The following is a 57,548-nucleotide window of genomic DNA, read 5'->3' as shown; positions in this document are numbered from 1 at the left end:
ACACCGCCGGGTACCACATGGACTTCAACGCCACGCACGCCATGCACCAGCCGGTCGCCCGCAAGGTCGCGGTCTACCGGTCCGGTGGCGCCCGCCGGTGGTGCCTCGACGAGCAGTACTGGCCGGTCCACTCCGGGCAGGACACGCCGTGAGAAGCACCCCGGCGCCGAGCGCCGCGCGAGACACCCGGCAGGAGGCCTGATGAGACACGACGACATCACCGAGGCGATCGGCAACACCCCGCTGGTCCGCATCGACCCGGCAGTGCACGGCCTGGCGAACATCGACCTGTACGCGAAGCTGGAGCTGCTCAACCCGTTCGGCTCGGTCAAGGACCGCGCCGCCTGGCACATGGCCCGCCCGCTGCTGGAACGCGCCGCTCCCGGGGACACCGTGGTCGAGCTGTCCAGTGGCAACACCGCCAAGGCCCTCGCGCTGCTCGCCGGCATGCACGGCCTGCCGTTCAAGAGCGTCACCAACCGGATGAAGGTCCCCGAGATCAAGGAGCTGCTGCTCCTGCTCGGCGCGGAGATCGACGAGCTGCCCGGCGGGTCGGAGTGCCTCGACCCGGCCGACACCGACGACCCGCTCACCCGGATGCACCGGCAGCTGGCCGCCGAGGGCGGCGGCTACCTGCACACCGACCAGTACTTCAACCAGCGCAATGTGGACGCCCACGTGCACGGCACCGGGCCGGAGATCGTCAAGGACCTGGGCGGGCGCGCGCCGGACTACTTCGTGGCCTGCGTCGGCACGGCCGGCTCGTCCACCGGCGTGGCCCGGGTGCTGCGCCAGCACAACCCGGACGTCGAGGTGATCGGGCTGGTCGCGGCGAAGAGCGACTTCATCCCGGGCATCCGGACCATCGACGAGGTGCACGAGGTGGGCCTCTTCGACCCGGGTGTCTACGACGCCCTGGAGACGGTCACCGCGGACCAGGCGATCGACGGACTCCTCACGCTGGTCCGCCGGTGCGGCATCCTGACCGGCCCGACCGGCGGCGGCGCGTTCGCGGGCGCGCTCCGCCACCTGCGTGCCGTCGACGCGTCGCTGACCGGCCGCCGCAGCGCCGTCTTCATCGTCTGCGACCGGCTGGAGAGCTACCTGTCGTACGTCCGGGACCGGCGTCCCGAGTTGTTCGGCCGGCCACCCCGGCGCAACTCCGTCCGGACGCTCACCGAGGCCGAGCTCGGCGCCGCGCCGGTGCTCGGCATCGCGGCCGCCCAGCGGCACGTCCTGGACGCCGGCGGGCTCGTCGTCGACCTGCGCAACCCGTACGCCTATCAGGCCCTGCACATCGCCGGCTCGATCAACATCGCCGACGAGGTCTTCGCCGAGCTGCTGCACGCCGGCCTCCCGGTCAGCCGCGGCCGCCCGCTGCTGCTGGTCTGCCCGGTCGGCGAGAAGTCCGCGCGCTACGCCGCTCTGCTGCGCCGGATGGGCCACCCGGACGTGCACTCGCTGGCCGGCGGGATCATCGCCTGGCGCGACGCCGGAGCCGAGCTTGTCCGCGACTGATCTCACCGCGTGGCAGCGTGACCTGCGCGCCCAGTTCCCGATCGTGGTCGGCGACCCCGGCGTCGCGTACCTGGACAGCGCCGCCACCGCCCAGAAGCCGCAACCCGTCCTGGACGCCGTCCTGGACTATCTGACCACCGAGAACGCGAACGCCGCCCGGGGCACGTACCCGTGGGCGAACCGCACCACCGCCCGGGTCGAGGGGGCCCGCGACCGCCTGCGCGCGTTCCTCGGCGACCCGGAGCCGGACCGTTCCGGCGTCCACTTCGTCAGCGGCGCCACCGAGGGCCTGCGCGCGGTAGCCCGCGACTGGCTCGCCCCGCGGCTGCGCGACGGCGACGAGATCGTCGTGCCGTACGCCGACCACAGCGCGAACATCGTCCCGTGGCAGGAGGCCGCGGCCCTGGCCCGGTCCCGCGGCGCCCGGGTCACGCTGGTCCCGATGCCCTACGACGCGGCCCACGACTACGACACGGCCCGGCTCGCCGCCCTGGTCACCCCGCGGACCCGGATGATCGCCGCCACCCACGTGCACCACGTCTACGGCAACGACATGCACGTCCCGCGCCTGCGCGTGGCCGCCGGCGCGGACGTGCCGATCTGCCTGGACGCCGCGCAGAGCATCGGCCACCTGCCGGTCTCGGTCGCCGAGCTGGACGCCGACTTCCTGGTCTTCTCCGGGCACAAGGCGATGGCGCTGCCCGGCACCGGCGCGCTCTGGTCCCGCAACCGCCGCGGCCCGGCGTACGCCCCGGCCGGCTGGCCGGGCACGCCGAACACCGCGGGCATCGTCAGCCTGACCGCCGCGCTGGACTGGCTGGACGCGGCCGGCCTGGACCGGATCGCCAGCTGGACCCGGGACCTCGGCGCGCGGCTGACCGCCGGGCTGGCCGGGCTGGCCGCCTACGAGGTGCTCGGCTGCCAGACGAGCCTGGCCGCGGACTCGGCGGTCCAGCGCCGGCAGGGGATCGTGACGTTCCGGCACCGCTCGATCGGCTCCAACGACCTCGGTTTCATCCTGGCCGCCGACGGCTTCCTGGTCCGGTCCGACGGGCACTGCCAGGGTGAGCAGGGGGAGCGGACCTCGTCGGTACGGGTCAGCCTGCACGTCCACAACACGGTCGACGAGGTGGACCGCCTGCTGGCGCGCCTCGCGGCGCTCTGCTGAAGCGGGCCGGCGGCGCGCGCCGCGGACGGGAAACGCCCGGACCGCGCCGGTGTGCGGGGTGTGCTGCCCGGTTCCTGCCGGTGTGCGGGGTGTGCGGCCCGGCCGCAACCCGACTCTGCTAGAAACGGTTGTCATTTCCGTGAAGCGAACGCAGCCGGAGCCGTCATGACGCCGATCGCCCTCGACCCCGCCCGCGTCGCCGGCTGGCGCAGCACCTGGGACGCCATGATGGCCGGCTTCGTCCCCGGCATGAGCGGGCTGGAACGCGCCCTCACCACCGCCGTCGAGGCGTCGCGCAACGGTCCGCCGGCCCGGGTGCTCGACCTCGGCGGCGGTCCCGGCCTGCTCGCCGAGCGGCTGGCCGCCCGCTGGCCGGACGCCGCGGTCACCCTCGTCGACCTCGACCCGGTGCTGCTCCAACTGGCCCGCGCCGGGCTGCCCCGCGACGTCGGGGTGGTCCGCGCCGACCTCACCTCGGCCGGCTGGCCGGCCCGTACCGGCGCCGGATACGACCTGATCACCGCGGTGATGACGGTGCACTACCTGGCCCCGCAGGCGATCCGGGCGCTGTACGCGGCGGCCCGCGACGCCCTCGCGCCCGGTGGCCTGCTGGTGGTCGCCGACCTGATGCCCGACGACGGCCTGCCCGGTCTGATGCGCGCGCTCGACCCGGCGCCCGGCGAGGCGGCCGCGGAACTGGCCTGGGCGCAGTGGTGGAGCGAGCTCGCCGCCGTACCGGAGATCGGGCTGCTGCTCGAAGCCCGCGCCGAGATCTTCCGCGAACGCCCACCGGCCGGTTTCACCGCCCGCCTGGGCTGGCACGCGGCCGCCGCGCGGACCGCCGGCTTCGCCGAGGCGGGCGCGCTGTGGCGCGAGGGCCGGCACGCCGCCCTGGCCGCCCGCCGCCCCTCTTAGCCGGGCCTTAACGCTCGGACAGCGTGCCGATAGCCGGCCTCCAGCGATCGTTCAGGAGTCCGATCGACATGGAGGTTCCGCAATGCACAAGGTTCGTACCGCCGTCGTCCTGGCCACCGGCGCGCTGACCGTTCTCGGTCTCGCCGGGACCGCGTTGGCGGCCGACGGGGGTTTCTCCGCCTCGGCTTCGCCTTCGGCGTCCGCTTCTCCGTCGTACGAGGTGAGCGCCCCGGCCGCGACCGCGTCGCCTCGGGCGTCACGCGGCGCCGACGACCACGGCCGGCACGCCGAGCCGGGCGACGACAAGGGTGGTCTGCGCACCCGGCGCGCCGAGCCGGGCGACGACAAGGGTGGTCTGCGCACCCGGCACGCCGAGGCGGGCGACGACCACGGCCGCCGCGGCCGCGACGACCAGGGCGGCGGGCACAAGGGCGGCGACGACCACGGCCGCCGGGGCGGTGGCCACGGCTCCGACGACTGATCGCCCCGCGGCGGCCACCTGGTGACGAGGTGGCCGCCGCGCACCCCGGTACGGTGATAGAAAGACGTGGTGATCGTCGATGCCCACACCCCCTTCGCCGACCTTGACGCCTACGTCGCCCTGCCCCGCGTCGCCGGCCTACGCCTCTCGCCGGACGGCCGCCGCCTCGTCGTCGGAGTGGGTACCCCGGACCGCAAGCAGAACCGCTACACCACAGCCCTCTGGGAGGTCGACCCGGACGGGTCCCGCCCAGCCCGGCGGCTGACCCGCAGCGACCAGGGCGAGACCGCGGCCGCCTTCACCCCGGACGGCGACCTGCTGTTCACCTCGGCCCGCCCGGACCCGTCCGGCGACCCGGCCGAGGAGCCCGCCACCGCGCTCTGGCTGCTCCCGGCCGGCGGCGGCGACGCCCAGGTGATCGCGTCCCCGCCCGGCGGCGTGCGCGGCGTCGTGGTCGCCGCCGACGGCACTGTCGTGCTGGGCTCCACGAGAATGCCCTCGGCCACCGGCGAGGCCGCGGACAGGGAGCTGCGCACCCGGCGCAAGGACGCCGGAGTCTCCGCGGTCCTGTACGAGGAGTATCCGATCCGCTACTGGGACCACGCGTTCGGCCCGGAGCGCACCCGCCTGCTCACCGCCGACCGGCCGGGAGCCGAGCTGAGGGACCTCACCGGCCACGTGGGCAACGCCTTCCAGGACGAGGCGAGCTGGGACCTGGCGCCGGACGGCCGTACCGTGATCGCGGTCTGGGACGTCGCCGAGGCGGCCGCCTCCCGCCGGTCCACTCTCGTCGCGATCGACGTGGCCGGCGGCGAGCGCCGCACCCTGGCCGACGACGCCGCCCACGAGTACGGGTCCCCGCGGATCTCGCCGGACGGCACCCAGGTCGCCGTGATCGTCTACCGCCGGTCCAGCGCCGAGGACCCCGGCGACCGGCGGCTGGCCGTGGTGCCGCTGGCAGGCGGCCCGGTCCGGATCCTCACCGGGCACTGGGACCGCTGGCCGAACGCCGTCCGGTGGACCCCGGACGGCGCCTCGCTGATCGTGGGCGCCGACGACCGCGGCCGCGCCCCGCTCTGGTGGGTGGACGCCGAAACCGGCCGGACCACCCGGCTGACCGGCGACGACGGCGCGTACACGGACTTCGAGGTGGCGCCGGACGGGGGCGCCGTCTACGCGCTGCGCTCGGCCGTCGGCGCCCCGCCCGCCCCGGTCCGGATCTCGCTGGACGGCTCGCCGGAGGTGAACTTCCTGCCCGGTCCCGCCGAGGCGCCGGCGGTGCCCGGACGGGTCACCGAGGTGACCACCACGGCCGGCGACGGCACCCCGTTGCGCGCTTGGCTGGCGCTGCCCGCGGGGGCCGGGCCGGACGCGCCCGCGCCGCTGCTGGTGTGGATCCACGGTGGCCCGCTGGGCTCGTGGAACGGCTGGTCCTGGCGCTGGAACCCGTGGCTCGCGGTGGCCCGCGGCTACGCCGTGCTGCTGCCCGATCCGGCGCTGTCCACCGGCTACGGGCACGAGTTCATCCGGCGTGGCTGGGGCAGGTGGGGCGAGGCGCCGTACACCGATCTGATGTCCCTGACCGACGCGGCCGAGCAGCGCGCCGACCTCGACGCGCGGCGGACCGTGGCGATGGGCGGCAGCTTCGGCGGGTACATGGCCAACTGGATCGCCGGGCACACCGACCGGTTCGCGGCGATCGTCTCGCACGCCTCGCTGTGGGCGCTCGACCAGATGTGGGCGACCACCGACGTGGCCTACTACTGGGCGCGGGAGATGACCGAGCAGGCGGCGTACGACAACTCGCCGCACCGTTTCGCCGCCCGGATCACCACCCCGATGCTGGTCATCCACGGCGACAAGGACTACCGCGTGCCGATCGGCGAGAGCCTGCGGTTGTGGTGGGACCTGCTGTCCCGGTCCACCGCGCGGGACGGGTCCACCCCGCACAAGTTCCTGTTCTTCCCGAACGAGAACCACTGGATCCTCACCCCGGGCCACGCCAAGGTCTGGTACGAGACGGTCCTGGCGTTCCTCGCCCACCACGTCCACGACGAGCCCTGGCGGCGTCCGGAACTGCTCGGCTAGCAACGCCCCGGACAGGCCGGGCGGCGGAAGGCCGTCTCCGCCGGGATCGACCGGATCCGAGCGCGGCCGGTCAGTGGGAGGGCAGGGCCGGGCGCCGGTCGCCGATCCTGGCGCCGGGCACCGGGGCCTGCGCCAGGCCCGCCTCGTAGAGCGCGGCGTGCGTCCGGGACCGTTTCGCCGAGCGCATCGCGATCCCGGCCCGCTCGAACAGCTCGGCCGGGGTCGTCGCGTGCACCGGGTAGACCGCGCCGCCGATCGCGGCGTTGACCCGGACCTGGAATCCGTCCAGGTCGGCGGGGCCTTGCACCGCGCCGAGCAGACGGCGGGCCGTCTCCAGGCAGGCCGGCGCCGAGCCGACCTGGGGGAGCAGCACCGCGAACTCGCCGTCGCCGATCCGCGCGACCAGGTCGGTGTCGCGCACCGCGGCGGAGAGCCGGGCCGCCACCGATCCCAGCAGCAGGTCGCCGATGCCCCGGCCGAGCGTGTCGGTGACGTCGGCGAGGTCGTCCAGGCCCAGGATCACCAGGCCGGCCGGCTCCTGGTCGGCGTCGGCCACCGGCAGGGTGCGTTCCACCCGGGCCAGCAGGGCCGCGCGGCTGGCCAGGCCGGTCAGCGCATCGTGCGCCGGCTCGGCCTCGCCGGGACGCTCCGGCGGCAGGAGCAGGTGGGCGCAGAGGGCCACCAGCAGCAGGTCGGCGCCGAGCACCCCGCCGATCGCCCACGGGTTGGTCACTTCGAGCACCGCGAGGCCGGCCAGCGTGCACACGCCGAGCAGGAGAGCGAGCACCACGGCCCGCGCCATCGCCTTCCCTCGTACCTCTGTGCCGGTCATGCCGCCTTGATCGGCGCGCGCCCGCCGGCGTTGAGGGAAATTACTCGCAGTGCTCGAAATCCTCGCTCTCGAACGCCAGCGTGCCGACCGAGCCGCCCCACTTCACGCAGGCGCCGGTCGCCTTGACGGGGCCGGCGTAGTACTGGACCGGGCCGCCCTGGGTCTTGCGCGCCGAGCCCTGCGCCTCCACGTACGCCGCGGCCTCGCCCTTGCCGGCCAGCCCGGCGGTGCGCAACGTCACCACGCAGCTCGACTGGTCGGACTGGCGGTAGAGCAGGTAGATCCGGCCCTTCACGACGCCCGCGTCGGACTTGAGGTTGATCTGGTCGACCACCTCGTAGTCGTTGCCGCCGCACACCTGGCGCGGGGAGTACTTGTTGGTCTCCTCGGTCTCCTCCGGGGCCGGCGCGTCCGGGTCCACCTCGTCCGGCTGGTCCGCGCCGGTCTCGTCCGGCTCCGGGTCCTTCGGCTCCGCGGGGCGGGTGGTCCTCTGGACGCCGGGCTTGGTGTTCTTGTGGGTCGGGGAGGCCTTGGCGGACGCCGACTGCTGGATGCCCTCGGCCGCCGCGGCCGGGTCTTCGGAGTGGTCCGGCTTGACGGCCTGCTGGATGCCCAGGCCGAGCAGGATCAGCCCGGCCGCGCTGGCGGCGATCGCCAGGCCGCGCTTCCTGGCCGGCTTGTCCGCGGGCTGCTCGGGCGCGGAGTCGAGGAACGAGCCGGACGCGGAGAACCGGTCGGACACGGGGTGGGCGCCGGACGCCGGGTACCCGCCGGACGCCGGGAAACGGTCGGTGGAGGGGTAGGCGCCGGAGGCCGGGTGGGAACCGGAGACCGGGTGCGGTCCGGAACCGTAGGAACCGGTCGGGGGTACGGACGCGGACGCCGGGCGGGGCGGCGGCGCCTGCCGGACCGTCTGCGGGGCGGCCCAGGTGCCGCCCGTCGCCTGCTGCGGCGGCCCGGACGGCGCTCGCAGGGCGTTGCGGGCCGCGTCGGCCAGCGCGGCCCCGCTCGGGAACCGCTGCGCCGGATCCTTGGCCAGCGCCCGCAGCACCACCGAGGCGACCGGCCGCGGCACGTCCGGCGGCAGCACCGGCGGCTGGCCGTGCACCAGCTGGGCGAGCACCGCCAGGGGGCTGTCCCCGACATACGGCGTCCGGCCGGTCAGGCAGGTGTAGGCCACCGCGCCCAGCGCGTACACGTCGGTGGCGGCGGTGACCGGCTGGCCCTCGGCCTGCTCCGGCGCCATGTAGTGTGCCGAGCCCATCACCACGTTGGTGCTGGTGATGCCGGTGACCCCGACCGACCGGGCGATCCCGAAGTCGACGAGCACCAGCGCGCCGCCCGGCCGGACCAGCAGGTTGCCCGGCTTCACGTCCCGGTGGATGATGCCGGACTGGTGCGCCGCGTGCAGCGCGTCGGCCATCCCGGCCACGATGGACATGGTCTCGGCCGGGCTGAGCCGCCCGGCCCGCTCGATCTTCTTCGACAGCGAGGCGCCCTCGATGAACTCCATCACCAGGTAGTCGAAGCGCTCGCCGTCCACGACCGCGTTCTCGCCGTAGTCGTAGACCTGGACGATGCCGGGATGCCGCAGCTGGGCCATCATCCGGGCCTCGGAGCGGAACCGGGTGATGAACTCCCGGTCGTTCATCAGGGCCGGCAGCAGCACCTTGACCGCGATCTCCCGCTGCAGGAGGAGGTCACCGCCGCGCCACACCTCGCCCATCCCGCCGGCCGCGATCCGTTGGGTGAGCTGGTAGCGGCCGTTGAGCACGATTCCGGGGACAAGCACCGGGCCATGTTAGTCGGCCCGATCAAAATCCGGTGCAGCCGTACGACCATCGGCCCCGGCCGCGGCGCGCGGGCCCGGCCCGTCCCGGCGGCGGCGTGACCGGCCCTGCCGGGGCCGGGAGTCGTCTGCGGGTCCGGCTCGTCCGGGCGCCTTGCCGGGACCGGGAGTCGTCTGCGGGTCCGGCTCGTCCGGGCGGTGGCGCGACCGGCTGATGTTGTGGGGAAAGGTCTACCATCGCAAATCCGAAATGGTACGACTAAACGTACTTGACGGACGACCTCTCGGGATAGCCATGAAACTCAGAGCATTGACAGCGATCACTCTCGCTCTTGCTGCCGCAACGGTGTGCGCAGTTCCGGCGGCCCAGGCCGAGGAGCGCGACTCCTCGGACAAGATCGCGAACTTCTGCCGGATCCGGGTGCACGGCGGGATCCTGGCGAAGTACATGATGTTCGGCTCGGACAAGGGCCGGCTCGGCTGCCCGCTGGGCATCGAGCGGGTCGCGGCCGGCGGCGGCCGGATGCAGCAGTTCGACGGCGGCACCATCTACTGGCTGCGAGCCACCGGCGCGTTCCTGGTCACCGGGGTGATCCGGGACCGCTGGCAGCAGCACGGCGGCGAGGGCGGCTGCCTCGGTTACCCGGTCGGCGAGCAGTACGCCGGCGAACACGGCCCGATCCAGCGTTTCCAGTACGGCTGGGTCGGCGCGGACAGCGCCAGCTGTCGATCCCGGCTCGGCCCGGCATGCGAGGCCGGGACGCCCGGCTGTCAGCCGCGGCTCTCGGCGACGCGGAAGGCCGGGAAGCCCGGCGCCGCGGCGTCGATGTCGGCCCGCGGCGAGTCCGCCTCCAGCCCGTCGAGGAACGCGTCGGTCGTCCAGGCCCACTTGCGCGGGTAGAGCCGGATCAGCTCGGGTTTGTCGGCGTCGGCGATCTCCACCGGCACGAAAGTCTGCCGCGGCCGGCCCAGGCGCGGTTCCCCGTCGCCGGCCGCGCGCAGCTTCCGGGCTCAGACCGCCGCGAACTGGGTGCGGTACAACTCCTCGTAGCGGCCGCCGGTGGAGAGCAGCTCGGCGTGGGTGCCACGCTCCACCACCCGGCCCTCCTCGATCACCAGGATCTGGTCGGCGGCCCGGACGGTCGACAGCCGGTGCGCGATCACCACCGCGGTCCGCCCGGCCAGCGCCTCCCCGAGCGCCGCCTGCACGGCCTGCTCCGACGTCGAGTCCAGGTGCGCGGTGGCCTCGTCCAGCACCACCACCCGCGGGCGGGCCAGCAGCAGCCGGGCGATGGTGAGCCGCTGCCGCTCCCCGCCGGACAGTCGGTAGCCGCGCTCGCCGATCACCGTGTCCAGCCCGTCCGGCAACGCCCGGACCAGGTCCGCGACGTGCGCCCGGCGCAACACCTCCCAGATCTCCTCCTCGGTCGCCTCCGGCCGGGCCAGCAGCAGGTTCGCGCGCACCGTGTCGTGGAACAGGTGCCCGTCCTGGGTGACCATGCCGAGCGTCTCGCGCAGCGAGGCGGCGGTCAGATCGCGGACGTCCACCCCGGACAGCCGGACCGCGCCCTCGCCGGCGTCGTAGAGCCGTGGCAGCAGGCCGGCCATCGTCGACTTGCCGGCGCCGGACGACCCGACCAGCGCGACCATCTGTCCGGGCTCGGCCTTGAACGACACGCCGTGCAGCACCTCCGCGCCGCCGCGGGTGTCCAGTGTCGCCACCTCCTCCAGCGAGGCCAGCGACACCTTGTCCGCGGACGGATAGGCGAAGCGCACCCCGTCGAACTCCACCGACACCGGACCGTCCGGCACCGCCCGGGCGTCCGGCTTCTCCTCGATCAGCGGCTTCAGATCGAGCACCTCGAACACCCGCTCGAAGCTGACCAGCGCGCTCATCACCTCGACCCGCGCGCTGGCCAGCGACGTCAGCGGCGCGTAGAGCCGGGTCAGCAGGATCGCCAGCGCCACCACGTTGCCGGCATCGAGGGTCCCGCGCAGCGCGTAGTACCCGCCCAGCCCGTAGACCAGCGCGATGGCCACCCCGGAGACCGACACGAGCGCGGTCAGGAACAGCCACTGCGTCATCGCGGTGCGCACCCCGATGTCACGCACCCGCCGCGCCCGCGCCGCGAACTCGGCGGACTCGGCGTCCGGCCGCCCGTACAGCTTGACCAGCGTCGCCCCGGGCGCCGAGAACCGCTCGGTCATCTGCGTGTTCATCGCGGCGTTGTGCTCCGCGGCCTCCCGCTCCAGCTTGGCCAGCCGCCCGCCCATCCGCCGCGCCGGCCACACGAAGATCGGCAGCAGCACCAGGGCCAGCAGCGTGATCTGCCAGGAGATCCCGATCATCACGATCAGGGTGAGAATCAGCGTGACCAGGTTCCCGGCCACCCCGGAGAGCGTGTCGCTGAACGCCCGCTGGGCCCCGATCACGTCGTTGTTCAGCCGGCTGACCAGCGCGCCCGTCCGGGTCCGGGTGAAGAACGCCACAGGCATCCGCTGCACGTGGTCGAAGACCGTGGTGCGCAGGTCGAGGATCAGCCCCTCGCCGATCCGGGCGGAGAACCAGCGCTGCACCAGGCCGAGTCCGGACTCGGCGAGCGCCACCACCCCGATCGCCACGGCGAGTCCGATGACCAGATCGGTGTCCGCGCCCTCGACGATCCCGTCGACCACCCGCCCGGCCAGTACCGGGCTTGCCACCGCGAGCACCGCGGTCACCACGCTGACCAGCAGGAATCCGGTCAGCGCCGGTCTGTGTGGCCGGGCGAACGCCGCGATGCGCCGCAACGTGGCCAGGGAGAAGGGACGCTTGTCGTCCTGCTGGTGCATCGCGTGGTACATCGAGTTCCAGGCCGCCATCTCCATACTCATGGCGGAACCGTGTCACTTCATCCTTGGTTCAGGTCAAGTCCCTTCCTCCGGTCAAGAAGGTCACCTTCCCGTCGCTCGCACCGCACCGGTCGTCCAGCGCCCGCGGTCCAGTGCTCCTGACCCGGCGCCCGCCGGGCGCCGGTCCGGGTCGGGGGCGCGGATCAGGGGTGGCGCAGTGCGGGTTCGTCGGGGAGCTGCGGGGTGGTGAGCATGGAACGGGTGCTCTGGGCCAGGGCGGCGGCGGAGTTCGACGGGAACAGGAAGACGTTGACCGCGGGCATCAGGGGACGGCCGCAGGTGGCCCGGCTGACCCGGGACAACCGGGCCGGCCCGGGGTGGCGGATGGCGTCGATGCCGAGCAGCCAGGCCGCGTTGTCGTAGGCCAGTCCGAAGTGCTCCACCGTCTCCAGCGGGCACAGCTCCTGCACCGCGACGTTCGTGACGTTCGGCGCGGCCGGGAGCGCGGACAGGCGGTAGGGCACGATGATCTCGTCGTAGCGGGTGTAGATCTGCGTGTAGTCGACGCCCGGCCAGGTCTGCGGGCCCTCGTTCAGCGCGGTCAGGAACGCCGACCCGGCCCGCTGCTGCCAGTATGCCGCCGAGCAGACCGTCTGCGCCGCGCACTGGACGGCGAACTCCCGCGTCCCGTGGTTCGACGCGGCCAGTGAGACGTAGTCGTCGACCATCGCGCGGGTGTCCGGGTGGTACTTCAGCGCCCAGCGGCCGATCATCCCGCCCTGGCTGTGCCCGAGCAGGTCGATCCGGGCGCCGGCGGCGCGGTGCAGGTAGCGGATTCCGCGCACCACGCGCTCCGCGGCGACCTGGATGTCACCGTTGCCGCTGTCCGGCAGGTCGACGTCGCAGTGCGCGCGGTGCTCGGCGTCGAACGCGCGGTCCCAGTTCCAGGAGAAGTTGGCCTTGGCGTTGGAGGTGGTGCCGTGGATCAGCAGGACCGGGGTGCGGCCGGCCCGGGCACTGGCCGCCGGGTCCCCGGTGCAGTGCAGGCCGGCCGGCGCGGAGGTCTTCGCGGCCGGCTTGCCGGCAGTGGCCGAGGGTCTGGTCGCGGCGGCCGGTGCGCTGCTCGCGACAGGGGCGCCCGTCCCGGCGGCCGGAGCGACGGCAGTGGCCGAGGGTCCGGTCGCGGCGGCCGGAGCGACAGCACTGGCCGAGGGTCCGGTCGCGGCGGGCGCGGGCGGGACGCCGGCTGTGGCGTCCGGGGCGGCGCCGGTGGGCGTGGCCGCCGCGGCCGGCGGCTTCTTGGTGGTGCCGGGATGCGGGGCCGGGGCCTGGACGGGCACGGCGAGCAGAGCGGCGGAAAGCAGGATCGGGAGGGTCACGTCGACCGAAACGAGCCACGCGAGCCGGGGGTTGCCGGGCCGGCGGTCCTGAGCGCGGCCCCGGTGACCACCGGTCACCGGAAAGGTGGCCGCTTCGGGTCACGCGCCGGGGAGTTGGAGGGTGACGACGGCTCCGCCGGGGGCGTCGCCGATCGTGAACGACGTCGCCACCTGACGGGCGATGTCCAGGCCCAGGCCTGTCGAACCGCCGCCGGAGCGGCCGCGCCGGACGGCCGTGGGCGGGAAGCCGGGGCCCTCGTCGGCCACCGTGAGGATCGCGCCGTCGACCGGGCGCGGGACCAGCGTGACCGCGAACGGCGTCTCGTCCGGGGTGTGCGCGAAGACGTTGCCCAGCAGCGCGTCCAGGGCCGCCGCCAGGTCGTCGGGGGCCACCGCGACCGGGAGCGGGCCGTCCGGGAGCGACTCGGTCACCGCGCGGCCGGTGTCCTCGGCCAGCACACGCCAGAAGGCCACCCGGTCGCCCACCACAGCTGTCGCGTCGCAGTGCGCCGCGGAGACCGACGAGGCCCGGCGGGTCTGCTGGATGACCGCGGTGACCGCGCGGGCGACGCCGTCGGCGGCCGCGGCGACCCGGGCCGACTCCTCCGGGTCGTGCAGCGACTCGGCCTCCAGGCGCAGCGCCGTCAGTGGCGTGCGCAGGCGGTGCGAGAGGTCGGCGACGCGTTCCCGCTCGGCGGCCAGCAGCTCCTGGATGCGGCCGGCCAGGTGGTTCAGCGCGCCGGCCACCTCGCGCAGCTCCGGCGGGCCGGCCGGGGCGGCGCGGGCCGTCAGCTCCGCGCCGGCCAGGCGGTGCGACACCTCGCTGAGCTGGGTGATCGGCGCGGTGATGGCGCGCGCCAGGCGATCGGCGACGAACAGGCCGAGCAGCAGCAGCGCGACGCCGAGGCCGGCCAGGGTGAGCCAGGACCGGGACACGCCGCGGGTCAGGTCGGCCTCGGTGACCACCGTGCGGACCACGCTGGTCCCGGCCGTGCCGACGACCGGGACCACCACTTCGCGGCCGTCGCCGGTGGCCACCGTGATGGCACGGTTGCCGGCCACGGCGAGGCGGACCGCCGGGGTCGCGGCCGCCGGTTCGCCCACTGTGGTGCCGTCCGGGAGGAAGACCGTCACCGGTACGGCGGCGGCCGGCACCGCCAGGCGCAGGGCCCGCGGGTCGCCCCCGGCCAGCGGCACGATCGCCTGCACCACCGCGTTCGCCCGGCCCAGCGCGCGGTCCTGGGCGGCCTGGCGCAGCAGCAGCGCGATCGGCACCAGGAAGGCCAGCAGCACCAGCACCGTGGTGGCCGCGACCAGCAGCGTCAGCCGTGCCCTCACGCCGGCTCGCTCAGCTTGACCCCGACCCCGCGCACGGTGTGCAGGTAGCGCGGCTCCTGCGCGGTCTCCCCGAGTTTGCGCCGCAGCCAGGACAGGTGCACGTCGACCGTCTTGTCGGCGCCGCCGTACGGCACCTGCCACACCTCGCTGAGCAGCTCCCGCTTGGTGACCACCTGCCCGGCCCGCTGCGCCAGGTGGTGCAGCAGGTCGAACTCACGGGGAGTGAGGTCGACCGGCGCGCCGTCCAGGGTCACCTCCCGCGCGCCCACGTCGATCCGCAACCCGCCGACGGCCAGCGCCGGCTCGGCCTCCCCGGTGGGGGCGCCGCGCCGCAGCACCGCCCGGATCCGGGCGTCCAGCTGCGCCGCGGTGAACGGCTTCACCACGTAGTCGTCGGCGCCCGCGTCGAGCAGCCGTACCATCTCGGTCTCCTCGTCCCGCGCGGTCGCGACGATCACCGGGATCCGGCTGACCGCGCGCAGCATCCGCAGCAGCTCCCGCCCGTCCAGGTCGGGCAGGCCCAGGTCGAGCACGATCAGATCCGGTCGTTCGGCCAGCGCGGTCTGCAGGCCGTCCATCGCGGCCGGCGACGCGGCCACCGCGTGCCCGCGTTCGCGCAGGGCACGCAGCAGGGTGTTCCGGATAGCCGGATCGTCCTCGATCAACAGGAGTCTCGCCACCGCTGCACGGTATCCGCTCGCCGGGCGCCCCCGGCCTTTCTTAACCGTCCCTTAGCCGTGTCCCGGGGGCGGCTTAGCCCGGCCCGGCGCATAGTGGCCGGGTGAGTTCGTTCGGGCAGCGCATGGTGATCGTCGCGGGGTGGGTGGTCGCGGCGATCCTCGCCGTGCTGGTCGGGGTGGTCGGGATCGGTCTGGTCGGGCTGACCGACCGGGACGACGCGATCAGTGAGGCGCAGGTGGAGCGGGAGCTGGCCGAGGTGCCCGCGACGCCGTCGCGCGGTCCCCAGGCGTCGATCGGCCCGGCGCCGGCGACCACCGGCCAGGAGAGCTCGTTCCGGACCCGCGGCGGGACGGTGGTCGCCGACTGCCGGAAGATCGTCTCGATGTCGCCGGCGCAGGGGTTCGCGGTGCACGAGCAGAGCGCCCAGGAGGGTGAGTTCCGCTCCGTCCGGGACGGCCACGACCGGGTGAGGGTGAAGCTGGCCTGCGTCGGCGGGACGCCGCGGATCGGCGAGCGGGACGACGGCTGACCGGGGGCGGGGCCGGATCGGTGATCTTTCCGGGCAGCTCACACGTTGATCTAGGGTGTGCGAGTGACCCGAACATCGTTGACCGCCGTTGCCCGCTCCGCGACCAGCGTCGATGCGACCCGGATCGCGGAAATCTGCACCACTGCGTACCGCGTCGCGTTCCGTGAGGTGCTGCCGGCCGGCTACATCGACCGGACCGTCGGCATCTACTTCGGCGCGGACCGGGTGGCCCGGCAGGTGCCGGCCGACCCGCCGAAGTGGTTCGGATACCAGGTCGCCGAGGAGGACGGCCGGGTGCTCGGCGCGGCCGGTGGCGGGCTCACCCGGCCGGGTGTCGGCGAGCTGCACCTGATCTACCTGGACCCGGCGGAGCGTGGCCGGGGCCTCGGCACCCTGCTGCTGGACCGGGTGACCGAGCAGATCCGCCGGGCCGGCGGGACCGAGGTGTGGCTGTCGGTGTTCCTCGGGGACGCGGCCGGGATCGGGTTCTACCGGTCGCGCGGCTTCCAGCCGGTGGAGACCGTGCAGGCCGATCTCTCCCGGGAGGACGACCACATCCGTAGCCTGCGGATGCGTCGGGCACTGGATTAATCGGTTCCGGGCGGCTGCCGGGAAAAGGCAGGATGTCCGTTGTGGAGCGGAGACCCGGGCAGTACCTGTGGTGGTTGGCGCGGCAACTGAAGGGCCGGGTCGCGCTCGGCGCGCTGTTCGGGTCGCTGTGGTTCGCCACCCTGGCCGCCACGCCGTACCTCATCTCCCAGGCGATCGACCGCGGCCTGAGCCCGCGCCGCCCGGGTCCGCTGATCGCCTGGTCCGCGGCTGTTCTCGCGGTGGGCGTGGCCGGCGCCGGGCTGGGCATCATGCGCCACCGCAGCATGACCAAGCTGCGGATCGCCGCCGCGCTGCGCACCGCCGACCTGGTGCTCACCCACGCCACCCGGCTCGGCGCCGCGCTGCCTCGCCGGATCACCGCCGGTGAGGTGGTCACCATCGGCATCTCCGACGTCTGGCTGATCGGCCGCGCGATGAACGTCGGCGGGGTCGGCGTCGCGGCGATCCTGGCCTGCGCGTTCGTCGCCACCCTGCTGCACCGCACGGCGCCGCTGCTCACCCTGGTCGTGCTGGTCGGCGTGCCGGTGCTCGGCGTGCTGGTCGGGCCGCTGCTCGGGCGCACCCAGCGGGCCGGCTCGCGGTACCGGGAGCGGCAGGGCGAGCTCAACGCCCGGCTGGTCGACGTGGTCGGCGGGCTGCGGGTGCTCAACGGGCTCGGCGGCGGCGACACCCACCTCGCCAGGTACGTGCGCGACTCCACCCGGCTGCGCGACCAGGGTTACCGGGTGGGCCGCCCGTCCAGTTGGGTGAACGCGCTGGGCGACGGACTGCCGATGGTGTTCCTGGCGGTGGTGGTCTGGGTGGCCGCGCGGATGGCGGCGGCCGGCGAGATCACCGCGGGCCAGCTGGTCGCGGTCTACGGGTACACCGCGATGCTGGTGATCCCGGTCAGTGTGCTGATCTTCTGCGGGTTCGACCTGACGTACGGGCTGGTCTCCGCGCGCCGGGTGACCGGCTTCCTGAATCTGCCGCTCGACGATCCGGCGGGCGGGGCGGGGCCGCCCGGGCCGGCTCGTCTGCACGACGCGGAGTCCGGAGTGGTCGCCGAGCCGGGGCGGATGACCGCCCTCGCCGGCGCCCGGCCGGCGGACGCCGCCGAGATCCTGGACCGGCTGGGCCACTACCTGCCCGCCACCGGCCGGCCGGTGGCCTGGGACGGGCGTCGGCTCGACGGGGTCGCCCGCCAGGTGGTCCGGGACCGGATCCTGGTCGCGGAGAACGGGGCCGCCCTCTTCGCCGGCCCGCTGCGCGCGGTGGTTGCCGGCCGCCACGACCCGGACGACGACCTGATCCGCGTCGCGATCGACACCGCCGTGGCCCACGACGTCGCCGGCGACCTGCACCGCGAGGTCGAGTGGGCCGGCCGCAACCTCTCCGGCGGCCAGCGGCAGCGGCTCCGGCTGGCCCGCGCGCTGTACGCCGACCCGGAGATGTTGCTGCTCGCCGAGCCGACGTCGGCCGTCGACGCGCACACCGAGGCGGCCATCGCGGAACGCCTGGCCGCCGCCCGGTCCGGCCGCGGCACCGTGGTGGCGACCACCTCGCCGGTGCTGCTGGACCGCGCCGACATCGTGCACTACCTGGTCGGCGGCCGGGTGGCGGCCACCGGCACGCACCGCGAGCTGCTCTCCGCCGAGCCGGGCTACCGTGCCTTGGTGACCCGCGTCTTCGGGGCGGAGAGGTGACCGCGCTGCCGGTCGCCGGTCAACGGCCGGTCGTGCGCGCCACGCTGCGGCTGATCGCCGCGGACAAGCGTTCAGTGGCCGCCATGACCGTGCTGAACTCGTTCGCCGCGATCGCCGGGCTGGGCGCGCCGTGGCTGCTCGGCCGGGTGATCGACACGGTGGCCGCCGGCGGTGGCGTGCCCGCCGTGGACCGGCTGGCGCTGGCCGTGCTGGCCTGCGCGATCGCCCAGACGCTGCTGTCCCGGTGGGCGCTCGCGCTGGCGTACCGCTTCGGCGAGCGCACCTCGGCCCGGATCCGCGAGACGTTCCTGCGCCGGGCGCTCGCCCTGCCCGCCTCGGTGGTGGAGCGGGTCCCGGCCGGCGACATCGCGGCGCGCGGCACCACCGACGTCGACGCGGTCGCCACCACCCTGCGCGACGTGCTGCCGCGGATCCTGATCGGCCTGGTCGAGATGGCGTTCATCGTCGTGGCGGTGATCGTGCTGAACCCGGTGCTCGGCGTCGCCGGCGTGCTGGGCCTCTCCGGCGTCTGGTTCGTCACCCGCTGGTACCTGCGCCGCGCCCGGGACGCCTACCTGCGCGAGGGTGAGGCCAACTCGCGGCTGGCCGAGGAGCTGGCCGCGACCACCTCCGGCGCGCGGACCATCGAGGCGTTCGGGCTGGCCGGCCGCCGCCTGGCCGCCGGGCACGCGGCGATCGACGAGACCCGCCGGACCAGGCTGATCACTCTCGGCCTGCGCAGCGTGTTCTTCCCTGTGGTGGAGACGTCCTACGCGATCCCGGTGGTGCTGGTGCTGCTGCTCGGTGGGCTGCTGCACTTCGACGGCCGGGTCAGCCTGGGCACGGTCGGCGCGGCCGTGCTCTACCTGCGGCAACTGGTGAACCCGCTGGACACGCTGTTGATCCGGATCGAGCAGCTGCAGGCGGCGGCCGCGTCGTTCGCCCGGGTGGAGGGCCTGTCCGAGGTGGACGCGCCGGCCACGGATCCGGTGGCCGCACCGGCGGACGACCGGATCGAGATCCGCGGGGTCCGCTTCGCCTACGAGTCCGGCCGCGACGTCCTGCACGACATCGATCTGACGGTACGACCGGGGGAACGCCTCGCCGTCGTCGGGCTGTCCGGGGCCGGCAAGTCCACGCTGGGCCGTCTGATCGCCGGCGTCGACCGCCCCACCGCCGGCAGCGTCACGGTCGGCGGCGTGCCGATCGCCGGCCTGCCGCCCGAACAGCTGCGCCGCCAGGTCGTCCTGGTCACCCAGGAGCACCACGTGTTCCGCGAGACGGTGCGCGACAACCTGATGGTGCCCGCCCCCGACGACGAGCTGCGCCGCGCCCTGGCCACGGTCGGCGCGGACTGGGCCGGCGACCTGGACCGCGATCTCGGGCTCGCGCCGCCGGACGGGGCGCAGGCGCAGCAGCTCGCGCTGGCCCGGGTGCTGCTGGCCGGGCCGCACACGGTCATCCTGGACGAGGCCACCGCGCTGCTCGACCCGACCGCGGCCCGGGACGCGGAGCGTGCGTTGGCGGCGGTGCTGCACGGGCGTACCGTGATCGCCATCGCCCACCGCCTGCAGACCGCGCACGACGCCGACCGGGTCGCCGTCATGGACGACGGCCGGATCATCGAGCTCGGCACGCACGACGAACTGCTCGCCGCCGGCGGGCCGTACGCGGCGCTGTGGCGCTCCTGGCACCGGGCCGATCAGATGCGGTAGTACGGGTAGCCGGGGTACAGGTAGCCGGCGCTCCAGAACGGCGGGTACCCGTAGTGCCGGTACAGCTGGTCGTAGTAGTCGGTGGCGTCGATCAGCGCCGGGTCGTACACCGGGGCCTCCGCGATGATCTGCTTCGGCTCGGCCACGTGCACGACCTCGTCGTCGATCGCCCGGATCGCCTCGATCGGAATGTAGGACGACTTCGCCCCGAAGCCCAGGATGCCGCCGTGCCCGACGTGCAGCATCCGGACCTTGTGTTCCTCCGGGTCGATCAGCAGGTCGTCGACCCGGCCCAGGTCGTGGCCGTCGCGGTCGTGGACCTTCCGTCCCCGGATGTCCTCGGCCGGGTCGCCGACCATCTGGTCACTGTCGCTCAGCTTGATCAGTTCGATGCTGGCGTGCGGCGTCGTCATGACTGGCCTCCTCCCGATCAGCGTTGATCTCCGATTACCCGATCCGCATGATCCGCAATCGGCGGGTGCCGCCGTGACCGCTGGTGCACGCTGCTGGAATGGAGGGGACGGTGCGCGGGCGGCTGCTCCGCCCCGTCCTGCCTCGCGCGACGCTGTCTCCCACGACCCAGGTCACGCGTGACAGGCCCGGCTCAGCGCTCACCTCCCGGCTGGTTGTGAAGGGTCTCTCGAAAGCCCGCTGGGACCCGTGTGGCCCAGCCGGGAGCGTGCGGCTGGATCTGAGAGGCGTCTCCCGGTCCGCACACGACATCCTGTGCTTGCCGGGCATCGACGGCAGGCCATGCTCCTGCGTGGAGAGCCGGTGCGGGTGAACAGCACCCTCCGTCCGATCCTCAGCCGGGCAAGCTAGCCTCCTAGGAAGCCCTAGGAGAGGTGCGGGGAGGACTGGGCTGCGGCCGCGAGGCCGCGCGGTCGACCGGTTTGGTCCGGGTGGTGCGGGCGCGAGAGGATCGCAACCGTGAGCGAGCACGGGGAACGCGCCGGGCGGTTGCGGGTCGGCCTGTTCGGCGGGTTGCGGGTCGGCCGCGGGGACGACGACCTGGCGGTTCCCGGAGCGCGGCTGCGGGGCCTGCTCGTGCGGCTGGCGCTGGCCGCCGGTCGGCCGGTTGGCGCGGCCGTGCTGGTGGACTCGCTGTGGCCGCTGGACCGGCCCGCCGATCCGGCAAACGCTTTGCAGTCGCTGGTGTCGCGGCTGCGCCGGGTGCTCGGTGACGCGGACGCCGTCACCCAGGACGAGGGTGGGTACCGGCTGGCGGTGGCCGGCGACGACGTGGACGTGATCCGGTTCGAGCGGCTGGCCGCGGGCGGGCGGCGGAAGTTGCGGGCCGGGGCCGCGCGGGCGGCCGCGGAGCTGCTGGGGGAGGCCGCCGGGCTGGTGCGGGGGCCGGTCGCCGCCGAGGCCGGCGTGGTGGCCGGCGCGGTCGGGGCGCGGCTCGGGCGGGCGGTGGGCGCGGCGCTCGCCGACCTCGCCGAGGCGGATCTGCTGCTCGGGCGGTTCGACGCGGCGGAGGGGCGGCTCACCCGGCTGCTGGCGGAGCATCCGCTGGACGAGCGGGTCGCGGGGCTGCTGATGGACACCCTGGCCGCTCAGGGGCGGCAGGCGGACGCGCTCGCGCTGTACGAGCGGGTCCGGGCGGAGATCGCCGACCGGCTGGGCGCGGATCCCGGGGCGGCGCTGCGTGAGAAGCACCTGGCCCTGCTGCGTGGCGTGGAGCGGGACGGTCCGGCGCAGGGCCGCCCGGCAACGGGCGTACCGGCGCAGGGGTCGCCGGCGGCGAGCAACCTGCCGGAGCCGCTGACGAGTTTCATCGGCCGCGAGGCCGACCTGGCCCGGGTCGACGACCTGCTCGCCGGCGGGCGGTTGATCACCGTGCTGGGGCCCGGTGGCGCCGGGAAGACGCGGCTGGCCACGCAGGCGGCGCGGCGCCGGCGCGGGGACTTCCGCGACGGTGTCTGGCTGATCGATCTCGCGTCGGTGACCGCGCCGGCCGAGCTGCCGGCGGCGGTGCTGACCGCGACCGGGTTGCGCGCCGCGGCGATCTTCGAGGGTGGATCGGGGCTGCGGCCGGAGGGGCGCACCGAGGTCGACGTGCTGGTGGACCAGTTCGCGGCGCGTGAGTGCCTGTTCCTGGTGGACAACTGCGAGCACCTGATCGACGCCGTAGCCCATCTGGCGACGGCGCTGCTGGTGCGTTGCCCCGGCTTGCGGATTCTGGCGACCAGCCGGGAGCCGCTGGCGGTGGACGGTGAGGCGCTGGTGCCGCTGGGCCCGCTCGGCGTCCCGGAGCAGGCCGGGCTGGACGAGGCGCGGGAGTCGCCGGCGGTGCGGCTGTTCGCCGAGCGGGCCGCCGCCGTGCTGCCCGGGTTCACGGTGGACGAGTCGAGTGTGGCCGACGTGGTGCAGATCGTGCGCCGGCTGGACGGTCTGCCCCTGGCGCTGGAGCTGGCCGCGGCCCGGCTGCGCACGCTCGGGCTCAAGGAGCTGGCGGCTGGCCTGGACGACCGGTTCCGGCTGCTCACCACGGGCAGCCGGACGGCGTTGCCGCGGCACCGGACGCTGCGCGCGGTGATCGCCTGGAGCTGGGAGCTGCTGGCCTCCGACGAGCGGGTGGTGGCCGACCGGGTGTCGGTGTTGCCCGGCGGAGTGACCGTGGGGACGGCGACCGCGGTGTGCGCCGGCTCCGGGGTGCCGGCCGCGGCGATCCCGGAGCTGCTGGCCGCGCTGGTGGACAAGTCGCTGTTGCAGCGCGCGCCGGACGGCCGCTACCGGATGCTGGAGACCCTGCGGGAGTACGGCATCGACCAGCTCGCCGCGCAGCGGGCGCTCACCGCGACGCGGGGCCTGGCGGCCCGGTACCTGTCCGAGCTGGTCGCCGCGTACGATCCGCTGCTGCGGACCGCCGAGCAGTTGGACGCGCTGGTGGTGCTGCGGGCGGAGTACGACAACGCCCTGGCCGCCCTGCGTCACCTGTGCGACGAGGGTGACGCGGACGGCGCGACCCGGCTGGCGCTGCGCCTGGTCTGGTATTGGCAGATGTTCGGCCGGCACGCCGACGCCGCGTTCTGGATGGACGAGGCGCTGCGGCTGCCGGGGGAGCGGGACCCGCTGGTCGCGGACTGTGCCGAGGCGGTGCTGACGCTGAACCGGGTCAGCTCCGAGGTGCTGATGGCGGCGGAGAGCGTGCGGCAGCGCCAGGATCGGCTGCGTGCGCTGGCCGACCGGCTGATGGCGCATCCGAGGCTGCCCGGGCTGGCCGGCGCTCTCTCCGCGGTGGTGCTGTTCATGGCGGAGGAGCGGGAGGCCGCCCAGGCACGGATGGACGAGCTGGTGGCCGGCCCGGATCCGTGGGTGTCGGCGCTGGCGCAGTTGTTCCGCGCCCAGGTGGCGGAGAACAACGGGGACATCGCGCAGGTCCGGGTCGACGTTTCGGACGCGCTGGCCGGGTTCCGGGTGGCCGGCGACAGGTGGGGTCAGGCGACCGTGCTGCCGTTGCGGGCGCTGCTGCGGCAGTACGAGGGTGACCTGGACGGCGCGCTTGCCGATCTGCTGACGGCGAAGGCGCTGGCCGGCGAGTTCGGCTCGCTGGACCTGGGTGACGAGATCTTCATCGATCTGCGTCGGGCCGACCTGCACCTGCGGCGAGGTGAGCCGGAGGAGGCGCTGACCGCGCTCGCCGGTGCCCGGGCCCGGGCCGGGCGGGCCGCGTCGCCGGAGATGATGCTGCTCATCGACGGCCTGGAGGCCGGGATGCGGGTCACCTTGGGTGAGCTGGACCGGGCCGAGGAGCTGGTGTCGCAGGCCGAGGCGGGTCTGCGGCGCGAGGAGTTCGCGTTGCTGAACGGCCATCACGGGATCGCGATCGTCCAGGGGGTGCGGGCGTGGGTGGCGTTGCGCCGGGGGGATGCGGCCGGGGCGGAGCGGGCGCTGGTGCTGGCGTACGCGGCGGCGCTGGAGACCCGGGACATGCCGATCCTGTCGCTGGTGGCGGTGGGCGCGGCGGGGCTGGCGGAGCTGCTGGGCCGGCATCGGGAGGCGGCGCAGCTGCTGGGCGCGGCGGCCCGGTTGCGCGGGTCGCACGATCCGACCGATCTGCAGGTGGCCGAGCTGGGCCGGCGTGGCCGGGCAGCGCTGGGGGAGGACGGGTTCGCCGAGGCGTACGCGGCGGGCTGGAGCCTGGACCCGAACACGGCACTGGCCCGGGCGGACCCGGGCCAGTTGCGCGCGATCGAGAGCTGATCAGGTGCGCTTGTTGTAGGCGCGCAGGGCGAGCGGTACGAAGACCGCCAGCAGCCCGGCCATCCAGGCCAGGGTGATCCACAGGTGGTGGGCGACCGGCCCGCTGATCAGCAGGCCGCGTTCGGCGCCGACCAGGTGGGTGATCGGGTTGACGTGGACGAAGTCCTGCAGCCAGCCGGGCAGCGTGTCGGTCCCCACGAACACGTCGCTGCCGAACGAGAGCGGGAAGACCAGCAGGAACATCACGCCCTGCACCGCGCCCGAGGTGCGCACGAGCATGCCGACCCAGACCGAGATCCAGGCGAAGCACAGTCCGAAGCCGACGGCCAGGCCGATCGCGGCGAGTGTGGCGACCGTGCCGGTCTCGATCCGGAAGCCCATGACGGCGCCGAAGCCGAGCATCACCACGCACACCGTGAGGTAGCGGACGATGTCCGCGAGCACCGCGCCGACCAGGGGCGCCGCCCGGGACACCGGCAGGGACCGGAACCGGTCGAAGACGCCTTTCTCGATGTCGGCGTTGAGGTTCTGGCCGAGGGCGATGCTGCCCATCGCCAGTGACTGGCCCAGCATGCCGGGCAGCAGGAACTGCAGGTAGCCGTGCCGGTCGCCGTCGGCGATGGCGCCGCCGAACAGGTAGGTGAACATCATCAGGAAGATCACCGGCTGGATGGTCACGTCGATCAGGGCTTCGGGCGTGCGCACGGTCTTGATCAGGCTGCGCTTGGCGAGGGCGGCGCTGTGCCTGATCAGCGCGAGGAACGACCCGCCCCGCGGCGCGTCCAGGTGGGTGGGCGCGTCGAGCACCGCTGTCGTCATGCTGTTGCCTCCATGGGTCTGCCCTTCTGGCCCTTGCCTGCGGCGTCGTTGTCCGGTGCGGGTCGCGGCCGCTCGGTGCAGGCGGTCATACCAGGGCCTCCTTCTTGGTCTCTCCGCCGGTGAGCGTGTGGAACACCTCGTCCAGGCTGGGCAGGTGCAGGCCCAGCTCGTTGACCTCGATGCCGTCCCGGCGCAGCGCCGGGACGACGTCGTCGAGCGCGGTGTCGGCGGTGACCGGCACGGAGGCGGCGCCGGGCCGGGATCCGGCCGCGCCGTCCGGCGCGGCGCTGGTGCCGGGTGAGGCGACCGCGTCGAGCAGCCGCAGCACGTCGGGCAGCCGGGCCGGGTCGGCGGGCCGGATGCGCAGGGTCTGCCCGCCGACGCGCCGCTTGAGCCCGTCCGGGGTGTCCTGGGCGATGACCCGGCCGTGGTCCACCACGACGATCTCGTCGGCCAGCGCGTCGGCCTCCTCCAGGTACTGCGTGGTGAGCAGCACGCTGGAGCCCTGCGCCACCTGGGTGCGCACGACGCCCCACATGTCCTCGCGCTTGGCCGGGTCGAGGCCGGTGGTCGGCTCGTCCAGGAAGATCACCTCGGGGTGGCCGACCAGGCTGGCGGCCAGGTCGAGGCGGCGGCGCATGCCACCGGAGTAGGTCTTGGCCGGCCGTCCCGCCGCCTCGGTCAGGTCGAACCAGGCGAGCAGCTCGGCCGCCCGCTTCCTGGCGTCCCGGCTGCGCAGGTCGAGCAGCTGGCCGATCAGCACCAGGTTCTGGGTGCCGGTCAGGTCCTCGTCGACCGACGCGTACTGGCCGGTGAGGCCGATCCGGCGGCGCACCTTCTGCGGCTCGCGCAGCACGTCGACGCCGGCTACGTGAGCGGTGCCCGCGTCCGGGCGCAGCAGGGTCGCCAGCACCCGTACCGCTGTCGTCTTGCCGGCCCCGTTGGGTCCCAGCACGCCGAGCACCGTGCCCCGGCGCATGGCCAGGTCCACCCCGTCGAGCGCCTGGGTGGTGCCGAAGCGTTTGCGCAACCCCTCGGCGCGCACTACGAGATCGTCCACGATTCCCGCTCCCCCTCATTCGTCGTCAGGGGAAGACTGCGGGGCCGTGCTGGCATGATCCGCACATGGCGCTGGCACGGCTCCCCGGGGGCCGGGGGAGCCGTGCCAGCGCTCTGTCAGGAGGCGCCGGCGGTCGCCTCCTTCTCCTGGGCAGCGCTGGTCGCGTGGTCGTCGTCGAGCATGGTGGCCTCGTCGAACGGGTCGTGGCCGCTGAGCACCCGCTGCGCCCGGTCCCGGTCGAACTCCCTGGTCCAGGCGCCGATCAGCACGGTGGCCACGGCGTTGCCGGCGAAGTTGGTGAGCGCCCGCGCCTCGGACATGAACCGGTCGATGCCGACGATCAGGCCGACGCCGTCGACCAGTTCCGGCCGGTGCGTCTGCAGGCCGCCGGCGAGCGTGGCCAGGCCGGCGCCGGTGACTCCGGCGGCGCCCTTGGACGCGATGATCATGAACAGCAGCAGGGAGATCTGTTCGCCGATGGCGAGCGGCTGGTCCATCGCCTGGGCGATGAACAGCGACGCCATGGTCAGGTAGATCGCGGTGCCGTCGAGGTTGAACGAGTACCCGGTCGGCACCGCGATGCCGACGACCGGCTTGCTGACGCCGACGTGCTCCATCTTGGCGATCAGGCGGGGCAGCGCCGACTCGGACGAGGAGGTGGACAGGATCAGCAGGAACTCGCGGCCGAGGTAGCGGAAGAACCGCCAGAGGTTGACCCGGGCGACCAGCCAGAGCAACGGGCCGAGCACCGCGAACACGAAGATCACGCAGGTCAGGTAGAAGCCGAGCATGATCTGCCCGAGGCTGATCAGCGCGTCCACGCCGGCCGAGCCGACCACCGCGGCGATCGCGCCGAACGCGCCGATCGGGGCCAGCCACATCAGCATCGCCAGGACCCGGAAGACCAACCGCTGGAAGACGCCTATCGCGGTCAGCACCGGCTGCGCCCGCTCGCCCATCGACTGCAGCGCGAAGCCGATCAGCAGCGCGACCAGCAGGGTCTGCAGCACCTCGCTGCCGACCAGCGGGGAGATCAGCGTGGTCGGGATGATGCCGAGCAGGAAGTCGGCGGTGGTCTCGCCGGCGGTCTCGCCGACCTGTTTCTGCCCGGCCTCGGCGATCGAGGCGTCCAGGTGCAGCCCGGATCCCGGGTGGACGATGTTGCCGACGATCAGGCCGATCGCGAGGGCCACGGTGGACATGGTGAGGAAGTAGCCGAGGGTGAGACCGCCGACCTTGCCGACCTTGGCGGCCTGCCGGACCGAGCCGACGCCGAGCACGAGCGTGCAGAAGATGACCGGGCTGATCATCATCTTGATGAGGTTGACGAATCCGGTGCCGATCGGCTTCAGCTCCACCGCCGTCTCCGGCGCGAGCAGGCCGACGGCTATGCCGAGGAGCACGGCCACGATCACGGCGGGGTACAGATACCGGGTGCGATCCTTCATGGGCGTCGACTGTGGTCTAGGTCTCAGCGGGGATCACGATTACGGTCATTCTGTTCATCGCCCTTGATGTCCCGGATCGGCAGAACGGCCTGGCATGACCCGTCGTTGGAGTATCGCGCGGCAGTTGTTCGCGCTGCAGGTGCTGGTGGTGACCCTGCTGGTGGCGGTCTGCACCACCGGGGCGGTGCTGCTCGCCCGGCGGGATGCCCGCAACGCGGCGATCGGCGAGGTGACAGCGGTGGCCGAGACCATCGCGCACTCGCCGGAGGTGGTCGCCGCGTTGCGCTCGGCGGACCCGACGAGCGTCCTGCAGCCGTACGCCGAGACGACGCGCCTGGCCACCGGCACCGACTTCATCGTGGTGATGGCCCCGGACCGGACCCGGTACACGCACCCGAACACCAGGCTGATCGGCCAGCCGTTCGCCGGCACGGTGGCCGGCGCGCTGGCCGGCGGCGTGGTCGTGGAGGAGTACCGGGGCAGTCTCGGCGACTCGTGGCGCACGGTGGTGCCGATCCGTGCCAGGTCCGGCGCGATCGTGGGCCTGGTGTCGGTCGGCATCCGCAGCGCCACGATCAACCGCTCGCTGCAGGCCCAGGTGCCCGCGGTGGCGTCCGGCACCGCGGCGGCGCTGCTGCTGGCCGCCACCGGCGCCTGGGTGCTCAGCCGCCGCCTGCGCCGGCAGACCCACGGCCTGGGCCCGGCCGAGATGACCCGGATGTACGAGTACTACGACGCGGTCCTGCACTCGGTCCGCGAGGGTCTGGTGGTGGCCGGCCGGGACGGGACGATCGAGCTGATCAACGACGAGGCGCGGCGGCTGCTGGATCTGGACACCGACCCGCCGCGGCTGCCCGGCGAGGTGGCCGACCTGATAGCGGCGCGGCGCACCACTGTCGACGAGCCGATCGTGGCCGGCGACCGGATCCTGGTCGCCAGCCACCTGATGACCGCCGACTCGCAGGGCAGCGTGCTGACCCTGCGCGACCACACCGAGCTGCGGCAGCTCACCGGCGAGCTGGACTCGGTGCGCGGCCTGACCGAGGCGCTGCGGGCCCAGGCGCACGAGGCCGCGAACCGCCTGCACACCGTGCTGACCCTGGTCGAACTCGGACAGCCGGAGGAGGCGATCCGGCTCGGCACCGAGGAGCTCGCGCTGGCCCAGCAGCTGACCGACGAGGTGGTCGGCGCGGTCCGGGAACCGGCCCTGGCGGCGCTGCTGCTCGGCAAGTCGGCTCAGGCGGCCGAGCGCGGCGTCGAGCTGACCGTCGATCCCGCGTCGCAGGTGAACGGTTCGCCGCTGCCGGCGCGTGACCTGCTCACCGTCGTCGGCAATCTGGTCGACAACGCGCTGGAGGCGGTGGCCGGGGTGGAGCCCGGCGCGCCGCGCCGGGTGCGGGTGCTGGTCCGGCAGGAGGAGGGCACGGTGGTGGTCGAGGTCGGCGACACCGGGCCGGGCCTGACCCCGCAACAGGCCGACGCGGCCTTCCGCCGCGGCTGGTCGACCAAGCCGGGACCCGGCCGCGGCGTCGGGTTGTCCCTGGTCCGGCAGATCACGCAGAGGCACGGCGGTGGGTACGCCATCGACTCGGCGCCGGGCCACGGCGCGGTCCTGACGGTTCGAATCCCGGTGCCGTCGTGATCCGCGTGCTGGTGGTCGACGACGAGCCGCTGATCGCCCAGGCGCACCGCGTCTACACCGAGCGCGTCGACGGGTTCACTGTGGTCGGCGTCGCGCACACCGCACGGGAGGCGCTGGCGGTCCTGCGTACCCGGGAAGTCGATCTGATCCTGCTGGATCTCCGTCTCCCGGACCGTCCCGGCCTGGACCTGGCCCGCACCCTGCGGGCCGCCGGGAGCGGCGCGGACGTGCTCGCGGTGACCTCGAACCGCGACCTGGCGATGGTGCGCCAGGCGGTCGCCCTGGGCGTCACGCACTACCTGCTGAAGCCGTTCACGTTCGCGGCGTTCCGCGACAAGCTGGACCGCTACGCCCGCTACCGCGACCAGGTCCGCCAGGCCACCGAGGTGGCCGCCCAGCACGAGATCGACCGGGTCTTCGCCACCCTGCGTGGCAGTCCCCCGGACACGCTGCCGAAGGGCCTGGACGCGGCGACGTTCGATCTGGTCCTGACCGCGCTGCGGGCGGCGCCGGGCCTGTCCGCGGCCGAGGCGGCGGCCCGGACCGGCACGTCGCGGGTCACGGCCCGCCGCTACCTGGAGCACCTGACCGAGTCCGGCCGGGCGATCCGGACACCCCGGTACGGCGGCCCGGGCCGTCCCGAGGTCGAGTACCGCCCGTCCTGAGTCAGCCGGCCCCCGGGCGGTGACCGGCAGTTTCTTGGCGCGTACCTGGCCTGGACGCGGGACGCCCACTCGATGGCCGGAATCGGCATAGGTCCGACCTTCTTCGCGTGGCGCTCAACTTCACCGGTGACGTGCCGAACAGTCCGGATGTGACGGGTCTGCGGCATCCCCCGTGGTGGCTCGCCTGGCTGCTGGGTGGCACGGTCGCCGTGGCCGGGTGGTCGCTGCTGCCGTACGGCTGGATCGCGGTCCTCCTCTCCTTCCTGCTCTCCCTCGCGGTCTGCGCGATGATGGTCGCCGGCGCACGCCGCCGCGACCGGTCCGAGCAGCCGGGTTGGTGGGTGTTCGTGGCCGGCGTGGCCACCTGGGTGGCCGGGGACCTGGTCTACGCGACGCAGGGCGCAGGCAGCTATCCCTCCTGGGCGGACGCGTTCTACCTGGGCGCCTACCCGCTGCTGACGACAGCGCTGTTCCTGCTCACCCGGCGGCGCGGGTCGTTCTGGCCGGGCAACCTGATCGACTCGGCGATCGTGGCGATCAGCGTCGGGATCGCGTACTGGACGTTCGTGATCGAACCGATCGTGGCCGACGACACCATGCCGCTGCTGGCCCGCGCGGTCACCGCCGGCTACCCGACGATGGGTGTGCTGCTCTGCGCGCTGCTGGCGCCGATGCTGCTGCGCCGCGGCCCGCACAGTGCCGGGATGTGGCTGCTCACCCTGGGCGGTGTGGTCACCCTGGTCTGCAACGCGGTTTACACGCTGCTGCCGGCGGTGATGGAGACCGCCGGGTCGTACGTCTACTCGGGTTATCTGCTGGCCTACGTCTTCTGGGCGGCCGCGGCCGCCCACCCGGCTCCCACCGCCGGCCACGCCGAGGAGAGCGACAGCCTGGGCTGGAGCCGGCTGGTCGTGCTGACCGCCTCGATGCTGCTGGTCCCGGCGATCCTGCTGGTGCAGGGCGAGCACGGCGGCGGCCGGATGAGCTGGCTCGCCGTCGGTACCGGCTCGATGGCGCTGTTCGTGCTGGTCGTGACGCGGATGTCGGGGTACATCCGGCGCGCCCACAGCCAGGCCCGCAGGCTGCGCGACCTGGCGATGCGCGACGATCTGACCGGATTGCCGAACCGGCGCGCGTTCGAGGAGGACGCGGCCCGGGGCGTGGCGGCCGGCCCGTGCCGGCTCGTCATGATCGACCTGGCCGGTTTCAAGCACGTCAACGACCGGCTCGGCCGCGCCGCCGGCGACCAGGCGCTGGCCGCGGTGGCCGGGCGGCTGCGCGCCTCGCTGCGCGAGGGGGACACGGTGGCCCGGATGGGCGCCGACGAGTTCGCCGTCCTGGCGGTGGACACCCGCGACGGCGAGGGCGACGCGGTGGTCGGCCGGCTGGTCGACCTGCTGCGCCGGCCGGTCGTCTCGGGCGAGCACGAGCTGCTGCTCAACGCGCGCTTCGGGGTGGCCGACAGCGAGGAGGGCGACGCGGTGCCGGTGCCCGAGCTGGTGCGCCGGGCGGATACCGCCCGGTACGCCGCCAAGGCGGCCGGCAGCCAGCTCATGGTCTACCACGCCGACCTGGACGAGCGCGCTGACGAGACCGCCCGGCTCGGCGCCGACCTGCGGCACAGCCTGGACGACGGCGACTTCCACGTCGTCTACCAGCCGATCGTGGAACTGCGGACCGGGCGGGTCCGGGCGTGCGAGGCGCTGGTGCGCTGGCGGCATCCGGTCCGCGGGTTCGTCAGCCCGGCCGACTTCGTCCCGGTGGCCGAGGACAACGGCCTGATCGTCGAGCTCGGCGAGTTCGTCATGCGCACGTCCTGTCACCGGTTCGCCGCCTGGCGCCGGGAGCTGGGAGCTGACGCGCCCAGTTACATCAGCGTCAACGTCTCCGCCCGGCAGCTGAGCGAGCCGGGGTTCCCCACGGTGGTGGCCGGGATCATCGCGGAGGCCGGCATGGAACCGGCGCAACTGCTGGTCGAGGTGACCGAGACCGCGCTGTTCGGCGGCGGGACCGCGGTGCAGGCGGTGGAGACGCTGCACGGCGCCGGGGTGGGCATCGCGCTCGACGACTTCGGCACCGGCCACTCGTCGCTGGGCCTGCTGCGGACCGTCCCGGTCGACGTGCTCAAGGTCGACAAGTCGTTCGTCGACGAGATCATCGAGGGCGGTGGCCGGGCGGTGATCGTGGACGCGCTGATCCACGTCAGCAAGGGGCTCGGGCTGCGCGCGGTCGCGGAGGGCGTCGAGACCGCGGAGCAGGCGGCCTACCTGCGGGATCTCGGCTACGAGTTCGCGCAGGGCTACTTCTTCGGCAGACCCGTGCCGGATCCGGATTTCACCGGGAACGGCCAGGTCCTGGCCGCCGGGCAGGCCTGAGGTCGGCCGGGCGCCGGGCATGCCCGGCGCGAGTTCGACGGCGACGGGGGTACGGCCTGGGGCCCGGTCCGGCTCAGCGCTCGGCCGGGGTCTCGCACGCGCTGCCCTGCCGCGGGGCGGCGACGGTCACCGGTTGCGGATCCCGTCCAGCGCGAAACCGAGCACCCGGTCGCGCTGTTGCTCGTCGACGAAGGTGCCGGACACCAGGCCGGAGATCATCCGCAGCAGGTCGTCGAAGCTGGCGTCCGGGCGGACCTCGCCGGCTGCCCGGGCGCGCTCCAGCAGCGGCTCGCCGGCCGCGTACATGGCGGTGCGACAGGCCTTGAACAGCTCCGACTCCCGGTTCAGCGCGTCGATCACGGCGCGCTTGGTCACCACGTACCGCACGAAGCGGTCCAGCCAGGAGCGCAGCGCCTCCCACGGCGGCAGCGCGGCGACCGCCTCGGCGGCCGCGCCGAGCTGGTTGATCTCCTCGACGTAGACGGCCTCGAAGAGGTCGCGGCGGGTCGGGAAGTTGCGGTAGAGCGTGCCGATGCCCACGCCGGCGCGCCGGGCGATCTCCTCCAGCGAGGCGTCGGTGCTGCTCTCGGCGAAGGTGTCGCGGGCGGCGGCGAGCAGCGCGTCGTAGTTGCGGCGCGCGTCGGCGCGCTGCGGGCGGCGCACCGCGACCGGCACGTCAGGCATGGAGACCCTCCTCACATCACCTCCGGCGGGAACGGGTTGCAAACCGGAGGCCTCCCTCCACTAATCTGGAGGCATGCCTCGACTTTATCAGGCGACCCCGCGTGTCACCTTCACGGTGCTGGCGGCCGCCGCCGCCGCGTTCGCCCTCATGCAGTCCCTGGTCACCCCGGTGCTGCCGACCATCCGGCAGGACCTGTCCACCACCACCGGCACGGTCACCTGGGTGCTGACCGCCTGGCTGCTCGCCGCCTCGGTGGCCACCCCGCTGATGGGCCGGATCGCCGACCTGATCGGCAAGGACCGCACCCTGCTGGTCGCGCTCGGCGCCATCGCGCTGGGCTGCCTGCTCGCCGCGATCGCCCCGAACGTGACAGTGCTCATCGTCGCCCGCGTCGTGCAGGGCCTGGGCGCCGCCGTCTTCCCGGTCTCCTTCGGCATCATCCGGGACGTGTATCCGCCGGCCCGGGTCTCCTCCGCGATCGGCGTCCTGGCCGCGGTCATCGCCAGCGGCAGCGGCGTCGGCATCGTGCTGGCCGGCCCGATCGTCGGCTGGCTCGACTGGCGCTGGCTGTTCTGGATCCCGATGGTCGCCGTCACCCTGGTCACCGTCGTCGCCTGGCGGGTGATCCCGAAGTCGCCGGCCGGTGGCGGTGGCCGGATCAACTGGGTTTCCGCGGTGCTGCTGGCCGGCTGGCTGGTCGCTCTGCTGCTGCCGCTGAGCAAGGGCGCGAGCTGGGGCTGGGCCTCCGGCCGTACTCTCGGATCGTTCGCTCTCGCCCTGGTCTTCTTCGCCGCCTGGATGGTCAGCGAGCTGCGCTCCGCCGAGCCGCTGATCGACATGCGGATGATGCGCCTGCCCGCGGTCTGGACCACGAACCTGGTCGCGCTGCTCTTCGGCGCCGCGATGTTCGGCGTCTTCGCCTTCCTGCCGCAGCTCGTGCAGGTCCCGGCCAGCACGGGTTACGGCTTCGGCGCCACCGTCACCGGCGCCGGGCTGCTGATGCTGCCGATGATGGTGACCATGGCGGTGTCCGGCTCGGTCAGTGGGCCGCTCACCCGCTGGGTCGGCAACAAGGCGCAGCTGCTGATCGGCGCCGGGCTGGGCACGCTGTCCGCGCTGAGCCTCGCGCTGGCCCACGACAGCCGGGCGATGGTCGCGCTCACCGGCGCGGTCTTCGGGATCGGCCTCGGCCTGCTCTACTCGTCGATGGTCAACCTGATCGTGCAGAGCGTGCCGAGGAGCCAGACCGGCGTGGCGAGCGGGATGAACACCAACATCCGGACCATCGGCGCCTCGATCGGCACCGCGGTGGTCAGCTCCGTGGTCACCGGGCACGCCGGAGCCGGAGGACTGCCCGCCGAGTCCGGGTACACCGAGGCGTTCCTGCTGCTCGCCGGGGCCAGTGCGCTGGCTTTCCTGGTCGCGCTGCTGGTGCCGTCGGGCCGCAAGCCGGCCGTCACCCCGGCGCCGGTGGCGCTCCCCGAGCTCTCCCCGGTCGAGGTCTGAGACGACGGCGGCACGCCGGGCCCCGGCTGAGCGGGGCCCGGCGTCGCCCTATCGGTAGGTTTCCTCGTCCGGCTCCTCCGCGGAGCGCTGGATGAGATCGTTCACCGGCTCGGGCCGCCCACGCAGCTCGGGCTCGTCGGGTTCCGGCCGGCCGGCGTCGCCGGACCCCTGCTCGCCGGCGTCCGCCGACCCGGGTCCGTCGGTGGTCACGAACTCGGCGAAGCCCTCGGGTTCAAGATCGCTCATGCCCGGCCGTATACCCGAAGCCGTGTCGTAAATGCGTTGCCGCTCCCCGCAAAGGGGACCTAACGTGATCGGCACGAGCGAGCCGGGGCCCGGAAGGCCCCGATCACGAAGGAGAAGCGATCATGCGGTGGCAGGCCTCGACCGGGACGCGGCGGCTGATGCCGCGTGGCGAGGGGCCCCTGACGCGATCCGGTCTGACCCTTCCGGAGTCGCTGACGGCTTCGAGGCGGTGGCGAGGCTAGCAGTCCGGCTAGCGTCGATCAGCCGCCCTCCCGAGCCGGGACCGGGCGGTTCTTCTTTTCCCACGGGTGTAGCTCAACCGCAGAGCGGCAGCCTCCACATCTGTCAGGTGCGGGTTCGAATCCTGCCGCCCGTGCGTCTTTCGACAAATCCACAGTGGATGGCACCTTCGTGCCGGCCGCCGGCTCCCCGTCCCGCCGCGGGGACCACGCCCGGGTAGCCCAACAGGCAGGAGGCACACCGCTCAGAACGGTGGCAGTGCGCGTTCGAATCGCGCTCCGGGTACGCACGTCTCCAGGAGAACCGGCCGATGCCGTCCACCGTGGATCACCGCGGACGGGCCGGCTGCCCGGCCGCTCCTCATCAGGGTGGTCCGCCCGATCGACACCGGGGTCTGCGACCGGGCTCCCGGCCGTCCGGCGCCATCGACCACCGGCGCCGGAACGGCCGTGGACCGACGCGATCGGCGCCGGCGTGGCGCTGGGCGCGCTGCGGGCGCTCGGCGGCGGTCTGCTCACGCCGGCCGCCGGGCACGGGGCCGTCGACGGGCTCGGTGTGCTGTTCTCGTCCCGTGTGGCCGAAACGCCCGATCAGTGGGGAGGGACACAGTCGGGAGCCGGATAAATGGGCGGTGAGCACGGAGTACGCCCGCTAGGCTCCTGCGCGAGACACGGCGGGTCAGGGGGCTGCTCCCGCCGGATGAGTCCGGACGATCCGCCGCGTGCGCCCACGCGGCGTTTGGAGTTTCTTTTGACCAGTCAAGCAGAGGCTGCGCCGGCGAAGCTGGACGCCGCCGTTCTCAAGATCGCCGGCGTCGTGGTTCTCGGCGCGATCATGTCGATCCTCGACGTCACCGTGGTCAGCGTCGCGCTGCCCACCTTCCAGTCCGAGTTCGGCGCGACCTACGCGCAGGTCGCGTGGACCATGACCGGTTACACGCTGGCCCTGGCCACGGTCATCCCGATGACCGGCTGGGCGGCCGACCGGTTCGGCACCAAGCGGCTCTACATGACCGCGCTGCTGCTGTTCACCATCGGGTCGGTGCTCTGCTCCACCGCCGACAACGTCGGCCAGCTCGTCGGCTACCGGGTGCTGCAGGGCCTGGGCGGCGGCATGCTGATGCCGCTCGGCATGACGATCATGACGCGGGCGGCCGGTCCGGAGCGCATCGGCCGGCTGATGGCCGTGCTCGGCATCCCGATGCTGCTCGGCCCGATCGGCGGCCCCATCCTCGGCGGCTGGCTGATCGACGTGGCCAGCTGGCACTGGATCTTCCTGATCAACCTGCCGATCGGCGCGATCGCGCTGGTCTACGCGTGGTGGGCGCTGGAGAGGGACAACCCCGAGCCGTCCGAGTCGTTCGACTTCCTCGGCATGCTGATGCTCTCCCCGGGTCTCGCCGCCTTCCTGTACGGAGTGTCCTCCCTGCCCGAGGAGGGCCGGTTCGGCGCCACCAAGGTGTGGCTGCCGATGCTGCTCGGCGGACTGCTGGTGATCGGGTTCGTGTTCTACTCGTTCAAGCCCGCGCACCCGCTGCTCGACCTGCGGCTGCTGCGCAACCGCAACCTGACCGTCGCGACGATCACGCTGGCGGTCTTCACCGTCGCCTTCATGGGCGCCGGACTGCTCTTCCCGAGCTACTTCCTGCAGGTGCGCGGTGAGTCGACGCTCGACGCCGGGCTGCTGATGGCCCCGCAGGGCATCGGCGCCATGGTCACCATGCCGATCGCCGGCATGCTGGCCGACAAGGTGCCGGTGGGGCGCACGGTCCCGTTCGCGCTGCTCCTGATCGCGGCCGGGTTCTTCACGTTCACCCAGGTCGGGACGGACACGTCGTACGTGCTGCTGTGCGGTTCGCTGTTCGTGATGGGTCTGGGCATGGGCGGCACCATGATGCCGATCATGACCTCGGCGCTGAAGACGCTGACGAACCACGAGGTGGCGCGGGGCTCCACGCTGCTCAACATCCTGCAGCAGATCGCCGGCTCGGTCGGCACCGCGATGATGTCGGTGATCCTGACCAACCAGCTCAACGACTCCGCGGTCATCCCCGGCGCCAAGGCCCCGGACGGCAGCGCGGTCACCGAGGCGGGCGCGGCGATCGGCGCCCAGCAGAACCCGGCCCTCGCCCAGCAGATCCCGCCGGACCTGCTGCACCGCGGCCTGCAGTTCGTCGCCGACTCGTTCGCGACGACGTTCTGGGTCGGCTTCGTTCTCACGCTGATGACGCTGATCCCGGCCTTCTTCCTGCCGCGCCGGGCCCAGCGCTCCGCCACGTCGCAGGAGGGCGCCGCGCCGGCGCCGATCGTCATGCACTGAGGTTTTTCGGTTCGCTGCAGGCGCTCCCGGTTCTGCCGGGGGCGCCTGCGCCGTTTCCGCGCGCTCTGTCCATCAGTCCCCCCACCTCACCGTCCCGGTGGAACACCGTCCCCGTAGCGTCGTGTCCCCCCTCGCCGCCTCCGCGTGCCGCCCGCGTTCCCGTCATGTGGCCCGCGCCCGTCGCGGACCGTCCCGCCGCCTGCGCTCCCGTCACGCCGCCTGCGCTCCCGTCCCGCCGCCTGCGCTCCCGTCACGGGCGGCGCGCTGTCGGGCGCCCGGCGTGCGCTGCCAGGCGCCCGCGCCCGCTGTGTGCCGTGCTGTCGCGCCGCCCGCTGTGCACCGTGCCGCGCGGCCCGGCGACATTCGCTCCCGCCACGCCACGCGCCTTGGGCGCCGCGTGCGGCCGGGTGAGGCGGCCGGTGGCAATAGGTGTGATCTCGGGGGCCTCTGGATGCCAGCCGGACGCGGGTGGCCGGTGGTGAGGCATGGATGGGGTTGTTCCGGGTTCGGGGGATCAGGGAGGGCGATCCATTCGATATTCGGAAACGGTCTTGTGGTGATCGATTTCTGGCTGTCGAGCGGGCGTTGACGATGTCGGGCGTGATCGTGGGGGAGTGAAAATGAGGGGATGACTGTCCGGTATGGTGAGTTTGTGCGGTTTTGATGATGATTTCTGATGGGTGCCCACGGACTGCTGCGCACGTTCTGGGCTGGGGATTCGTTGATCTGGTGGACTTGACTCCGTCGAACGGCCGACAGAACGTGCACGCAGCGTTTCCGGCGGTTACTTTATGTGTGTGGCCGTGTCGGCGGTTGTGGCACGAAAATGTTTTGACCTGCGCCGGGCCGTACCGTTGGAGATCTTTATCGGATCGACTCGTGCAGCACTCGCAGAATGAACCGCGAGTCTCCGAGAATTAGTGCGTCGAGCGTTCCAGACGGGGTCTGGCGCGGGCCGCGGGCCTGCGCCCATCGACGAGGGTGGTGTTGATGATCCGGGTCGTGGTGGTGAGAGACGAGGGTTACTTCGGTGTCCCGGTGCGCACGTTCCTGGAGACGGAACCCGACATGCATTACGTCACCACCCTGCCCTTCAACGGTGAGCTGGCGCCCCGCGCGGCGCAGCTCTGGCCCGCGGTGATCGTGATCGACACGGAGTACATGGTGAGTCAGGTGCTGCCGGTCGCCGACGAGTTGCACACCGCGATCCCGTCCTGCGCGACGCTGCTGCTGTGCGACCCGTCGAAGCGGGGCATGCTGCCGCCCCGCCGGTGGAACGGGGGGATGAACTTCCTCCTCAAGAGCGCCGCGGCGTCGTCGCTGGCGGATTCGGTGCGGCGGCTGGCGGCGGGGGAGCGGGTGGTGTCGCCGATATTGCAGGCGGCGTCGCTGAACACCGATCGCGGGTTGAGTACCAGGGAGCTGGAAGTGCTGGGCCTGGCGGCGGAGGGCGAGTCGGTGAAGGAGATCGCCGGCCGCCTTTATCTCTCCGGCGGCACCGTGCGGAATTATCTATCCGCGGTGATCGCCAAGACCGGCGCCCGTAACCGCCTCGACGCCATCCGCATCGCCCGCAAAGAGGGTTGGCTCCGCTGAAGACCGCGGCTGACGCCCGGACGGCGTCGTTCCGAAGAGCCCGGGAGGCCATGACCGGGTCGCGTAGCGTGGGTTCCGATGCGCGTTGAACACTTCGTGGTGCCGGCCCTGCCGGTGCTGTTGCCCCTGGGCGGCATCCTCATGCTGCTGTCCTGGCTCTGGCTGCGGCGCCGCGGCGAGCTGACCGCCAGGCGGCTGCTCGCGGCCTGGGCCCTCTGCTGGTACGCGGTGGCGGTGCTCGGCGCGACGATGCTGCCCGCGCACCTGGCCTGGGGTCCCGACGCGGGGCCCGCCCAGACGTACCGCATCCTGCTGGTGCCGACGCTCAGCATGCGCCGCCGGGACTTCGTGCTCAACACCATGATGACGCTGCCGCTGGCCGCGCTGCTGCACCTGAACTTCGGGATCGACCAGCGGCTGCGGGTGGTCCGGATCGGTTTCCTGCTCAGCCTGACCATCGAGATCACCCAGCTGGTGATGATCGTGACCGTGCACGGCAACCGCTGGGCGGACGTCAACGATCTGCTGTCGAACACGATCGGCACGATCTTCGGCTACGTCGGGTGGCAGTGGCTCATGCGTTCCGCGCGCGTCCGCCGTGCGGTGTCGGGCAGCCCGGCCACGGTTCGGTCAGGCTGAGCCGCTCGTAGAGCCGGCTCACCGCGGCGGCCAGGTGGTCGGCGTCGTAGCGCAGCCCGGCCGTGCGGGCCGGCAACCGCGCGCCGTGCCGCTCCCGGAGGCAGAGCACCTCCGCGCGCAGCGCCCGCGGCAGCGACTCCGGGTCGTGCGGGGAGAGCCGGTGCGTGCCGCGGACCGGTGTCCGGGCGGCGGAGCGCTCCTCCAGCGGCGGGCACGTGGCGTAGACCGCGGGCAGCCCGGCGGCGATCGCCTCGAGCACCGCGAGCCCCCAGGTGTGCCGGTCGGATGAGGCGAAGACGTCCATCGCGCAGAGCATCTCGCGCGGGTGGCGGACCGTGCCGGCGAACAGCACCCGGCCGGCGACGCCCTCGATGATCGCCAGCTGTTCCAGGGCGGGCCGGGCCGGGCCGTCGCCGGCCAGCAGCAGGACCGCGCCCGGCACCTCGGCTACGGCGCGGATCAGCAGGTCGAAGCGTTTGGCCGGAGTGAGCCGCCCGATCGTCCCGATCACCGGCACGTCGTCGGCCACTCCGAGCCGGGCCCGGGCCGCCGCCCGCAGCGTGGGGTCGAAGCGGTACTCGGCCGGGTCGATGGCCCGTGGGATGGTGGCGATCCGCTCGGCCGGGACGCCCCGGGCGCGCAGCCGTTCGGCGATAGCCGCGGTGGCCGCTATCGTCATCTCCCCGAACCGTTCGCTGAGCAGGTAGAGCGGTCCGAGCCGGGTGGCGCCGGGCCGGCCCAGGTGGTGTTCGGTGGCGACCACGTGCGGGACGCCGGCCAGCCGCGCGGCGATCCGGCCCTGCACGCACGCGCGGTAGAGGTGGGTGTGCACCAGGTCGTACCGGCCGCGGCGGATCAGGCGGCGCAGCCGTACGATCGCCGCGAGGTCGGTGTCGCGGTCGCTGTTCAGCTCGTGCACCGGAATCCCGTCGGCCGCGATGGCCCGGGCCTCGGCGCCGGGCGGGGCGAGCGTGACCACCTCGCTGTCGTGCGGCAGCCGGTGCAGCAGCAGCCGGAGCTGGTGTTCGGCGCCGCCCTCCGCGGAAGTGCTGATCACGTGCAGCACCCTCATCGTCGATCCCCCAGTCGCATAGTCGACAGGACGCTTGCGACGGCTCAGCGAGAACGGTGCCGGAATGACGAGCGAAGCGTAAGTCGCAGATGTCATGCCTAAGATGATGATCCTTCATCATTGATGTGACACCTTCCACCAAATGTCCGCTGTCAATGTCCAGAATGCCGTTCCCAAAATGGCGGCGGAGGGAACACGAGAACTTCTCACGTAGCCTGTGACAATTGCTACTGTAATTGACTCCCCGGCTGCTGGAACGCTGAAGGTCGCGAATGGCTTGCAATTTCTCGGCAACTCGCCGAAAGCGATTCCGAGACCCAGATCTCTTACGCCGAGCGCAGGATCCGAGGCCGGTTGCCGCCGGCATCGCACGAGGGGGAATCCCATGCAGACACGGCGAGCCGCGGCCGGTCGGACGGCCGCGGACCCAGCTGTCGCCGAGTGGCCCGGCCCGGCGCCGTGGTTCCGCGCGGCCCTACCCGGCCGGGCGGCCCGCGCCGGCGCCGACGCCCTCGCCCTGACCACCGCCCTGCTGATCGCCACCCTGCTGCGCCACGACGGGCACCTGGAATACCTGAACGGCACCGGGCTGATGGAGCTGTCCCTGGTCGCCGTGCTGGTGCACACCGCCGCCGGCATCCAGTTCGGCCTCTACACCGGCCGCTGGTCGTACGGCTGCTTCGAGGAGATCCTGGCCCTGGCCAAGACCGCGGCGGTCACCACACCTGCGGTGTTCGTGCTGGACACGCTGCTCGGCCGGCTGGCGCCGCGCTCGGCGATCATCGCGGCCGGCCTGTTCGCGCTGGTGCTCGCGGCCGGCATCCGGTACGCCGCGCGCCTGCTGCAGGACCAGCGGCTGCGCCCGCGCCCCGAGCCCGGCACCCGGGTCGTGGTGATGGGCGCCGGCGAGGGCGCGACCCAGGTGATCCGGGCCATGCTGCGCAGCCCGTCCAGTCCGTACGTCCCGGTCGCCCTGCTCGACGACGACCCGACCAAGCGCGCCCTGCAGGTGATGGGCGTGCCGGTGGCCGGCAACCGGCACGCGATGGCCGAGGTGGTCCGGCGCTTCCACGCCGACGCCGTGGTGATCGCCATCCCGAGCGCCGGAGCCCCGCTGATCCGGTCGCTGACCGACCTGGCCGCGCCGCTCAACGTCGACGTCAAGGTCGTCCCGCCGGTGGTGGAGCTGTTCGGCCGGACCGTCTCGGTCGAGGACATCCGCCCGGTCAGCCACGCCGACCTGCTCGGCCGCCGGGAGATCACCATCGATCTGGCCGCGGTCGCCGGTTACCTGCAGGGGCGCCGGGTGCTGGTGACCGGGGCCGGCGGCTCGATCGGCTCCGAGCTGTGCCGGCAGGTCGCCCAGTTCGAGCCGGCCCGCCTGGTGATGCTCGACCGCGACGAGTCCGGCCTGCACGCGGTGCAGCTGTCCATCGACGGGCGGGGCATGCTGGACGACCGCAACCTGGTCGTCGCCGACATCCGCGACCAGCAGCGGCTGAACGAGGTGTTCGCCGAGCACCAGCCGCAGGTGGTGTTCCACGCCGCGGCGCTCAAGCACCTGCCGCTGCTGGAGATGCACCCCTCGGAAGCCCTCAAGACCAACATCCTGGGCACGTACCAGATCCTGCAGACCGCGATCCGGCACGGCGTCGACCGGCTGGTCAACATCTCCACCGACAAGGCCGCCGACCCGTGCAGCGTGCTGGGCTACTCCAAGCGGATCACCGAGCGGCTCACCGCGGCCGCCGACGCCGCCGCGCCCGGCACGTACACCAGCGTCCGCTTCGGCAACGTGCTCGGCAGCCGCGGCTCGGTGCTCACCGCGTTCGCCGCGCAGGTCGAGGCGGGCGGGCCGATCACTGTCACCGATCCGGACGTGACCCGGTACTTCATGACCGTGCAGGAGGCGTGTCGGCTGGTCATCCAGGCCGGCGCGGTGGACAGCCACGGCGAGGTGCTGGTGCTCGACATGGGTGAGCCGGTGCGGATCGCGGACGTGGCCAAGCGGATCGCGGAGAGCGCCGAGGGCCACGTCCAGATCGTCTACACCGGTCTGCGGCCCGGCGAGAAGCTGGCCGAGGTGCTGCTCGGGCCGGACGAGCCGGACCACCGGCCGAACCACCCGCTGATCTCGCAGGCGCCGGTGCCGCCGCTGGACGGCGCGGTGCTCTCGCTGCTCGACCCGGCGTCGCCGCGCGCCGATCTGATCGCGGTGCTGCGCTGGCTCGCGGAGAGCCCGGCGCTGCCGACCGGCGGTCACCCGGGCCGGCGCCAGGCGGAGTGCACCATGCGCCTCGGGCGGCACCCGTGACCGGGAACCCGCACCACCACGATCAAGACCTGCTTCCCGTACGACACCAGAACCGGACAGGAGCACTCCGATGCGGGTAGTCATCGCCGGTCAGGGCTACGTCGGGCTGCCGCTCGCGGTGCGCGCCGCCGAGGCCGGGCACACCGTCGTCGGCTTCGACGTCGACGAGGACCGGATCAAGCGCCTGGCCGCCGGCGAGTCCTACGTCGACGACATCACCTCCGAGCAGCTGCAGCGGGTCCTGGCCGGCGGCAACCTGATCCCGTCGGCCGACCCGCGGGCGTGCGCCGGCTTCGACGTCGCGGTGATCGCGGTGCCCACGCCGCTGCGCGACGGCACCCCGGACCTGCGCCACATCGAGGAGTCGGCCCGCACCCTGGCCCGCTACCTGCGCCCGGGCGCCACGGTCGCGCTGGAGTCGACCACCTATCCCGGCACCACCACCGAGCTGGTCGCCCCGATCCTGCAGGAGGGCTCGGGACTGGTCGCCGGCGAGGACTTCCACCTCGGCTACAGCCCGGAGCGCATCGACCCGGGCAACCGGCAGTGGCACCTGGCCACCACGCCCAAGGTGGTCTCCGGGATCAACCCGGCGTCGCTGGAGCGGGTGCGGGCGTTCTACGACTCGGTGGTCGAGACCACCGTGCCGGTCTCCGACCCCAAGGTGGCCGAGTTGGCCAAGCTGCTCGAGAACACCTTCCGGCACGTCAACATCGCGCTGGTCAACGAACTCGCGGTGTACGCGCACGACCTCGGCATCGACGTCTGGGAGGCGATCGACGCCGCGTCCTCCAAGCCGTTCGGCTACCTGCGCTTCGTGCCCGGACCCGGGGTGGGCGGACACTGCCTGCCGATCGACCCGTCGTATCTGTCCTGGCGGGTGCAGCGCACGCTCGGCCAGAGCTTCCGCTTCGTCGAACTGGCCAACGACATCAACAACCACATGCCCGACTACGTCGTACGAAGGCTGGTCGCCGCCCTGAACCGGCGCCGCAAGGCGGTGCACGGCTCGACCGTTCTGCTGCTCGGCCTGGCCTACAAGAGGAACAGCGGCGACGCGCGGGAGTCGCCCGCCCGCCGGGTGGCCGCGCTGCTGCTGGAGATGGGCGCCGAGGTGCGCGCCGCGGACCCCCACGTGGTCGAGGACGCGCACGTGGACCAGCGGGTCACCCGGGTGACGCTGACCGCCGGGCAGGTGGCCGCCGCGGACGCCGTGGTGCTGCTCGCCGACCACGACGCCTTCGACCTGGACCTGGTCGTCGAGCACGCCCGCTACGTGCTGGACACCCGGCACCGGCTGACCGGAAACACCGTCGAATCGATGTGAGCCTGGGGGAGTCGTGGACCTCGTACGCCCGATCTGGAACCTCGCCAATCAAATCGCCGCCGCCGGCGCGCTGATCCTGCTCTCCCCGGTGATCCTGGCGGTCGCGCTGTGGATCCGCGTCGCCGACGGCAGGGGCGTGCTCTTCGTCCAGGACCGAGCCGGCCGGGACGGCAAGCCGTTCCGGATGCTCAAGTTCCGCTCGATGGTGCACGACAGCGTCGCGATGAGCGCGAAGCTCGGCATGGCCGACCCGTTCGGCCTGCTGCACGACGATCCGCGGATCACCCGGTGCGGCCGGATCCTGCGCCGCACCAGCCTGGACGAGCTGCCCCAGCTGATCAACGTGGTGCGCGGGCAGATGAACCTGGTGGGCCCGCGCCCGGACGTGCTGCCGCAGGTGGCGAACTACTCGCCGGAAGACGCGCGGCGCCTCGAGGTGCGACCCGGGATCACCGGCTGGGCGCAGGTCAACGGCCGCGACGACATCGACTGGCCGGCGCGGTTCGTGCTGGACCGCTGGTACATCGACCACTGGTCGCCGCTGCTCGACCTGCGGATCATCGCGATGACGCTCACCGGGCTGAACCGCGGCGAGCCGCCGGTGCGCGTGGACACGCTGAACATCCGGCGGGCGGCCGGGGAGAACACCCAGGACCTCAGCCGTGCCGTCTGAGCCCGCGGAGATCGGGTCGGAGTTCCACTGGGACCCGGCCGCCCTGGTCGGCGACGACCGGGGCGGCCTGCCCGGCTGGGTGCCGCGGCGGCGGGAGCTGTTCGCGACCGGGTGCGGCGCGTTGGCCGCGGTGGTGCGGCGGCTCGCGCCGGACGGGCGGCTGCACGTGCCGTCGTACTTCTGCCTGGGGGTGGCCGAGGCGCTGGCCCGGATCGTCCCGATCGCGTTCTACCGGCAGCTGCCGGACGGGCGCGGGCCGCGGTGGGAGACGCTGCGCGCCCGGCGCGGGGACGTGGTGCTCGCGCAGAACCTGTTCGGGTGGGACGCGCCGGAACCTTGGCACGCCTGGATACGCGGGCACCCCGGGATCCCGGTGATCGAGGATCATTCGCACGACCCGTTCGGCCCCTGGGCGCGGAACAGCACCGCGGCGTACGTCGTGGCGTCGCTGCGCAAGACGTTGCCGGTGCCGGACGGCGGGTTGCTGTGGTCGCCGGTGGGCCGGGAGCTGCCGGCGCCGGACGGGGCGGAGAGCCCGGGCGCGGCGCGGAAGCTGGCGGCGATGCTGCTCAAGTCGGGATGGCTGGACGGCCGGCCGGTGCCCAAACAGAGTTTCCGCGCGCTGCAACGGGCCGGCGAACAGGAGCTGCTCGGCAGCACCGGGCCGGCCAGCACGTTCACCCGCGCCGTGCTCCCGATGCTGGACGTGCCCGGGGTCCGCGCGGCGAGCAGCCGGAACGCCCGCGCGCTGCGGAACGCGCTGGACGGCCGTACCGGCGAGGTGAAGGTCTTGTGGTTCTCCCGGGTCGCGGCGGACGCCGCGCCCTTCCGGCTGCAGCTCCTGGCGCCGTCCGAAACCGACCGCGACGCGCTGCTGGCACATCTGGCGCGTAACCGGATCTACGCCCCGGTGCACTGGCGGCAGGACCGGCGCGGGTGGTGGAGCGGCGACGCGGAGGCGGCCGCGCTGGCGGACCGCGCGCTCACCCTGCCAGTTGATCATCGGTGCAGCTCAGGCGATGTTTTCCGGATGGCCGAAGTGGTCACGTCGCAGACCTCGCGCGAATCGAGGAGCGGCCATATCATCAGGGCGTGAGAGCGGCCCGCACCCTCGGTGACGGCGGTCGATCGCGATGACCGGCGGCGGCTGGTTCGCGCTGGGCATCGCCATCTTCGGCTCGCTCTGCTACGCGGCCGGCTCGATTTTGCAGGCCGTCGGCGCCCGGCGCAGCACCAGCGCGGTCAAGACCCTGGGCCACCCGCTCTACCTGATCGGCATCGCGCTGGACATGATGGCCTGGCTCGGGTCGATGATCGCGCTGCGCGAACTGGCGGTCTACCTGGTCGAGTCGGTGCTGGCCGGCTCGCTGGCGGTCACGGCGTTCGCGGCGTGGGCGTTCCTCGGCTCCAAGCTGCGCCGGCGCGACGTCGCGGCGATCGTGGTGACCATCTGCGCGCTCGGCGGGCTGGCCCTGTCGGCAGGCCAGCAGCACGTGGTGGCCGCGTCGCTCGGGCTGCGGCTCGGGTTCGTGGTGGCCCTGGTCGTGGTGCTCGTGCTGGGCTGGGCCGCCACCAGGGTCGGGTCGCCGGGGCTGATCGCCTCGATCGGCGGGCTCTCGGTCGGCGCCGCGGCGCTCGGCGGTCGCGCGCTGCACCTGCCCGACGACGAGATGACCACCGTCGGCTCGGCCGCGATGGCGATCCTCAGCGAGCCCCTGACGTACGTGCTGCTGGTGTTCGCCGCCAACGGCATGGTGATGTACGCGAACGCGCTGCAGCACGGCGACGTCGGCCGGGTCACCGCGGTGCACTGGACCGGCGAGGTGATCGCGCCGTCGGTGATCGCGCTGACCCTGCTCGGCGACACCGTGCGGCCCGGCTGGGAACCGGTCGCCCTGGCGGCGGCGCTGGTCACCGTCACCTGCGCGATCGTGCTGGCCAGCGCCCCGGCGACCACCGCGACCGCGGCCGGCGGCGGCGAGCCGCAGATGCTGCCGGCCGGTCCGCAACCGCACGCCCTGCCGGCGCCGCCGCTGCCGATCCTGCCCGGTGCGGCCGGTCACCCGGTCGCCGCGCTGGTCCCGCTCGAGGCGTGGCGGCTGGCGATCCCGCTGGAGGCCCGCTGGCCGGCGTTGCAGCCGCCGCTGGTCCGCGGGTACGGGACGATCGTCTGGTGGGGGCCGCCCAGCGCGCCGTTGCCGATCTGGGTGCCGCCGGACCGTACGCTCGTGCCCCGCGACCGGCCCAAGCTCGCCGACCGGCCGCAGCGGATCTGGCCGGCCCGGGTCGGCCCCCAGTTGCCGGAGACGCGCCGCCCGGCCCGGCACCGTGACCTGATCATTCCCACCCGGCGCCGCCACGACGCCGCCTGATCCGCCCGGCCGGTCCTCGGGGGTGTCTCACGGCCCCCGGACACACCCCTGACTGCCAGCCGAGCGCCGGCCGTGCCGGGCGCCGGTGCGTGGTTCGGTTGCGGTCGGACGCCCGCCGGGGATTCATCGCTGCTGGCCACGGTCCGCTCGACGATCGCGCGGGCTGCGTGCTGCGGGCTGCGGGCGCTAGCATGGAGCACCTGCACGCTGGGGCGCGTGTCGAAGGGAGCACGCACGCCGGGGCGGGCCGGGAGCGGGCGGCACTGGGAACGCGGGCCGGGACGGCGCGCGGTGCGAGCGCGAGGCGGGGGCTGGGCGCGGACGGGGAAGTGGGCTCGCGTGGCAGTGTGGGACCGGGCTCCGGCGGCGCCGCCGAGGGACGGTCAGGGAGCCGGGACGTAGGTTCCGGTGACCCGGACCGTGGACCGGCCGGAGTTGCCCCGTACGCCCTTGAAGCTGCACGCGTGCGTGGTCACGGCGATCCGCATGACACGCCGCTCGTCCCGGACGCCGTCGGTGACCGCGACGTGGTCGTCGTAGGTGATGTGGTAGCCGTTGTCCGACCCGCGGGCGTTGAGCCACTCCACCTTCACCGTCTGCCTGTCGATGGCGAGGCCGTCGGGAGCCTGGGCGGTCGCCGGCTCCGGGGAGGTGCGGCAGTCCCGGACACCGTCCGCGCTGGACGGTCCGGTCGACACGGTGGCGACGATGTCGAAGCCGGTCTCCGGCGCCACGGTGACGCCTCCGGTGGGCGGCAGCACGCCTGCGGCCAGCGCCGTGGGGACCGCGAGGAGCGTGTTCAGAGTCCGGTCATTCATCGGATATATCTCCCAAATCCTGTCGAATATCCCGGACCACGCTAGCCGAGCCCAGGCCGGGCGGGGCCGCATTTGCGCAGGTCACCTCGGCCGTGTGTCGGAAAGGGATCTCGCCGTCGTGGATGGCCGACCGCCGTCGCGGCACCCCCGCCGATCAGCGCGGATCTACCCTGTCCGTATTCATTCGGTCATACCGCACGGAGCCCGATGTGAGCGCCGTTACCAATCGCGGGAAGGCGGAAGAATCCGGGGCCGGGCCGGCTTGTCGACGTCGTGGCTGAGACTGGAACCGTGACCCCACCCGACGACGACATCTCCCCCGGAGAGCTGCTCCCGCTCGGGCGCCGATTCGGGATCGTTCTCGTGCTCGGCTTTCTGACCGCGCTCGGCCCGCTGACCATCGACATGTACCTGCCGTCGCTGCCGACCATCACCACCGACCTGCACGCCGGCGCCGCGGCCGTCCAGCTCACCCTCACCGGCACGCTGGTCGGGCTGGCGTTCGGCCAGCTGCTGGTGGGGCCGCTGGCCGACGCGGTGGGCCGCCGGAGGCCGCTGCTCGGCGGCATCGCGGTGCACGTGCTCGCCTCGGTGCTCTGCGTCGTGGCGCCCAACCTGGCCGTGCTCGGCTCGCTGCGGGTGCTGCAGGGCCTGGGCGCCGCCGCCGCGACCGTCGTCGCGATGGCGATGGTGCGCGACCTGTTCGACGGGCTGGCCGCGGCCCGGCTGTTCTCCCGGCTCATGCTGGTCGTCGGGGTGGCCCCGATCCTGGCGCCGACCGTCGGCGGCCTGGTGCTGAACTGGACGTCGTGGCGCGGCGTGTTCGTGGTGCTCACCGCGGTCGGCGTGGCGATCATGGCGGCGTCCGCGCTGGTGCTGCCGGAGACGCTGCCGGTTGCCCACCGGCGCAACGGCGGGGTGCTGGGCACGGTCCGCGACTACGGCCGGCTGTTCACCGACCGGGTGTACGTGGGACTGATCCTGGTGGCGGGCCTGGCGATGGCGGCGCTGTTCGCGTACGTCAGTGGCGCCTCGTTCGTCTTCCAGGACTCCTTCGGCATGAGCGAGCAGCAGTTCGCGCTGATCTTCGCGGGCGGTGCTGTCGGCCTGATCGGGGCGACCCAGTTCAACGTGCGGCTGCTGCGCCGCTGGACGCCGCAGCAGATCATGGGCGGCGCGCTGCTGGCCGGCCTGGCGTCCGGCCTGGTGCTGCTGGTCCTGGCGGCCACCGGGACCGGTGGGCTGGTGGGCATCCTGATCCCGCTCTGGGTGGTGCTCACCATGGTCGGCCTGGCGATGCCGAACGCCCCGGCCCTGGCCCTCTCCCGGCACGGCGAGGCGGCCGGCACCGCGGCGGCCCTGCTCGGCGCCGTCCAGTTCGGAGTGGGCGCGCTGGCCGCGCCGCTGGTCGGGGTGCTCGGCGTCGGCGCGGTCGCGATGGCCGTCGTCGTCTTCGGCGGCATGCTGGCCGCGACGCTCGTGTGCTTCCTGGTGGTCCGTCCGCACCGCCTCCCGGTGGAGCGGCTGGAACCCGCCCTGGCCGTCGCGCACTGAGCCGGTGTGGCCGGCGACGGCGGGCCCCCGGGAAAGTGTCGTCCACGGCGCAGGGGCCGCGTCCCGGTTGGACGCGGCCCCTGTCGATCCCGGCTTACCTGCCTACTTGCAGGGGTAGTTCGACGTCGTGCAGGTCACCGCGTTGGTGTTGTCGTAGGCGTCGTTGAAGTGGTTGAAGTACGCGTTGTACAGCGGGTGGGTGGTGCCCGTCTCCGGCGCCATCTTCACGAAGATCTCGTCGTTGTCGGTCAACGCGTCCGCGCTCCAGTTCTGCGAACCGGTGTAGACCCGGTACGCGTACGACGTGCCGAACTTGGCGTACAGCGCGAAGAACTTGTCGTGCACCATGTCCATATGGCGGATCTTGACGCCGGCGGAGAGCAGGTCGTCGTACACGCTCTCGGTCACGTTGATGCCGCCGTCGCTGTCGCTGCCGACCACGACCCAGATCTGGCAGCCGGCCGCCTTGAACCGCTTGACCAGGCTGGTGAGACCGGGACGGCCGCCGGTGATGAACGCCATGCCGATGCGCAGCCGGCAGTTCGCGTCCGGGGTGGCGTCGTTGAGCCGGGTGACGATCGTGTCGGTCTGGCCCGAGCCCTCCGGGGAGGCGTACGCGTCCGCGGCGGTCGCCTGGTAGTACCCGCGGCCCGAGGCGGAGTCGTAGTAGTCGTTGCCGGAGTAGTGCTTCCGGTTCCACATGTCGTTGAAGTTGGCGTTCAGGCCGTTCATCAACGCGGTGTCGCCGTACACCGTGATGGTGTTGTTGAACGAGTTCGGGCCGGTCGTGTACGTCATGTTCGCCGAGCCGAACCAGGAGACGTTGGACCGCGCCGTGCCGTTCGGGTCCGTGGTGGACGTGAAGGTGAACATCTTGGTGTGCATGTCACCGTCGGCGCTGGTGCTGATGCAGGCGCGCCCGCCGCCGTAGGAGCAGAACTTGTGGTTGGTCAGCTGCTTGATCAGCCCGATGCCGGGGTCGGTGGACGCCTGGTTCTTGCCGTCCAGCACGACCATCACGGTGACGCCGCGGTTCTGTGCCTGCACCAGCGCGTTCGCCACCGAGTCGATGCTCAGCGAGTGGAGCGTGCCACGGATCGTCGACCCGGCCGGCGCGGCGTTGATCAGCCGCTGCAGCTCCAGGTGGATCGTGTTGTCGGCCTTGCTGTCGTACGCGGCCGGGTTGTTGAAGTGCGCCCAGACCGGGTAGCCCCCGATCGTCGCCTGCACCGTGTCATCCGGCGCGGCCTGTGCCGCCGTCGGCACACTGACCGTCAGGACGCCCAGGATCAGGGCCATTCCAGCGCGTAGCAGGTGGTGCCGTCGCAAAATGCCTCCCCGTGTCTTGATCATTTCGCACGGGGAGTATCGGGCATCAGTTTACATACGTCAATTGCACAGGTAACGGCCAGGTGACGCCGAACGGTACGGAACAAGGCGCGCGCACCCGCCCGCCGCCGAGACGCCCCTCACACCCGGACGCCCAGCTCAGCTGGCACCGGGAGGTCGCAGCGGGCCCGCGAGACGCCCCGCGCGCCGGCTGGCGGGCAGAGGTCTCTCCTGGCGGCGAGGGAGTGGCGGGGTCAGTGGGTCATGGCGAGGGCGAAAGCGTCGTCGCGGACGTCCGCGACGGACCTGGTGATCATTTGTGGTCATGCCACCCGGGCGGCCATCACCACTTTGTTGCGCCCGTCGCGTTTCGCCTCGTACATCGCCATGTCGGCGTCCCGGACCAACCGCCCGACGCGCTGCTTGCCGGGCTTTCCGAAAGCGATGCCCACGCTGGCGCCGATCCGCACCCCGGCGTCGAAGGCCTCGCCGAGCGCGGCGAGCACCCGGTCCGCCACCGGTGCCGGGTCTCCGGGGGTGAGCACCGCGAACTCGTCACCGCCGAGCCGGGCCACCAGGCCGTCCGCGCCGGCCGCGGCGCGCAGGCGCCGTCCCACCTCGACCAGCACCCGGTCCCCGGCGTCGTGCCCGTAGGTGTCGTTGACCGGTTTGAACCCGTCGAGGTCGATGAGCAGCAACGCCACCGGCCGGGCCCCGGCGAGGGCGCGTTCGGCGCCGGACTCGAAGCCGGCCCGGTTGGCCAGTCCGGTCAGCGCGTCGTGCTCGGCCCGGAACCGCAGGTCCTCGACGAGCGTGGAGAGCTGCCGGGTGAGGCGCCGGTTGTCGCCGAGGATGAGCATCTGCCGGGACACCACCAGCGCGGTGAGCGTCATGCTCAGCGCGGCCAGCATCCGGTCCATCCGGCCGCCGCCGATCAGGATCGACACCCCGGTGACGAAGGCCAGCAGGAACGGCACGTACGGCAGGTACGCCCGCGGCCGCCCGCCGTCGCTGAGCCGGGTCACGCCCCGCAACTCCGAGCGGTGCGGCGCGGCGACCGCGATGATCGTGAACGCCACCATCCAGAGCGCGTCGGGCAGCGCCCCGAACCGGTAGGTCCCGTCGATGGTCTGCGCCGCGTACGTGATGTCGGCCACGAACATCACCAGGATCCCGACCGCGGAGATCTCCAGCGGCGCGCGCAGCGCCGGACCGGCGTCGGCGAGCAGCAGGAGCAGCAGGCTGAGCACCACCACGTCGGTGAGCGCGTAGGCGACCGTGCCGATGTTCGGGTGGCCGGAACGCTGCAGCGGTCCCAGCAGCAGGGCCCAGAGCACGAAGAACAGCGACGTCCCGATCATCAGGGCGTCGAAGAGGGTGCGCAGGCTCGCTGACGGCGTGCCGACCAGCAGCACCGCGGCCAGCGGGGTGGCCACCATGGTGACCACGAAACAGGCGTTCGCGAGGGACGAGGCCGGCGCGAGGCCGGTGTCCCAGCCGTCCAGCACCCAGATGCCCTCACCGGTCGCCCAGCCCGCGGCGGCGAGGCTCCACAGCGCCAGGCCGGCCCGCATCCGGCCGCCGGCCCGCAGCGCCGCGCGGCCCCAGCGGAGCGCCGCGCACAGGCCCACGCCGGTCAGCGCGAGCTGGCTGATCCGGCCGGCCGCCGCCGGCGGCAGCGGCAGCACCACGACCAGCAGCAGGTACAGGGCGGCGAACGCCAGGGCGATCAAGCCCGCTGTCCGCCGCCTTCGCACCATGCCCGCAACCATCGGTCCGGGCCGCCGGGACCTGAGACCAATGCGGCGGTACGGCCGGAGCGGGCACCGTTGTCAGGGGACGGCGGCGCGCAGCCGGCGAGCGGGCCGCCGGCGCGCGCGGTTCCAGCGTCGCGCGCTCAGGGTCCAGCGCAACACGGTGCGCGGGACCGCGCCCTGGGTCGACATGTGCAGCAGGTAACGCCATGCCGGGTACTCGCCGCGGCGATTGGACAGGGCGTAGGAGAAGCGCTTGGCCGGCAGGTCAGCGTATTCCGGCATCCGCTCGAACCAGGCGCTGCTGGCGCGCGCCGCGCGTTGCAGCGGGGCGAGCGCCGCCTTGCGGCGGTGCTCGTACCGCTCCAGCGCGGCGGACAGCGTCTCGCCGCCCGAGGCGAAGGAGGCGACGGCGTCCGCCAGCGCCATCGCGTCCTGCATCGCCAGCTTGGTGCCGGAGCCGATGGCGAAGTGGGTGGTGTGGGCGGCGTCGCCGATCAGCACCACGTTGCCGTGGTCCCAGCGGCCGGCGGTGACCCGCCGGAAATTGAGCCAGCCCCGCCCGGCGTCGTCGAGCGGGTGGCCGTCCAGGTGCCGTTCGAAGATCTTCCCCAGCCGCGCGGCGCCGGCCGCCGGATCGAGCCGGTCCAGGCCCAGCCCGGTCCACGTCTCGGGCGTGCACTCGACGATGAACGTGCTGGCGCCGGCGGTGAACGGGTAGGCGTGGAACCAGATCCAGCCGGCCTCGGTCTCCTCGAATCCGAAGGTGAAAGTGCGGAACACGCGCGAGGTGCCGAGCCAGATGTACTTGTTGCGGCCGGTCTCCACCTCCGCGCCGAAATGCTCCGCGTCGTGGTCCCGGATCCGGCTGCCCGCGCCGTCGCACGCCACGATCAGGTCAGCGGCCGGCAACTGGGCCGGATCGGTCAGCTCCTGCTCGTAGCGGAGGTCCACGCCGAGCTCGCGGGCCCGCTTGCCGAGGATGTCCAGCAGCCGGTGCCGGCCCAGGCTGAAGCCGTAACCGCCGAGGTGGGTGACAGGTTTGCCGGCGGCGCGCACCTCGTACTCGTCCCACTTGTACGCCGCGTCCCAGATCCGGGCGGCGCTCACCGGGTCATATCGGAAGAGGTCGTCGAGCAGGTCGTCCCAGAAGACCACGCCCCAGCCGTAGGTGACGCCGGCCGGGTTGCGCTCCAGCACGGTTACCTCGTGGGCCGGGTCGGCCAGCTTCGCCAGCACCGCGAAGTACAGACCGGCGGGTCCGCCGCCGACGCAGGTGATCCGCATGGCGTGAGCTCCTCATCGGTAGGAGGGAAAGGTGCCGGTCAGGTCCGCGGGGTCGGCGCCGGGCCGCTTCCGTGCCACCAGCCGGCGGTACGCGTCCCGGTCCGTCACCACGCGCCAGGTGTGGAACGGATGGCGGCTGGGGGAGAACCCGGCCTTGTAGGCGAAGAGCGAGTCGTTGGCGCCACCCTTGCCGCCGCCCAGGTGGAACACGGACGCGCCGCGGTCCTTGCACCACCGCCGCACCGAGTCGTAGAGCAGCTCGTCGGCGTACCGGCCGCGGGCGCGGCGGGTGGACGAGACGTATCCGGTGGCGATCCCGTCGTACTCGAAGAACGTGTTGCCGCCCACCACCTCGCCGTCCTCCAGCGCGACGGCCAGGTGCATGTGGTCACCGACGGCGTCGTGCAGGGCGGCCAGGTGTTCGTACGTGAAGAAGTAGTAGTCGGCCGCGCCCACCCGCCGCATGTTGTCGTGGTAGACCTCGACCCACTCGGCGAGCCGGCCCCAGTCGTCGAAGACGACCCGGGTGCCGGCGCGTCGTGCCCGGTTGATGTGGTTGCGGTGGTCGCTGCGGGTCTGCCTCCACATCTCCTCGACGCCGACCGTCAGGTCCATCGACACCGTCTCGCCGTGCCGGACCAGCGCGCCGGCCTCGGCGAGCACCGGCGACGGCGGGTTCAGCAGCGGGTGCATGCGGACGAAGGCCGAGATCACGCCGGTCTGCCGCAGCGTCGTGGCGAGCGCCGCGCAGGCCGCCCGCCAGAAGCCGGTGTCGGTGGGCGCGGCATCGCTGACCGGGCCGGGATAGCCGTACGGCGACAGCGCGTCCCGCAGCTCCGAGCCCGGTATCTCGCGGACGATCAGCGGTATCAGCAGCCGCCGCCCGCCCCGCTCGAAGTGGAACGCGGCAGGCGTGCCGCCGTACAGCCGGGCGTCGAGGACGACGTAGTCGGGCACGTGGTACAGGTCGTGGCCGACCTGCGCCAGTGCCTCCTTCCACTCCCGGGCCGCCGGTTCCAGCAGCGATGCCGTCATAGATGTCTCCTCACGCGCGCAGGATCTTCGCATTGAGCGCCATGTTCGCGGCGAACTGGTCGTTGACCACCCCGTACGACTCGAGGCGGTGCTGGACGTTCGCGTCGTAGCGGCCGAGCTTGACGAAGCCGTCGGCGATCCAGCCGTTGTCCGCGCCGGTGCCGTCGACGAACGCGTGGTACGTGGCGTCGCCCGGCCAGATCACCTTGGTGAGCAGCGCGCCGAACGCGGTCATGTCCGCCGCGGTCCAGGTGGTGCCCTGGTCGCGGGCCTCCACCACGTACGCCATCACGCCGTTGCCGTGCCCCACGTCCTGCCCCGGCCGGCGGGTCGAGCCCCACACGTCGCTCCAGAAGTACGCGGTGGCCTCGACCGGGTTGCGGGTCATCTGGTTGTGGATCCGGGCGCCGATCGTGGCGAGCACCTTGCGGTACCTGTCCCGCCGGGTGGCGTCCGCGGTGAGCCGGCCCAGGTTCAGCGAGATCAGCGCCCAGTGCGCGGCCATGTGCGTGCGCTCGCGGTAGATGCTCTCCTGCGCGCCGCGGGCGTACCACTTCTCGAAGATCTCCACCTCGGCGAAAGCGAGCAGCTTGTCGAAGCGGGCGCGGTACGCCGGCGTGGCGTACGTCGTGGTGTTCTCCTTCAGGGCGACCAGCAGCTGGGTCGCGTACCGCCAGAAGTAGCTCTCGTAGAGCGGCACCTCGTCGCCGTGCTGCCCGGACTTGCTGGAGCCCCAGCCGCGGTACCTGTCGCGGAACGTGCTGCCCGGCAGCGATGTGGACGGCGCAGCCGCGGCCACCACGTTCTCCGTGTACGCCAGGGCCCGGTCCAGATAGCGCGCCGAGCCGGTGGCGCGGAACATCGCGATGTTGCCGTCCAACGTGTACGCCAGGTCGTAGTGGTCCTGGCTGTCCTTCGACCGGCTCATCGGCTCGGCGGTCCGGGACTGGAAGTCCCAGCTCTGCTCGAACACCTGGGTCCAGTGCCCGACCGGCTTGAGTTTGACCGGTGCCACCGTGCCGGGCCCCTGCTGCCGGGACGGCATCGGCACGGCGTTGCACCGCCGGGCGGCGCTTTCGGTCACCGTCGCGGCCACCACCGCGCCGGCGCCCAGCAGCAGAATCGATCGCCTGGGGAATTTCATGATCCAACGGCCTCTCGCTCGCGGGCGGGCCCGGCGACCGGTTCGGCGCGGACCCGCGCAACAGCGGCAGCGGCGGCCATGGCCGCGAAGATCCAGAAGAGCCGGGCGTCGTAGTAGTCCCCGGAGAAGAGGCTGCTCAGCGCCACGAGAACGGCGGCCGCCACGGCGAGCCCTGTCGACTGCGGGCGGTCGCCGCCACCGCGTACGGTCTTTGCCCACAGTATGACCGCGCCGGTGAGCAGCCCGAGGCCGATCAGTCCGCCTTCGGCGGCGACCGCCAGCACGTAGTTGTGCGGGTACTCGACCATCTGGTTCGCGCCGATCAGGCCGTAGAAGCCGTCCAGACCGGCGCCGGCGACCGGGTGCCCCACGGCCATCCGCAGGGCCGCCGCCCAGATGTCGGTGCGGTCGGAGAGGTACTGCTCGTGCACCGTCTGCTCGACGAACCGCTCCTGGAACAGGCTGGTGAAGGCGGGCGGCGCGGAGAACCAGACGACCAGCCCGGCGGCCAGCAGGAAGGCGCCGGCCGCGAGCACCGGGCCGGTCCGGAGCCGCCCGCGGATCCTCCAGAGCGCGGCGAGGCCCACCGCGCCGCCGGCCATCAGGCCGGCCCGGGACCCGGAGAGCACGGCCGCCAGCAGGAACAGCGGCGTGGCCAGCAGCGCGAACCATCGGCGGAGGGCTATCGCGCTGATCACGCCGAGCAGTTCGATGCGGACGAAGACGTTCGGGCCGCCGCCGAAGGCCGAGTACCTGCCCTGTTCGCCGGGGCCGTTGACGAAGATCGCGGCCAGGGCGAAGACCACAGCGGCGAGCCAGAACAGCTGGAACGCCCAGCGGATCGCGCGGTCCGGGTCGCCCCGGGTCCAGTGGTAGAAGGCCAGCGTGAGCACGCCCAGCAGGATCAGGTCGACGGTCTGCGGGCCGACCCGGGACGCCGGCGGCGCCCAGAGCGCCGAGGCGATCTGGAACAGGAAGAACAGCAGGGTCAGCACCAGCCAGCCTTCGTTCGCCCACGCCGGCGGCTTTCCCCGCCGGGCGAGATCGACGGCCAGCACGACCAGGGCCGCGGCCAGGCCCACCACCCGCAGGTCGACCCAGGCCAGATCCGGGAAGCCGGCCCGGTCCAGGGTGAACCGGCCGCCGATCGCGATCAGCACCAGCAGCAGCCCGGGGGTGAGGAAGATGCCCTTCATGCCCGCTCTTTCGCGACGAATGTGGTGAGCAGGGCGAAGACCAGGCAGACGCCATAGCCGGCGAGCGATCCGTACGCCGCCCCGAGGATCCCCAGGCGCGGGATGAGCAGCAGATACACCGCGAAACTCACGACGAACCCGGTGATCTCGGCGACCGACACCAGGCCACCCCGTCCCTTGGCGATCAGCACGCCGAGGGCGACCCGGGAGACCGCGTACAGCCCGGCCGCCACCACCAGCGGCAGCACCACCACCCTGGCCGCGGCGTACTGGTGGCCGAAGACCGGGACGATCAGCAGGTACAGGCCACCGGCCACCAGCGGCACCACCACCAGCGCATAGATCGCGGCGGCCAGCACGATCGGCCGGGCCCGCAGGCCGCCGTCGTTGTGCGAGGCCCGCCACCGACCCAGCCGCGAGTCGGCGTAGGCGCGGACCGGCCAGGCCAGCAGCTCGGTCATGGTCGCCACGCTGGTGTAGAGGCCGAGCGCCGCGGTGGACGCGAGCGCCGGGATGACCAGCCGGTCCACCCGCAGCATCGCCATGTTCGAGATCGCCGCCGGGAAGAGCGCCAGGCCCTCCCGGCGGACCTGCCGGTTCTGCCCGGGGCGGACCGCGGCGGCGTCCGGATCCACCGGCAGCCGCAACCAGACCAGCAGGTA

At 73.0% G+C, this 57,548-nt stretch carries 46 protein-coding genes and 2 tRNA genes (2 of these 48 running past the window's edge); 27 read left to right on the top strand and 21 right to left on the bottom strand.

Annotation, left to right across the window (positions count from 1 at the left end; translation table 11 throughout):
* From Asi03nite_RS20825 to Asi03nite_RS20800, 6 genes are all read left to right on the top strand, one after another.
* Positions 1 to 152 carry the final stretch of a type III PLP-dependent enzyme domain-containing protein gene (locus Asi03nite_RS20825; RefSeq protein WP_203682090.1) on the top strand. It extends 1,279 nt beyond the left edge of the window, so the window shows 152 of its 1,431 coding nt (coding positions 1,280-1,431); the start codon falls outside the window, past its left edge; its stop codon occupies positions 150 to 152.
* A gap of 49 nt (positions 153 to 201) precedes the next feature.
* Complete coding sequence (locus Asi03nite_RS20820) at positions 202 to 1,518, top strand: pyridoxal-phosphate dependent enzyme (protein ID WP_203682089.1); 1,317 nt, start codon at positions 202 to 204, stop codon at positions 1,516 to 1,518.
* Entirely contained in the window at positions 1,505 to 2,686 is a 1,182-nt protein-coding gene (locus Asi03nite_RS20815) for an aminotransferase class V-fold PLP-dependent enzyme (RefSeq protein WP_203682088.1), read from the top strand. The genes Asi03nite_RS20820 and Asi03nite_RS20815 overlap by 14 nt, the downstream gene beginning before the upstream one ends.
* 165 nt (positions 2,687 to 2,851) lie before the next feature.
* Positions 2,852 to 3,601, top strand: coding sequence for a class I SAM-dependent methyltransferase (locus Asi03nite_RS20810; RefSeq protein WP_239102815.1), 750 nt, complete (start codon positions 2,852 to 2,854; stop codon positions 3,599 to 3,601).
* A gap of 82 nt (positions 3,602 to 3,683) precedes the next feature.
* Positions 3,684 to 4,082 (top strand): hypothetical protein, encoded by a 399-nt coding sequence (locus Asi03nite_RS20805; RefSeq protein WP_203682087.1) that lies wholly within the window; start codon positions 3,684 to 3,686, stop codon positions 4,080 to 4,082.
* Between the two features lie 69 nt (positions 4,083 to 4,151).
* On the top strand, positions 4,152 to 6,170 hold the full coding sequence (locus tag Asi03nite_RS20800) for a S9 family peptidase (RefSeq protein ID WP_203682086.1): 2,019 nt from the start codon (positions 4,152 to 4,154) through the stop codon (positions 6,168 to 6,170).
* Positions 6,171 to 6,240: 70 nt separating this feature from the next.
* On the opposite strand, the gene Asi03nite_RS20795 is transcribed toward Asi03nite_RS20800, so the two are convergent.
* Both Asi03nite_RS20795 and Asi03nite_RS20790 read right to left on the bottom strand, forming a co-directional pair.
* Entirely contained in the window at positions 6,241 to 7,002 is a 762-nt protein-coding gene (locus Asi03nite_RS20795) for a GGDEF domain-containing protein (RefSeq protein WP_203682085.1), read from the bottom strand.
* Between the two features lie 40 nt (positions 7,003 to 7,042).
* Positions 7,043 to 8,794: a serine/threonine-protein kinase gene (locus Asi03nite_RS20790; RefSeq protein ID WP_239102814.1), complete on the bottom strand. Its 1,752-nt coding sequence runs from the start codon at positions 8,792 to 8,794 to the stop codon at positions 7,043 to 7,045.
* Between the two features lie 307 nt (positions 8,795 to 9,101).
* Here Asi03nite_RS20790 and Asi03nite_RS20785 point away from each other — a divergent pair, with 307 nt between their 5' ends.
* Positions 9,102 to 9,692 (top strand): LGFP repeat-containing protein, encoded by a 591-nt coding sequence (locus Asi03nite_RS20785; RefSeq protein WP_203682084.1) that lies wholly within the window; start codon positions 9,102 to 9,104, stop codon positions 9,690 to 9,692.
* Positions 9,693 to 9,802: 110 nt separating this feature from the next.
* On the opposite strand, the gene Asi03nite_RS20780 is transcribed toward Asi03nite_RS20785, so the two are convergent.
* The 4 genes from Asi03nite_RS20780 to Asi03nite_RS20765 form a co-directional block, all read right to left on the bottom strand.
* Positions 9,803 to 11,665 carry an ABC transporter ATP-binding protein gene (locus Asi03nite_RS20780; RefSeq protein ID WP_203682083.1) on the bottom strand — a complete coding sequence of 621 codons (1,863 nt, stop codon included), beginning with the start codon at positions 11,663 to 11,665 and terminating at the stop codon, positions 9,803 to 9,805.
* Positions 11,666 to 11,826: 161 nt separating this feature from the next.
* Positions 11,827 to 13,002: an esterase/lipase family protein gene (locus Asi03nite_RS20775; protein ID WP_239102813.1), complete on the bottom strand. Its 1,176-nt coding sequence runs from the start codon at positions 13,000 to 13,002 to the stop codon at positions 11,827 to 11,829.
* Between the two features lie 99 nt (positions 13,003 to 13,101).
* Positions 13,102 to 14,340, bottom strand: coding sequence for a HAMP domain-containing protein (locus Asi03nite_RS20770; protein WP_203682082.1), 1,239 nt, complete (start codon positions 14,338 to 14,340; stop codon positions 13,102 to 13,104).
* The gene (locus Asi03nite_RS20765; RefSeq protein WP_203682081.1) at positions 14,337 to 15,020 is read right to left on the bottom strand and encodes a response regulator transcription factor; all 684 of its coding nucleotides are present in this window, start codon (positions 15,018 to 15,020) and stop codon (positions 14,337 to 14,339) included. The genes Asi03nite_RS20770 and Asi03nite_RS20765 overlap by 4 nt, the downstream gene beginning before the upstream one ends.
* Positions 15,021 to 15,121: 101 nt before the next feature.
* Here Asi03nite_RS20765 and Asi03nite_RS20760 point away from each other — a divergent pair, with 101 nt between their 5' ends.
* From Asi03nite_RS20760 to Asi03nite_RS20745, 4 genes are all read left to right on the top strand, one after another.
* On the top strand, positions 15,122 to 15,550 hold the full coding sequence (locus tag Asi03nite_RS20760; protein ID WP_239102812.1) for a hypothetical protein: 429 nt from the start codon (positions 15,122 to 15,124) through the stop codon (positions 15,548 to 15,550).
* Positions 15,551 to 15,613: 63 nt separating this feature from the next.
* The gene (locus tag Asi03nite_RS20755; RefSeq protein ID WP_203682080.1) at positions 15,614 to 16,141 is read left to right on the top strand and encodes a GNAT family N-acetyltransferase; all 528 of its coding nucleotides are present in this window, start codon (positions 15,614 to 15,616) and stop codon (positions 16,139 to 16,141) included.
* A 41-nt stretch (positions 16,142 to 16,182) separates the two neighbouring features.
* Positions 16,183 to 17,847 carry an ABC transporter transmembrane domain-containing protein gene (locus Asi03nite_RS20750; RefSeq protein WP_239102811.1) on the top strand — a complete coding sequence of 555 codons (1,665 nt, stop codon included), beginning with the start codon at positions 16,183 to 16,185 and terminating at the stop codon, positions 17,845 to 17,847.
* On the top strand, positions 17,844 to 19,562 hold the full coding sequence (locus Asi03nite_RS20745; RefSeq protein WP_203682078.1) for an ABC transporter ATP-binding protein: 1,719 nt from the start codon (positions 17,844 to 17,846) through the stop codon (positions 19,560 to 19,562). Before Asi03nite_RS20750 ends, Asi03nite_RS20745 begins: the two co-directional genes overlap by 4 nt.
* On the opposite strand, the gene Asi03nite_RS20740 is transcribed toward Asi03nite_RS20745, so the two are convergent.
* Positions 19,550 to 19,975: a PRC-barrel domain-containing protein gene (locus Asi03nite_RS20740; protein WP_203682077.1), complete on the bottom strand. Its 426-nt coding sequence runs from the start codon at positions 19,973 to 19,975 to the stop codon at positions 19,550 to 19,552. The two genes, Asi03nite_RS20745 and Asi03nite_RS20740, sit on opposite strands and share 13 nt — an antisense overlap.
* Positions 19,976 to 20,492: 517 nt before the next feature.
* Between Asi03nite_RS20740 and Asi03nite_RS20735 the strand changes: the two genes are divergently transcribed.
* Positions 20,493 to 23,771, top strand: a complete 3,279-nt coding sequence (locus Asi03nite_RS20735; protein WP_203682076.1) for an AfsR/SARP family transcriptional regulator — start codon at positions 20,493 to 20,495, stop codon at positions 23,769 to 23,771.
* Here Asi03nite_RS20735 and Asi03nite_RS20730 read toward each other — a convergent pair whose 3' ends face one another.
* From Asi03nite_RS20730 to Asi03nite_RS20720, 3 genes are all read right to left on the bottom strand, one after another.
* Positions 23,772 to 24,590: an ABC transporter permease gene (locus Asi03nite_RS20730; protein ID WP_203682075.1), complete on the bottom strand. Its 819-nt coding sequence runs from the start codon at positions 24,588 to 24,590 to the stop codon at positions 23,772 to 23,774.
* A gap of 85 nt (positions 24,591 to 24,675) precedes the next feature.
* The gene (locus Asi03nite_RS20725; protein ID WP_203682074.1) at positions 24,676 to 25,650 is read right to left on the bottom strand and encodes an ATP-binding cassette domain-containing protein; all 975 of its coding nucleotides are present in this window, start codon (positions 25,648 to 25,650) and stop codon (positions 24,676 to 24,678) included.
* A gap of 116 nt (positions 25,651 to 25,766) precedes the next feature.
* Positions 25,767 to 27,098, bottom strand: a complete 1,332-nt coding sequence (locus tag Asi03nite_RS20720; RefSeq protein ID WP_203682073.1) for a cation:dicarboxylate symporter family transporter — start codon at positions 27,096 to 27,098, stop codon at positions 25,767 to 25,769.
* Between the two features lie 94 nt (positions 27,099 to 27,192).
* Here Asi03nite_RS20720 and Asi03nite_RS20715 point away from each other — a divergent pair, with 94 nt between their 5' ends.
* The 3 genes from Asi03nite_RS20715 to Asi03nite_RS20705 all read left to right on the top strand — a co-directional run bounded on the left by Asi03nite_RS20715 (position 27,193) and on the right by Asi03nite_RS20705 (position 31,780).
* Positions 27,193 to 28,740 carry a sensor histidine kinase gene (locus Asi03nite_RS20715; protein ID WP_203682072.1) on the top strand — a complete coding sequence of 516 codons (1,548 nt, stop codon included), beginning with the start codon at positions 27,193 to 27,195 and terminating at the stop codon, positions 28,738 to 28,740.
* Positions 28,737 to 29,405 (top strand): response regulator, encoded by a 669-nt coding sequence (locus tag Asi03nite_RS20710; protein ID WP_203682071.1) that lies wholly within the window; start codon positions 28,737 to 28,739, stop codon positions 29,403 to 29,405. The genes Asi03nite_RS20715 and Asi03nite_RS20710 overlap by 4 nt, the downstream gene beginning before the upstream one ends.
* A 107-nt stretch (positions 29,406 to 29,512) precedes the next feature.
* Entirely contained in the window at positions 29,513 to 31,780 is a 2,268-nt protein-coding gene (locus Asi03nite_RS20705; RefSeq protein ID WP_239102810.1) for a putative bifunctional diguanylate cyclase/phosphodiesterase, read from the top strand.
* A 126-nt stretch (positions 31,781 to 31,906) separates the two neighbouring features.
* Here the strand turns inward: Asi03nite_RS20705 and Asi03nite_RS20700 are convergent, their stop codons facing one another.
* Complete coding sequence (locus Asi03nite_RS20700) at positions 31,907 to 32,464, bottom strand: TetR/AcrR family transcriptional regulator (protein WP_203682070.1); 558 nt, start codon at positions 32,462 to 32,464, stop codon at positions 31,907 to 31,909.
* A 73-nt stretch (positions 32,465 to 32,537) separates the two neighbouring features.
* On the opposite strand from Asi03nite_RS20700, the gene Asi03nite_RS20695 reads away from it, so the two are divergent.
* Positions 32,538 to 33,971 carry an MFS transporter gene (locus Asi03nite_RS20695; RefSeq protein ID WP_203682069.1) on the top strand — a complete coding sequence of 478 codons (1,434 nt, stop codon included), beginning with the start codon at positions 32,538 to 32,540 and terminating at the stop codon, positions 33,969 to 33,971.
* A 48-nt stretch (positions 33,972 to 34,019) separates the two neighbouring features.
* On the opposite strand, the gene Asi03nite_RS20690 is transcribed toward Asi03nite_RS20695, so the two are convergent.
* A complete protein-coding gene (locus Asi03nite_RS20690; protein ID WP_203682068.1) occupies positions 34,020 to 34,217 on the bottom strand; it encodes a hypothetical protein in 198 nt (65 codons plus the stop codon).
* A 304-nt stretch (positions 34,218 to 34,521) separates the two neighbouring features.
* Here Asi03nite_RS20690 and Asi03nite_RS20685 point away from each other — a divergent pair.
* The 5 genes from Asi03nite_RS20685 (at position 34,522) to Asi03nite_RS20665 (ending at position 39,011) form a co-directional block, all read left to right on the top strand.
* Positions 34,522 to 34,593: transfer RNA gene (locus Asi03nite_RS20685), tRNA-Trp, on the top strand.
* A gap of 74 nt (positions 34,594 to 34,667) precedes the next feature.
* Positions 34,668 to 34,742: transfer RNA gene (locus tag Asi03nite_RS20680), tRNA-Leu, on the top strand.
* Positions 34,743 to 35,207: 465 nt separating this feature from the next.
* Positions 35,208 to 36,776, top strand: a complete 1,569-nt coding sequence (locus tag Asi03nite_RS20675; RefSeq protein ID WP_373872144.1) for a DHA2 family efflux MFS transporter permease subunit — start codon at positions 35,208 to 35,210, stop codon at positions 36,774 to 36,776.
* A gap of 990 nt (positions 36,777 to 37,766) precedes the next feature.
* Positions 37,767 to 38,372, top strand: coding sequence for a helix-turn-helix transcriptional regulator (locus Asi03nite_RS20670; protein WP_203682066.1), 606 nt, complete (start codon positions 37,767 to 37,769; stop codon positions 38,370 to 38,372).
* A 78-nt stretch (positions 38,373 to 38,450) separates the two neighbouring features.
* Positions 38,451 to 39,011, top strand: a complete 561-nt coding sequence (locus Asi03nite_RS20665) for a VanZ family protein (RefSeq protein WP_203682065.1) — start codon at positions 38,451 to 38,453, stop codon at positions 39,009 to 39,011.
* Here Asi03nite_RS20665 and Asi03nite_RS20660 read toward each other — a convergent pair.
* The gene (locus Asi03nite_RS20660; protein WP_203682064.1) at positions 38,947 to 40,083 is read right to left on the bottom strand and encodes a glycosyltransferase; all 1,137 of its coding nucleotides are present in this window, start codon (positions 40,081 to 40,083) and stop codon (positions 38,947 to 38,949) included. The two genes, Asi03nite_RS20665 and Asi03nite_RS20660, sit on opposite strands and share 65 nt — an antisense overlap.
* Before the next feature lie 385 nt (positions 40,084 to 40,468).
* On the opposite strand from Asi03nite_RS20660, the gene Asi03nite_RS20655 reads away from it, so the two are divergent.
* The 5 genes from Asi03nite_RS20655 (at position 40,469) to Asi03nite_RS20635 (ending at position 46,769) form a co-directional block, all read left to right on the top strand.
* Positions 40,469 to 42,397: a nucleoside-diphosphate sugar epimerase/dehydratase gene (locus tag Asi03nite_RS20655; protein WP_203682063.1), complete on the top strand. Its 1,929-nt coding sequence runs from the start codon at positions 40,469 to 40,471 to the stop codon at positions 42,395 to 42,397.
* A gap of 70 nt (positions 42,398 to 42,467) precedes the next feature.
* Entirely contained in the window at positions 42,468 to 43,724 is a 1,257-nt protein-coding gene (locus Asi03nite_RS20650; RefSeq protein ID WP_203682062.1) for a nucleotide sugar dehydrogenase, read from the top strand.
* Between the two features lie 13 nt (positions 43,725 to 43,737).
* The gene (locus Asi03nite_RS20645) at positions 43,738 to 44,397 is read left to right on the top strand and encodes a sugar transferase (protein WP_203682061.1); all 660 of its coding nucleotides are present in this window, start codon (positions 43,738 to 43,740) and stop codon (positions 44,395 to 44,397) included.
* Positions 44,387 to 45,493 (top strand): hypothetical protein, encoded by a 1,107-nt coding sequence (locus tag Asi03nite_RS20640; RefSeq protein WP_203682060.1) that lies wholly within the window; start codon positions 44,387 to 44,389, stop codon positions 45,491 to 45,493. Before Asi03nite_RS20645 ends, Asi03nite_RS20640 begins: the two co-directional genes overlap by 11 nt.
* 37 nt (positions 45,494 to 45,530) lie before the next feature.
* The gene (locus Asi03nite_RS20635) at positions 45,531 to 46,769 is read left to right on the top strand and encodes a hypothetical protein (protein ID WP_203682059.1); all 1,239 of its coding nucleotides are present in this window, start codon (positions 45,531 to 45,533) and stop codon (positions 46,767 to 46,769) included.
* A gap of 383 nt (positions 46,770 to 47,152) precedes the next feature.
* Here Asi03nite_RS20635 and Asi03nite_RS20630 read toward each other — a convergent pair whose 3' ends face one another.
* Positions 47,153 to 47,587: a hypothetical protein gene (locus Asi03nite_RS20630; protein ID WP_203682058.1), complete on the bottom strand. Its 435-nt coding sequence runs from the start codon at positions 47,585 to 47,587 to the stop codon at positions 47,153 to 47,155.
* Between the two features lie 291 nt (positions 47,588 to 47,878).
* On the opposite strand from Asi03nite_RS20630, the gene Asi03nite_RS20625 reads away from it, so the two are divergent.
* A complete protein-coding gene (locus Asi03nite_RS20625; RefSeq protein ID WP_373872143.1) occupies positions 47,879 to 49,141 on the top strand; it encodes a multidrug effflux MFS transporter in 1,263 nt (420 codons plus the stop codon).
* Positions 49,142 to 49,243: 102 nt separating this feature from the next.
* On the opposite strand, the gene Asi03nite_RS20620 is transcribed toward Asi03nite_RS20625, so the two are convergent.
* The 7 genes from Asi03nite_RS20620 to Asi03nite_RS20590 form a co-directional block, all read right to left on the bottom strand.
* The gene (locus tag Asi03nite_RS20620; protein WP_203682056.1) at positions 49,244 to 50,470 is read right to left on the bottom strand and encodes a phospholipase D-like domain-containing protein; all 1,227 of its coding nucleotides are present in this window, start codon (positions 50,468 to 50,470) and stop codon (positions 49,244 to 49,246) included.
* Between the two features lie 323 nt (positions 50,471 to 50,793).
* Complete coding sequence (locus tag Asi03nite_RS20615; RefSeq protein ID WP_203682055.1) at positions 50,794 to 52,230, bottom strand: GGDEF domain-containing protein; 1,437 nt, start codon at positions 52,228 to 52,230, stop codon at positions 50,794 to 50,796.
* A 72-nt stretch (positions 52,231 to 52,302) separates the two neighbouring features.
* Entirely contained in the window at positions 52,303 to 53,511 is a 1,209-nt protein-coding gene (locus tag Asi03nite_RS20610; RefSeq protein WP_203682054.1) for an FAD-dependent monooxygenase, read from the bottom strand.
* Positions 53,512 to 53,523: 12 nt separating this feature from the next.
* Positions 53,524 to 54,546 carry a GNAT family N-acetyltransferase gene (locus Asi03nite_RS20605; protein ID WP_203682053.1) on the bottom strand — a complete coding sequence of 341 codons (1,023 nt, stop codon included), beginning with the start codon at positions 54,544 to 54,546 and terminating at the stop codon, positions 53,524 to 53,526.
* Positions 54,547 to 54,556: 10 nt separating this feature from the next.
* Positions 54,557 to 55,690, bottom strand: a complete 1,134-nt coding sequence (locus Asi03nite_RS20600; RefSeq protein WP_239102809.1) for a hypothetical protein — start codon at positions 55,688 to 55,690, stop codon at positions 54,557 to 54,559.
* Complete coding sequence (locus tag Asi03nite_RS20595) at positions 55,687 to 56,886, bottom strand: O-antigen ligase family protein (RefSeq protein WP_203682052.1); 1,200 nt, start codon at positions 56,884 to 56,886, stop codon at positions 55,687 to 55,689. Before Asi03nite_RS20595 ends, Asi03nite_RS20600 begins: the two co-directional genes overlap by 4 nt.
* Positions 56,883 to 57,548, bottom strand: partial view of a lipopolysaccharide biosynthesis protein gene (locus Asi03nite_RS20590; protein ID WP_203682051.1) — the 3' portion only. The gene runs 582 nt beyond the window's last position; the window shows 666 of its 1,248 coding nt (coding positions 583-1,248); its start codon lies off the right edge, out of view — the gene reads right to left on this strand; the stop codon is at positions 56,883 to 56,885. Before Asi03nite_RS20590 ends, Asi03nite_RS20595 begins: the two co-directional genes overlap by 4 nt.

The sequence above is a fragment of the Actinoplanes siamensis genome (assembly GCF_016862395.1).
Classification (GTDB): domain Bacteria; phylum Actinomycetota; class Actinomycetes; order Mycobacteriales; family Micromonosporaceae; genus Actinoplanes; species Actinoplanes siamensis.
The sequence above is the reverse complement of the archived record's forward strand: the minus strand, read 5'-3'. Positions and strand labels throughout refer to the sequence as shown.

Coding starts and splice junctions, on each gene's coding strand:
- Asi03nite_RS20820 (WP_203682089.1), top strand. CDS start 202: ATGAGACACGACGACATCACCGAGGCGATCGGCAACACCCCGCTGGTC.
- Asi03nite_RS20810 (WP_239102815.1), top strand. CDS start 2,852: ATGACGCCGATCGCCCTCGACCCCGCCCGCGTCGCCGGCTGGCGCAGC.
- Asi03nite_RS20805 (WP_203682087.1), top strand. CDS start 3,684: ATGCACAAGGTTCGTACCGCCGTCGTCCTGGCCACCGGCGCGCTGACC.
- Asi03nite_RS20795 (WP_203682085.1), bottom strand. CDS start 7,002: ATGACCGGCACAGAGGTACGAGGGAAGGCGATGGCGCGGGCCGTGGTG.
- Asi03nite_RS20780 (WP_203682083.1), bottom strand. CDS start 11,665: ATGAGTATGGAGATGGCGGCCTGGAACTCGATGTACCACGCGATGCAC.
- Asi03nite_RS20740 (WP_203682077.1), bottom strand. CDS start 19,975: ATGACGACGCCGCACGCCAGCATCGAACTGATCAAGCTGAGCGACAGT.
- Asi03nite_RS20730 (WP_203682075.1), bottom strand. CDS start 24,590: ATGACGACAGCGGTGCTCGACGCGCCCACCCACCTGGACGCGCCGCGG.
- Asi03nite_RS20720 (WP_203682073.1), bottom strand. CDS start 27,098: ATGAAGGATCGCACCCGGTATCTGTACCCCGCCGTGATCGTGGCCGTG.
- Asi03nite_RS20715 (WP_203682072.1), top strand. CDS start 27,193: ATGACCCGTCGTTGGAGTATCGCGCGGCAGTTGTTCGCGCTGCAGGTG.
- Asi03nite_RS20700 (WP_203682070.1), bottom strand. CDS start 32,464: ATGCCTGACGTGCCGGTCGCGGTGCGCCGCCCGCAGCGCGCCGACGCG.
- Asi03nite_RS20695 (WP_203682069.1), top strand. CDS start 32,538: ATGCCTCGACTTTATCAGGCGACCCCGCGTGTCACCTTCACGGTGCTG.
- Asi03nite_RS20690 (WP_203682068.1), bottom strand. CDS start 34,217: ATGAGCGATCTTGAACCCGAGGGCTTCGCCGAGTTCGTGACCACCGAC.
- Asi03nite_RS20670 (WP_203682066.1), top strand. CDS start 37,767: ATGATCCGGGTCGTGGTGGTGAGAGACGAGGGTTACTTCGGTGTCCCG.
- Asi03nite_RS20665 (WP_203682065.1), top strand. CDS start 38,451: ATGCGCGTTGAACACTTCGTGGTGCCGGCCCTGCCGGTGCTGTTGCCC.
- Asi03nite_RS20660 (WP_203682064.1), bottom strand. CDS start 40,083: ATGAGGGTGCTGCACGTGATCAGCACTTCCGCGGAGGGCGGCGCCGAA.
- Asi03nite_RS20655 (WP_203682063.1), top strand. CDS start 40,469: ATGCAGACACGGCGAGCCGCGGCCGGTCGGACGGCCGCGGACCCAGCT.
- Asi03nite_RS20650 (WP_203682062.1), top strand. CDS start 42,468: ATGCGGGTAGTCATCGCCGGTCAGGGCTACGTCGGGCTGCCGCTCGCG.
- Asi03nite_RS20635 (WP_203682059.1), top strand. CDS start 45,531: ATGACCGGCGGCGGCTGGTTCGCGCTGGGCATCGCCATCTTCGGCTCG.
- Asi03nite_RS20630 (WP_203682058.1), bottom strand. CDS start 47,587: ATGAATGACCGGACTCTGAACACGCTCCTCGCGGTCCCCACGGCGCTG.
- Asi03nite_RS20615 (WP_203682055.1), bottom strand. CDS start 52,230: ATGGTGCGAAGGCGGCGGACAGCGGGCTTGATCGCCCTGGCGTTCGCC.
- Asi03nite_RS20610 (WP_203682054.1), bottom strand. CDS start 53,511: ATGCGGATCACCTGCGTCGGCGGCGGACCCGCCGGTCTGTACTTCGCG.
- Asi03nite_RS20605 (WP_203682053.1), bottom strand. CDS start 54,546: ATGACGGCATCGCTGCTGGAACCGGCGGCCCGGGAGTGGAAGGAGGCA.
- Asi03nite_RS20600 (WP_239102809.1), bottom strand. CDS start 55,690: ATGAAATTCCCCAGGCGATCGATTCTGCTGCTGGGCGCCGGCGCGGTG.
- Asi03nite_RS20595 (WP_203682052.1), bottom strand. CDS start 56,886: ATGAAGGGCATCTTCCTCACCCCCGGGCTGCTGCTGGTGCTGATCGCG.